Raw genomic sequence first — 57,671 nt, 5'->3', positions numbered from 1 at the left:
GCAGGCGCCAACTATCTTTTGTGTCAACTTGCATTTGGGACCCTGCCGCTGGAAGCTTCCCTTTACACCGCAGCCACCATTCAATCCGAATTTATGGCTCGTCTTGACTGATACGCCATAATTTGGAACCCGAACGCCGTCTTCCGGCGCCGTGCTGGCCGTCCAGTAGGATGCTCAATATCAAGCAACAATCCTCGCCTCGCATTCGATTCATATGCTCCTAATGATGGCAACGTCTCGGCAGTAGCTTCTCCATGGTCAACACATCGCCTCGCTATTGTCCTACGGCAAGTGTTGAAGGCCACATTGTCGCCGAGCCCTCGTCAACCGCAGCCGGCTATATCCCGCTGTTGGCTTTACCCCGGGAAAGAAGCCTTGTCCCCACACTATATGAGAGGAATTAAAATGATCGATCGTTACATCTCTGCCGTATCGTTGACCGCTGCAGTTATGGGCTTGATGTTTCTCAGCAATCCTGCGCCGGCGCAGCAAGCGGCGCAAGAAAAGCCACCCGCCCAGGGGCAACAAGATGGCAATGGTGCGGCTGCGGCCATCAGTGACCAAAAGATCGAAGCTTTTGCCGTCGCGTATCTCGAGGTAGACAAGATTAGGCAGGAGTACGCGACCAAGATCGAGGCGGCCTCGGATGCGACGGTGAAGCAAGACCTGCGGAGCGAGGCAAGGAAACAGATGATCCAGGCCGTTCAGACCTCTCCCAATATTTCGGTGGACGAATACAACGCAATTCTGGCGGCTGCACAGAAGAATCCTGTTCTCGTTAAGAAACTTGAGGATAAACTGCAGAAATCCGCGCCCGGATCATTGGATGAGAGATGATCGCGCGCGGCTGCCCGCTGAACTGATATCCCGACTGTTAACCTAATTCCATATCGTCAAAGCGGTCGCCGAGCCTGCGTGGGAACGGGACAAGCTACCGGCAGCATTAACGCAGCGCGCCGGAAACGGCGCTTTGTCAGCCATATAACGGTCATGGCCCATGAAGTTTTCGGATCACAGGTGCGCCGGACAACATTCGTCCTGGTTCAGGTTGCTAAGGGGCGCGGTCGTGGAAATCGACGAAACCAAGCGTGACGCCTCCTCAAACAGCATTTCGCGCATCCAGACGCTTCCCGGATCACAATTGTGAAGTTCATGCCATTGAACGGCTTCGGTGAACGGAAGGTGTCGCGGCAGCGGAAGCTCGACGATGCGCAGCGGCATTGTTTTTGCGAAATGCCGCGCCAGCCGTAAGGGCATTGTTCCTATGCGCTCGTTGCCCAAAACCATGGACGGAATCATGCTGAAGCCATGTAGGACGACGTCGATACGTCTCTCGCGACCGTGCTCGAGCAGGCACGATTCCTCGAGGCCCGGCCTCCGCGTATAGAACTTGGCCACAACGTGCCCCATCGACATGTATTTCTCGAACGTAAACGGCTCTTCCAGTTGCTTGTTCGAGGTGCAGCCTACGCACACATGGACATCATCGAACAGTCTCGCTTGGGGATGGGCGTTTGACATGAATAGTTCCGGTAGAATGAAAAGATCGACGTCGCCGCGCCGAAGAAGGTCCTCAGTGTCATCGCCGGGAGGAAGAAATTCGAAGCTGATGCCGGGAGCTTCTCGCGCGACACGCTCCGCAATCCTTTCGAAAAACACGAGTGTGACGTAATCGGAAAGCACAATTTTGAAGCGGCGATCCGACCGAGCCGGGTCAAACGGCTCCCTGGAAATAATGGAGAGCTGAATCTGCAGCAGAGCCTCGCGCACCGCGGGCGCGATACCTTCCGCCCGCCGGGTGGGGATAAATTCGCGGCCGGCCATCGTAAACAGCTCATCTTCGAAATAGGTGCGCAATCGGGCGACGGCAGCGCTCATGGCCGGTTGGCTCAGGTTGATGCTGCGCGCCGCCGCCGTCAGATTACGCTCGCTCATCAGGGCGTCGAGCGCGACCAGGAGATTTAGGTCAAGGCCATTGAACCGCATATCTTATCTATCCACAGCGTGTATGTACGCCATCCAAACCTATCAGTACTCCTCATTAGTAATACAAATTGACGTTTTCACAGCGCAAACACGCCCTATGGAAACTTTCTTCGCAAATTGCATATTGAGTGGGAAATTGAATATGGCGGAGCAATCGCGGACCCATATGGTGGGAAATGAGAGCGATCCACATTGCATCGCGCTGAATTTCTGCGCGTGAACGGCGGGGGCCTTGTCATTCCTATATCGGTAGCCGATCTGTCCGGAGGGCAATCCCTTCGGCGCCAGAAAGACCGGTCCATTCCTGCGCAACGGGTTCATGTCTTCTACGACATTTCTCTTGGCGCGATATTTGCCCGAAATTAATTCGTGTTCATCCCAGCAGTCGAGCGCCCTCTGATCCGGAGGCCGATCGACCGGGAGTTTGCGACGCGACAAATAGAGAGCTGGAGACTGCTTTGAAGGACGTTTCAAAACACGCGCGGACGGCACTTGCCGTGCTCAGGATCGCTGCCGCGCTGCTATTCATCGAACATGGCACTATGGGCTTCCCCTCAGGCGGCGCGGCGACAGCAGGGGATGCAGTTGGTTTATCGCCCCTAATGCTGACCGCGGGCGTTCTAGAGGTGACTGGCGGCCTGGCTGTTTTGGCTGGCTTCCTGACAAGGCCCAGTGGCCTTCCTTTTGTCGGGTCAAATGGCCGTCGACTAAGAGAAGATCAGCCAGGCTACGGCCCATCCTTCTGGTGATGATCCTGTACGGCAAGTTAAGCATGAAGGTCGGCTGAGATCCGTTTCATCTTGGCATCAAAGCTCCACGCTCCCGGCCCGGCCACGACCAGATACAGGAAGACGAAGCAAAACAGGATCGCGGCGTCATCGCCGTTGAGTACGGGAAAGATGCTCTTGCCGGGCATATGCATAATCCCTCAAGGCTTGCCGCCAACAGGTATTAGATCAGACCCAGCTCTTTGAACCTTAAGCTGCGGAACTGCTATCCGGACGAACAGGTCCATCTCTTTCCGCCGCGTTCAATGCGCCAGCCTCAACTCCCGGCCTACCAACCTTAGCTCTGATCCAACGTCGCTTATCAAACGGAAACATAAAATAGTCACGTACAGTGAGCGGTTCAGGCTGATCTCGGAGACCAACTTGCGGCCACTCCTCCTTTTTTGGCCAATATGCCGTGCGGAAAACCGTGTCCCATACGGTGGTAAAGAACCCATAATTTCGATGCCGGTGATGCGGTTCCATCGAGTGGTGAATGCGGTGGAATTTGTTGTCGCCGATAATGTATCGGAGCGGCCCAAGATTGACACGTGTGCTTGAGTGAGAAAGGTGGGCCTGAAAGGTAATCAGCGTCATGGCAACGACGGGCACGACACCTGATTCAAAGTTAATCAGCGTAAGCGGTAGGGTGACAAACAATGCGTATACAAATGGCTCGGTAAGATGATGGTTGCAGTTCCAGGCCGTCAGTTCACGAATTGAGTGATGGGTAGCATGCAGGCGCCACAGAAACGGAACGGCATGTTGAGCGCGATGCATCCAGTAATAAAAGAAGTCACCGGCTATTGCGACGAGCACACCTGAAAGGACGGCGAGGCCCGTGTTAACGATTGGATTGTTAGAGTGAAGCAAGGCACCAAAATCGACCGTCAGGAGCGGCTTAATCCCTAACAACTTCAAACCCACCGCGTACAAGTGCCAGATTACGGCGCCGCATCCAATGCGAATAACCCAATTCCGCACGCCGCGAACGTACGAGGCAAAACTATATCGATAGGCCGGAAAGATCACCTCGAGTACGACGCATGTGGTAGCGAATATCGCAACTAGCGTGAACGATTTCACGAAAAAATGGGCCATCTCCTCAAAATCGAGAACGTGCATTAGATTGCTCCGACGAATTGGCGTACGACGTAATTTGCCCTATGCGAAATAGGCGGCGATTGAAAATCGATTGTTTGGATAAGACCAATTCGTTTTGCAAATGGGTCTTGCCAATCCACGGTCCAACGCGAATTAAATCGGCAGAACTGGTACAAGACAGCAATCAGCAAGCCGCTGGAGTCATGCTTCTTGACTTTTGCCACTCTGGCCCGGTGCATCTGCGTAGATATCGGCGGCCCCCGGTACAAACAGTCGACTGGCAGAAACCCCGCGACAGTGGACCGCCTTGTCTTTTTGAAGCGGCGGCATTCCAGTCTTCGTAAGGCAAGAGCGAACGTCTTTTACGCACAGCTTTACCGATTCTGGTTCGCGGCTTCTCCCGCACGATCAATCAGCCGGGCCAGTCGGGCGCACGATCCCATTCAACGATAAGCCTGGCAGCGTCGACGGCCTCAGTTGGCGCAGAATTGCAGCACGATAACGGCGCTCGTGGCTGCTTTTTGACCGGTGCTCTTCAACTTGACAGGTTTCACTCACTTCAGATTTGTCGGTTTTGCGGACTGGCCATTTGATCGTCCGGTGCAGAACCCAGCCGAGCGTTCGTCGAAACAATGTCGGACACTGGACTCTAGCTTTGTGCCTATACGTTGCGTGCGCAAGATTTTTCACTTGGCATGAAGTCTGCACTTTGAGCCGCGTGGGAACGACTCGCAACCGAGTCACCACTATACCAACTAAGGAGAGTCTAAATGGCTGCGCCGATTCAGCAATTCATAAATCAGGTCGATGACAATCCCGGTCCAAGATATCAACCGCCGTGGGAGTTCCTATCGATCGACACCAATACGGGCGTGGGCGGAAAATACATCTACATTGGCTACACTTTAGGCGAAGAGAATCCGGTGACGTCGGTCGACTTTGTCGCCTACAGTCAAGCGCAAGCGAACCCTCCCTCTGGTGGAGTTGGACCGGACAAGACTTGAAACAAGGCGCAAGCGGGAAGTTCATCTACATGGTCTGGAAAAACGGCGAGCCGGGCAAAAAGCCCATCACAGCTCTGCAGTTGCTCGTGACCGGCCAGTCCTCACCCCCGCATATCGCCGGCTACCAAGCGATCAACCAGGACCTAAACGAGGGCGCCGGAGGACCGTATATTTGGCCATATTACAGCACGACCGTCCAGCTTCAGACCAAGGAAGAGACAGTGCTCATCAAAGCATAGCCATTCAAAAGCGCCGTGACGATCAAGGAAAACTTTGGTTTCCGACTTGTGCATTCAGCACAAAATTTGAACATGGGCGCGTCAGATTTGGGGTCTTCGCGGGTCTACGACCTGATTTTTGTCGTGCAATGACGAGAGTTCCAACGCTGTGGAACCGACGGCAAGAATGAAGAAGCTGGGGTGGAAATCCAGCACGATCGTTTCGCGTTTAGCAATCGGTCGTACCATTTGCGGTCAATCTTTTTTCGTCAGGAGGCTCTAAAAGAACGCACCCCACAAGCGCGCCTTCTTGTTTCAGACGGATTTTCTCCATAGTGTGCCCTATAAACTGCGGAAAACCTCCCGAACTGAAAGAACCCCCATTTAAGGCAGATATCTTTCAAAAGCATGCGGTTCTCTGGATCCAGCAGATCCTCCCGTGCTGCCCGCAACCGAAGCATTTGTAGATAGGCTGCGGGTGTCATGTCCTTAAAAGCGCGGAAACCAGCTTCGAGTGCTCGGGTGGAAACCCCCGCTGCTTCGGCCACCATCGGCATTGTAATCGGCTGGTCGATATTGGCACGCATGAACTCGATCCCGCGTCGAACATGCCTTGGAGCAATCATGCTGGGTTTCTTATCCAGCAGATGCAACAGCCGATGAGGCACCATCCTTATCACCACATCGGCGAGCGCCTGCGTAATATGTGCCAGGGCGATAGGAGACTGCAAAAGCGGACCATTATCGCGTATTCCGTCGATGATTGTTTCCGTGAGATTGCCGACCGTCCGGCCAACTGACGTGGACAGATCCAGCTCAGGCAAGAGGTCGAGGGAGCCATTGAACGGCACGTCGAAAGTCTCGCCAATTGTCCGTTGGAATAAGGACCAATCAAGCACCAACTCATCTATCAGATTGGATTGACCGTGCATCACGATGCCGTCAGGCTCGAAATTCCTATAAAGAAGAAGTTTCCCCTCTCCGGCCTCGGCGGTGCGCGAACCGTATGTAACCCCCATGCCGCCGCTGCGCGGCACTACGATCGATAGATGCTCCGTTGCACCAGAACACCATTCCGCGCGGAACTGAAATCCATCCTGATGGGAGCCGGTAATCAATACGGCGCCTTCACAGGCCGAAAGATCGATCCCCCAATGGAAGTCATGGGAGCGACTGACGAGCTCAGCGTCGAATGTGCCGAAAACTCCCGTAAGGGTTTCGATCATGCTGTCGAACGTTGAGCCGCGATATCGAAAAACGGCATCGGCGCTGTTTTCCATTATGTGTTCTCCAGGTGCCAGCGAGATCGTTCCTGCCGGTTCATACAAGATCATCTCTCGGATTTCATAGAGGTTGCGTTCAACCGTTCTTTTAATTGAAGATAACTTGCTCGGCTACCTGCCGGTTTGTTTCCCTTCCAATGCTTAATCGCAGCATAGGAAGGGCACGACATCCGCCTTCGCAATCTCTGTCAGTCGCGATCGCCTCTTGGGCGCGGACTGAACGGGCTGGCCGATTACGAACCAGCAGTAAACAGCGCCCGGAGAGCGGACGTGTTTTCCTGACATAGTTCCCTTATTTACCTAATGTCGTTATATGTTTATGTCGACACGCAATCGACTTTGTCAATCGCAGAATATCGATAGACGCGCCCTTTCGTCGATGAGTTTGATTGGTAGGTACTGTGAATAAGATGGATGGTTTCTTATATGTCAGTCGACACTTACTATCCAGCATGTTTGCTGACCAGGTGTTCTACGATGATTTCCCGACACCGACCCAAAGCTGGAAAGTCAACAATGGCTGTGACATATGACTCATCTCGCTGCAGTCACGAAGCCCCGCTCATATTCGTTTCATCTTAGCGTCAAAGCTCCACGCCCCGGGTCCTGTAAATGCCAGATAAAGGAAGATGAAGCAAAACAGGATCGTATCATCGCCGTCGACAAGCATGGGAAAAACGCTCTTGCCTGAGAAATGAGTAGTCCAGTAGCCGAGGGCCATTGCCCTGACAAAAGGAAGGCAACCGGTCTGGTCAGGAGGCCAGTCAGCACTGCCATGCCGCCGAACACCTCCCGAAGGCCAAAAATCAGCATCAGAGTGGATAAATTGCCTTCGCCCCCTGCTCCGCCCCCGCCAAACGCGGGGAAGCCGACTAGCTTCATGGCTCCATGTTCGATGAGCACCAGCGCGGTAACGATGCTGAGCACGGCAAGTGCCGTCTGCGCGTGTTTTGAAACATCCTCCAAGGCAATCTCCAGTTTTTCAGTTGTCTGGTCGTAAATTCCCGGTCGATCAGCATTCGCATCAGGGGCGCCGGGATCGTTAGAAATGAATCTGCGTTGATCGAATCGCGCAAATTCCGTGCGAAGAGGATTGTTCGGGAGACATAGGGCGTTGACTCATGCAGGACCGGAGAGGTCTTCCGAGCGCGGAAGAGGGATTTGCGCTTGATACAACCCAGTTTTGTCGTCGGCGTCCGCCACCAAAAAAACGCACGCCTCGACCGTGCGATCCTTTACTCGAAACAGATCCCAAATCCGTTCAATCGGGAGGGTCCATGCTCACTTATTGTCCATGAGTTTTTGAGACATGTAGGTGTATTCGAGTGCGTGGAGACGCGCGCGTTCCTGCAGATTGGCGGCGGCGGCGTGGCCGCCCTCGATGTTTTCATAATAGTAGAAAGGCAGACCCATATCCTCGAATAGGGCGGCCATTTTGCGCGCGTGCACCGGACCGACGCGGTCATCTTTGGTCGAGGTTTCGAAGAAAGGTTCCGGATAGGCCACACCTGCCCTGACGTTATGATAAGGCGAGATCGAGCGGAGGAAGGCGCCTTCGACCGGATCGTCCGGATTGCCATACTCTCCCTGCCAGGAGGCTCCTGCCGACATGTGGGTGAAGTTGATCATGTCGAGAAGCGGCACCTGGATCACGGCCGCGTTCCATAGATCGGGGCGCTCGGTCAGTTGCACGCCCATCAGCAGGCCGCCGTTCGAACCACCCATGATCCCGAGATGCGGTGTCGAGGTGACCTTCTTCGCGATCAGGTCCTGCGCCACGGCTTGGAAGTCGTCGTAGACGCGCTGACGATTGGTTTTTAAACCGGCCTCGTGCCATTTCGGTCCGAATTCGCCGCCCCCTCGTATATTGGCCAGCGCGAAAGCGCCGCCCCTTTCCAGCCACAGCTTCCCGAGCGATGCCAGATAGAAAGGGCGCATTGAAATTTCGAAACCACCATAGGCGTAAAGGATGGTCGGGTTCGTGCCATCGAGCTTAACGTCCTTGCGCGCCACAAGGAAGTACGGAACCTTCGTTCCATCCTTCGAGGTCGCCCAGAACTGCTGTACCTGCAGGTCTTCAGCATCGAAGCGTTCCGGGCTCGACTTGAGCTTCTCGATATTGCCGCTTGCAGCGTCGGCGTAAAAGAGAGTGGAGGGTTCGAGGAAACCTTCCGACAATATGAACAGGTGATCGCTCTCATTGTCGCTGGAGGTCACGGACAGGGTCGAATTTTCCGGCAGGGCCAACTTAAAGGATGACCAGCCATTCTTGCCGAAATCGAAGCTGCGTACCTCGCTGCTGACATCCGACTGGATCGACAGCACGAGGCGATTCTTGGTCCGGGTAATTCCTTGGACAGACTGGCGCTCATTCGGCATGAACAGCACAAATGGTTCGACGCGCGCCGGATCGGCGAGCGCCGCGCGGAGATCGAAAGTGATAATCGCGCCGTTGTGAAAGACGGCGCCATTGGCCGTGGCCCAGTCCGACTTCAACCGATAGATTGCCTGGCCCTTGTAATAGCCACCAAAAGCGGCTGTGGTCGGGAATGGCAGAACGACCTTGTGGTTATCGGTGTGACCGTTCGGGTAAAAGGCTAGTTCTGTGTTGAAGGAGTCGAGGCTGCGATATGAGAAGTCCATCACATACTTGCCATCGATGTCGCGTAACACATCGCGTCCAGACGAGACATCTTTTTTGTCGCCGCGAAAAACCTCGACCGCGCGATCGAGGCTTTGGCCCCGCTTCAGCACCTTAGTGACGTAGCCGTAGCCGGAAGTCGTCACTTCTCCCGGCGTCCATTCCCGGGTCACGTAGATGGTATTCTCGTCCATCCAAGTCGCCGACTGCTTGCCCTCGGGCAGGACGAAGCCTTCCTTAACGAACTCACCCTTGGCAGCGTCGAATTCGCGCATCACATCTGCATCCTTGCCGCCATCAGACAGGCTGAGCAGGCAGAGATTGTCGACGGGCGGCAAGCAGTTCTCACCTCTAAGCACCCAGGTCTTGTTCTCGAGTTTTGACAGCGCATCGACATCGAGAATGATGCGCCATTGCGGGCTTCCAGACCTGTAGGCTTCCCAACTCGTACGCCGCCACAGGCCCTGCACGTGCACGCCGTCCTGCCAAAAGTTATCGATCATGCCGCCATGCGCGAAGCCGGGTATAACAATGCGATCGGTGGCGTGCAGGATCGTCAGAATGTTAGCCTGATATTCGCCGTAGCGTGGATCTTTCGACAGTTTGTCGACGGTCGATTGGTTATGGGCCTTGACCCAGACCATCGCCTTATCACCTTCGATCTCATTCAGATAGGCTCGAGGGTCGGGGGCGTCCTTGGGAGCGTTGTTGGGGTTGGAATCGATCGGCTTGGCAACAGTGGTCATCGGGGTCTTGGCAGAAGCCGCCATGGTGAATGCCATCGCCAAAGCCGTAGCCATCATCAATCTATTCAGAAACGTACCGCGCATGATTTGCCTCGCCGAAATCCAACGTCTAAGCGGTTGAAACGAACCCCTTCGCCTCTCGTGTTGGCAAGAGCTGTGCCAACCAGACACACTTGATAGAACCTTGAAATCAACGGGTTGTTCTGGGGAGCAAGGTAGGCCGTGTAGGATAAGTGGCACTGCAATGTCGCAACCTCGCCAGGCTTGTTAGTTCCTGATGGCTCTGACACGGATCACTGGCGGACTGATTTCCCTACAAGGGCGAATGCGCGCATAGGCCAACAGGCCTGCTGTTGTCCCCGAACAGAGTGCAGGGGCGGGAAAGTGCGCCTCGACGAGGCTCTCGGGAATGGTCGGCCGCCGCCTGACGCATGGGATTGCGCTGCCTGGTGATGGTGGCGAGCGAACACATACTTGGTCGCGGAGCGGAGATCGACCAATTCCGTCTCCCTAGCCGCCCAAGAAACGTGCGGACGATCCACGTCCCGAAAGGAGGCGTGAAAGGTCAGGCGAATACGCAAATGCGGCGATGATGGCGGTGGCGTGCGGTTGAACGACAAGAAGGAGGGTGCGCTGTGGGCGATGCACGTGCGGCGGTCGCCCTCGACCCGCGGTATAGAGCGCGTCATCGAAACACAGATCACGTCTAATGCGCGCTTGGCGGGGAGCGAGGAGCACGACGATCAAGCGCCGCTTCCCTTGAGAAGCCCCTCACATTCCCCGCCAGATTTCGTGTCGGTCGCGACTGCGGACCCCACTCGAATTCGGCTGTCCTCGGTCGGTACAGCATCGTAGACCAGTCTATCATGTATATCCGTTACACCGGGGTGGTGGAGCGCGGCCTAAGGCCGACTGCTAAGAAGCGGTCGAGCATTGCATTGACCTGGTCAGCCACCTCGATGGTGTTGAAATGGCCAGCCAACAGCGTCTTGGCCAGAACGAGCTGGGAGCAGCGAACCTTTAGCCAGTCGAGATCACACGCAGCGCTCACCAGCGGCACATCGGCAGCGATGTAGGCCATCGGGACCTTGCAACGCGTTGCCGCAGGAGACGCATCATAGTTGAGCATGAAATTGCGCATTGCAGAATAGGCCACATGCTGCGGTGTCTTCTCGCACGAGGCGCGGATGTAGGTGTTGTGGATGCTCTCGCGCCTGGAAGGAGCGTCGTAGTTGAGGGCCATGGACGACGCATTCTTCCGCAAAACCTCCCGATAGTTTGAGCTGGAAATTTCATCCAGGAACTGGCCAATTTCAGTGCTGTCGCGTAGCGCCCACCGGGGCGTGACGATAGAATCGATCATCACAACGCCCGAGGCGAGCTCCGGATGGCGGCCGCACAGCTCGAGTGCGACCGACCCACCCATGCTGTGGCCGATGATCAGCGGTTTCTCCAGGTTCCGCTCGCCGCATTGCCACGCTACGTCGTCAGCAAAACCCTCGATCGTGTACTCCTGCTTCGGCGCATCGCTGTCTCCGTGACCGCGGAGGTTTACCGCCATGACGTGCCGACTTTTGGCGAAATATTCGATCTGCGGCGCGAATATCCTGTGATCGCCGGTCCAGCCGTGAATGAGGACGATCGGGGGACTTAGGGGCGAAGCCGATATTGCTTCGAAGTGCGCAAGGCACACCCCGGCGCGGTTCATCAGGATGGGGCTCGATTCGGCTACATTCATGAGGTTCGGCTCCTTTTTTCCGGGTTCGCCGGCCAAGGGTAGATGGTGTGTGTCATAAAGAGAGTGGAACAACCAACGGACGGCAGTCAGACCGCAAGGGCAATGGTTTGCCGATCGCAAACTGATGTGATCGATTAGAGAATGCCCGAGGCAAATGGGGCAACGCGGAAACACGATGAACTGTGAGCGGCACCAGGCGCGCGACGAAGATCGCCTTGCATGGTAGGGAGCATCGAAGGAATGACATCGATGCCTAAATCCCCGTAGGGAAGATATCTGAGGGCACCACGATGAATTCGAACAATCCGAATGTACGGTCATACCATCCGCATCAGGTCGCCGATCCGACAATGGGTCTGTTTGCCACCATAGCCTCCAATTCGTCAACGAGACCGGAGGCGGCGATTTCAGCTTTGATGCCATCGCCCAAGCGGTGCGCCGCATCGCGATAACGCGGCTCCTGTAGCAGCCGACTGACGGCATGGGCGATCTCAGCTTCGCCAGCACTCGGGGGTAATCGTAGACCAGCTCCCTTCGACACAACTCGTGCAGCATTATCCCCTTGGTCGCGCCCGTTGGGGAGCACCAATTGCGGTAGACCGTTTATCAGCCCCCGGCTGACGGTGCCGTGGCCGCCCTGCGTTATCAAAAGGCAGACTTCCTTCATCACTGTGTCATGCGGTGCGCCGCGCAATAGATGCACGTTCGCGGGGGCGACCAGCTTCCCCGCCTCAACATGAGGCCCGATGGTCGCAACCGCGTACACGTCAAGCGTACCTAATGCGCTAATGATCCGTTGGACCAAGTCGTCTTGACCCTGAGCGCCGGAGCTGCAGGCGACGAGCACTCGAGGTCGATCGGCGTCCGAAGGCCAAGGCGCCTTCCAGCTCTTTGACCAATTTGGTTGCTCCAGCAGCGGCCCAACATAGCGAACGTTGTCCGGTAGGAGGTCGGCCGCAAAATCGAAAGTCCGGCTGATCGCCAGCAAGTACCGATCGACACACTCAAATAAATCCACCGTCCTGGCCAAACCGGACAGACCGAGGCCGGCACGCGCCTCGTTTAGAAGCGAAAGGAATTGGTTTAGGAAGCAAGCCCAATTTTCATTCGCCGCCGCGATCGCGATCCGCTCTTCTGGCGTCTGCGGCTGCGCCAATCCGCTGGTGGCCGGCGGCATTCCTGGCAAAGGGCGAAGGCTCACATGGGGTGACAACATTGCGATGGGCACGCCAGCGGCTTCGGCGCCCAACACGGCACCGAACAACATATCGATGGCAATGACAGCATCCGTCGGTATGCGGCCGATCTCATCCTGGACGTCGGCAGCATAGGCTGGCGCAGGGCCGAACACCGCTTTTTGGAACCAGTCGCGCATGTCTGAAAAGCAAGTCGGATCCGCGTCGATCCCTATCGGGGCACGACGCCAGCACACGAAATCGAAACCCGCCGCAGCCACTTCATGCTGCATCTCTGGATCAGCCATGATGCGGACGCTATGGCCGTGCCGTTGCAGTTGTCGAGCTACAGTCAGCAACGGGCCCAGATTACCCGACGTCCCCCAGGACGCAAGCAGGAAGCTATACAACATGCCTCACCTCAATCGTGGTTGAAACCAAATTTGTCTCGGAGGCTGCCCAAAATAAGTGATCGATAACGGGGACGTCATGTCGAGGTCCGCCGCCGTCACAATCGGAGGGGGCGATACAAGGTACTCCCCGTAACTTCCCTCAGCGGGAAGTTTCCGGTTAGAAAGATGACGCTCCTTTGCGGCCATCGCACACGTTCTAGCGGGTGCCATAAACCCGAAAGAATTCCCCAATAGTACACGGCTCAACCTAGTCGGGAGCTGGCACAATCGGCCGCAAAGGTCTCGCTGCTTAGCCGACCTCGCAAAGGCGATATTGTGTTTCGAACTTACGTCCGTCGCACTCATCTGCGGATGACTTACCGAAGAACTCCCGATCGTCTTCAGCTCGCGGGCAGCGAACTCGATGACTTACCCGCTCAAGTTTCGTTCAACTCCATCTGTCCTGCGATTTTTAAGGCGTTCGAGGCGCTGCGTAAAATTGATTGTTTGAATGCGTACAATCCGCGGCCGGCATGTCTCGGCTGCGTTCCTTAAACTTGCTGCCCGGGCCCAATCGTCACCGGCGGGGATCCCGCCGATTGTACCAGCGCAGCTTCGGCCTTCTTCGTAAACTGCCGGCGCCAGGTGTAAGTCCGCTGTGCCATTAAGTCATGTCAACGAGTAATGTCGGCGACCGTCGCAACGCCCGCCGAAACATCCCTCAAATTTCCAGCTTCTGCTCGTCAGACCAAACGGCGTTCCGACGACGACATTCCCGCTATGCAGGAGACGCTCTGTAGGTCGACAGCGGTTTCATATTTCTCGTTTGATGCCTGCGCGCGCGTAGGACATTTCCGCTAGCGACGACCAATCCTTATTCTCATAGCCGTTTGCCATTGCCATAACGAGGCTGTCGCGGACGGCGCCGGCAAGCGGCAGCGGTACGCGCGAAGCTTCGCCAGCCTCAAGGGCAAGCCGAACATCCTTCAGGCCCAACGGCAGCTTGAAGCCGACCGGCTCATACTCGCGGCGCCGAATGAAATCGCCGTAGCCTCGGTAAACGCCGCAGGGGAATAGAGCATCGAGATAAAGGTCCAGCATAATGTTCCGATCAATGCCGTGCGAGGTACCGAGCGCGGTCGCCTCCGCCATCGCCTCGATTGCGCACGCGATCATCATGTTGCCGGCCAGCTTGACGAGATTTGCCTGAAACGGCTGTTCACCCACATGCCAGACTTTTTTGCTGATCGCCGTTAGAAGTGTGTCGAGCTTTCCAAGGAGTTCCGCGCGACCGCCCACAACTAGGTGCAAGGTCCCAGCCAAAGCAGCATCAGGTCGCCCGAATACCGGAGCGCCTACGTAATCAATGCCCGCCGCGTCGTGCAGTTCACCAAGCTTTTTGCCGTACTTGACCGATATCGTCGACAGATTGACATGGATCAGCGGCTTTTTCAGCTGAACGAGCCAGCCACTATCGATCAGAACCGCCTGAATCGCGTCATCATGCGCGAGCATCGAGAAGACGACGTCGAATTGCGCGGCTTCGATCGGCGAGGCGGCGGCGCTGGCACCAATTGCCACCGCCTCGGCGACGGGCTCCGGAAAGCGGTCCCATACCGCGACCTCATTTCCGGCGGCGAGAAGGTTGCGGACCACCCCTGCCCCCATGGCACCGATTCCAATAAACCCAACTTTCATGATTACTGTTCCCTTAGAAGAAAAATGCAGCAGGCCCCGAGTGCTCAGCTCAGCCGTATCGAGTGCCGCCCTTGAACCAGTCGTCGAACTTCGGGTTGGAAGAGACGATCAAATTGCGCTTGATCAAGTAGGATTTGATTGCGTCCCAGCCATTTTCGACGCCATAGCCGCTGTCGCCATAGCCGCCCCAAATGGACCGGGGATCGTTCTTGTGATGGTCGTTGATCCAGATCATCCCGGCCCGGATCTTCGCGCCGACCCGTGCGGCTCTTGCAATGTCACGCGTCCAGATGGATGCGCCGAGTGCGTAGGGAGAGTCGTTGGCAAGCGCCAATCCTTCTTCCTCCGTATCAAAAGGCGTAACGGCAACAACGGGGCCGAAGACCTCTTCCTGGAAGAGCTCCATATCCGGTTTCACGTCCGCAAAGATCGTCGGTTGCATGAAGTTGCCGGCAGAGAGGGGTCCGTCGAACTGTGGCGCTGCCCCCCCTGTGACAAGCCGGGCGCCGGCTGACTTCGCATGTTGGATCATGCGCTCGATGCGCTGGAGGGAGACGTAGGAAATGACAGGCCCAACATCCGTTGCGAGGTCGGCCGGATCACCCACCATGAGTGCGGCGGCTCGCTTGGCGAAGGCATCGAGAAAGCGCTCATAGATGGGGCGTTGGACCAGGAAACGGCCAGCGGACACGCAGGTTTGACCAGACGCGACGAACGCCGCGAAAACTGCCCCTGCAGCCGCCTCCTCGATATCGCTGTCTTCGAAGACAACAACTGGCGTTTTGCCACCCAGCTCAAGGGTACACGGAACCAAGCGTTCCGCAGCAGCAGCAGCAACGCGGCGACCGGTCGTGGTGCCACCCGTCAGATCGATCCTGCGAACGTCCGGGCTGGCGCAGAGGGATGCTCCGGTCGCACCTTCGCCGGTCACAACGTTCACCACGCCAGGCGGTATGCCGGCTTCCGTGCACCAGGCTGCGAAGACGAGAGGAGTGCATGGCGCAAGCTCCGAGGGCTTGATCACGACCGTGTTTCCAACAGAAAGTGCGGCCGCGAGCTTCTTTACCAGGATGAGTATCGGGTGGTTCCAGGGCGTCAACAACGCGCACACGCCATAGGGCTGCCAACTTGTTGTCGACGAGAAGCCGCCGCGCAAGCGGTTGGATTCCCCTTCGAGGCCGGGCGCAATTCCCGCGAAATACTCGATCCATTCAGGGATGCGCGCCATCTGCGCGCGCATTTCGCGCAACGGGCGGCCAGTAACGGCCGATTCCCATCCGGCAAGCTCGGTTATGCGCTCCCTGACCAGTTCAGCAAGCTTACGAAGATGGCGGGCACGATCGAGAGGATCCAGGGCCGACCAGCTTTCGAAGGCTTTGGCGGCCGCCTTGGTAGCTCGTGCGACATCGCTCGCATCGGCGACGGCCATGTATCCGATGCCCTCATTCGTCGCCGGACTACGGACGTCGATGCGGCCCGTGCCAACGATTTCTCGATATTCCCCGTTGTAGAATATGTGGCGCCCATCTCGAGCTTGAGAGGGCAAGGTATCTATCGTCATGGGCGTCGCTTCTCTTGTCATTGATCGGATGTTACGGCTTTGGGGAGACGAGCGATGAAATCGATCATATTGTCCCCCAAGAGACTGATGTGTTGGTATCCCGCTAACTCGGCCGCCTTGGGATCCTTCGCCTTGATTGCGGCAATGATGCACTGATGCTCCGGGACGGTTTCCGCCATTCGGCCCGGCAGATAGGTCACGTGCTTCCAGTACATGGCGACGCGCTTGCGCAACGACCGAGTTTGCTCAGCAAGGAAAGTCGTATGGGTCGCACAGTAGATGACCTCATGGAAATCCAGATTCGTCATGTAGAAGCCTTCCGGATCACCGGACTTGAAAGCTTGTTCCAAACGGTCCTGGATTTCTTCGAGCTGCGCGATCTGCTTGAACGTTGCTCTACGGGCCGCATACTTCGCGCACATGCCCTCCAGCATCGACATAGTGTCGAACATTTCGAGCAGCACCGGCGTCGATAAAGCCGCCACCGTGACCCCTTGACGCGGCCGGCTCTCAAGAAGGCCCGTTGCAATCAATGCTTTGATAGCTTCTCGCATGGGGGTGCGTGAAACCTTAAACTTCTGCGTAAGCTCCGCCTCGTCAATACGCGAGCCGGGCAGCATCTGCCCGCCAATGATCATTGCTTCGATGGCCTCTCTCACCCTGTCTGAGAGGCTCTGGGCAGGCATCACACCTGTATCGTGCCCAGGATCGGAGAGCGAAATCACCTCTGCGGAACTCATGGCGCCGGGGGCTCCCAGCTGGATATTTTTCGAAATTTGCATCGGCACCCCTGTGTTGATTCTGTTTAAGGCACTAATCGCGCTCAATCGGCTGCGAATGCGACTCTGCCCATGTCAGCACCCAGTCTTGGCATATTTTGGATCCCATAAATTCTATTCAGTATACATCTATCTCTACTTTGTATCAATAGCTCTTGCTTTTTCGCCACAGATTGGTCAAAACTTGGACTACGCATCGCTGTTTCAAATGCGCGCGCCTGCAAGGCCGCATCTGTTGGCGAGCTCGTAACGAAAGGAAATATCATGACGTTGCCGCAAGAGATTATCCGAAAGAAGCGGGATCGCCTCGCCCTTACCGGTGAGGAAATTGCTCTCTTCGTCGGCGGCATCGCGGACGGTAATGTCACTGAAGGTCAAATCGCAGCTTTCGCTATGGCGGTCTTCCTGAATGCCTTGAGCATTGAGGAGCGAGTGAGCCTCACTCTGGCCCAACGCGATTCCGGAGTGGTCCTAGAGTGGAACTCGCTGAATCTCGATGGTCCTGTCGTTGATAAGCACTCGACCGGAGGCGTGGGCGACGTCGTGTCATTGATGTTAGGACCGCTTATTGCCGCTTGCGGCGGATATGTTCCAATGATCTCGGGTCGTGGCTTGGGACACACAGGTGGCACCCTCGACAAGCTTGAATCGATACCCGGTTATAACCTCGTTCCTTCGACTGATACGTTCCGGCAGGTGGTGAAGGAGGTTGGCGTCGCAATCATTGGACAGACGGCAAAGCTTGCTCCCGCGGACGGACGAATCTATTCCATTCGGGATGTAACTGCGACGGTCGAATCCATCGATCTCATTACCGCCTCTATCCTTTCCAAGAAGCTTTCAGCTGGTCTTCAGGCCCTGGTCATGGACGTGAAGGTCGGTTCCGGCGCTGTAATGCCAACCATTGAAAAATCGATCGAGCTCGCACGAAGCATGGTCGATGTGGGAACTGGTGCGGGAATGAGCACGAGCGCCGTATTGACCGACATGAGCCAGCCACTGGCGCCGGCGGCCGGCAATGCTGTCGAAGTTCAAGCCGCCATTGATTATCTTACCGGAAAATCTCGCCCGAGAAGGCTACACGAGGTAACCTTCACTATATGCGAGCAGATGCTGATTGCAGGACAGCTCGCGCGGGCCGAGGCTGAGGCCCGCGACATGCTCAACCGAGTGCTTGCTTCCGGCGCGGCAGCCGAGCGCTTCGGCAAGATGGTAGCGATGCTGGGAGGCCCAATCGATCTGATCGAGGCTCCTGCAAAGTATCTCCCCACGGCGCCCATTGTCCTGCCAGTGGTGCCCTCCGTCGGCGGATTTGTCCAAGCGATCGACTGCAGGGCGGTAGGCATGGCTGTGGTGGAACTTGGCGGCGGGCGACGACGACCCGAAGATGCCGTAGATCCCGCGGTGGGCCTGACTGGCTTGGCAGAGATTGGCCAAGAGATCCTGATCGGTCAGCCGATTGCCCATGTCCACGCCCGAACCATCGAAGATGCAAACGCTGCCGCAGAGAAGGTCTGCCATGCTTACCTTATGGGCGGTACCTCGGTGAAACCTCCCCCGACCATCCACCAATTGGTTCGCTGATTGCGGCGCGCCAAAGCGGTCGAGGCGAAAACATTAGGCAATGCTACATTGCGGTGAAGCGCTCTCCTTAGCTTTTCATCTCCGTCGAAAGTACTGTGCGAAACAGCAGCGGGTACAAAAATGGGCAACCATCGAAACAGGATCAGCGCAGTTGACGTCGTGTCCAGCCAGGTGGAGATCACGCGCGAGGGCAAGGTCGAGTTGGAAACCGCGATTGCCGACCTGCTGGACGAGAATTCCTTCGAGCTGATCGGCCGCGACAACGGTCCTTATCGCTTGCTCCTGGATGGCGTCGGTCCCAGGCTGGCCTTTCACCTGTCCGACGCTGAAGGCAATCCAATCCTCGTGCTTATCTTGTCGTACACACCATTCAAGCGGGCCATATCCGATTACGTTTTCGCGTGCGAGGCGCTTTGCTCCGCCGTAGCTGCTTCTGACCCTTACAAAATCGAGACAATTGACATGAGCCGGCGCGCCTACCACAACGAAGGCTCCGAACTGCTTCGCGATCGTCTTTCCTCAAAGGTTCGGCTTGATCTTCGCACAGCACGACAGCTCTTCACGCTTATTATCCTATGTCGAACCCCTAGTTTTTGGCGCGTGCCGCTTGGAATAGCTTCGTAACATCAGATCACAGTTCATCCATTCGATCAGGGGGAAACCCCGTGAACAGCATCTTTAATTGCCCAGCGAAATAACCGCCTCATTCCAGCCGCTTAAATCCGGCAAAGTTGCTGTTTGTGACATGCTGATCCTCGCAACCGGCTCGTGGCTCACTTATTCAGATGCACCTATCTGGCGACAATGAACTTCGCTCATTCCTAATATCTACGCGCGCACGCTAACTCAGGACACCATTCGAACGACTGCGGGCTTGGTCGCATCTCAACTGTCAGAAAATCCGTAAGGAACATCCGCCCGGCGGAGATTATCCGGCAGGATCTGCCGGCCGAGGGGAGGTTCTGACCGTGCGGCGCATGCAGTTCGGTGACAGAGGCTACACGTAATGCCAATCGGAGTTGGGCTCTCAATCTGAGGGTGATCTTGGGCATATATCAACTTTTCGGCGTGGTGAGCTTCACAGACCAACGCGACCGACCTGTCGACGCTCGCCATCCCGTAGGCGCCGCCACCAGCGCTGACCGTCCTGGCTATTGAGAAGAAGCGTTGGCCTTCGGGCAATTCCAGCCATTGCGTCACGACCTTGCGGGGGGTCGTGAAGACTTGATGCACAGTCCAGAGCGGACAGCCGCCACCGTGACGGGCAAAGGGGAAATTGCCACTGTTCAGTCTCTTCGAGATATTTCCCGCCGCGTCCACGCGGATGAAGAAGAATGGTACCCGCTCCTGGCCGGGTTTCTGCAAGGTAGTAAGCCGATGTGCGGTTTGTTCGAAGCTTGTTCCAAACTGGCGAGCCAACAGTTCGATGTCGTACCGACGGCTGTCGACCGCTCGAGCGAATGCCGCGTACGGCATGATCGTCGCCGCGGCGCAGTATGCAGCAAGAGCTCGGTGAGCAAGTCTACGCGTGTTATCGTTTGGGAACCGCCCCTCGGCAACCGTCGACAGGATCGCCTCATCGAACTCCAGATAAGCGAGCTGCTGGGCCAGCTGGAACTGGTGACTTGGAAGGTCCAGAATCTCGTTGATGAGCAGTTCCTTGCGGTGCCGGTCGAGACGACGAACGGATCCGGTCATCACATTTGAAGGGAGGCGCCGGACCCGGATCTTGTGGTGCGTTTGGAGGTACTCGGTCAACCCTCCCGCTTCGGTGATGTTGGCGAAAAGCTTTTCGGAAGCCGCGTCCAACATCGGAAAGCAATTGCGGCGCGCAGACAGAAAACTTCGGACAGCAGCCACCGGATCTAGAGCGTCGCAACCTTCGCTTGTCAACTGCCGTCGCTTGTCAGCGAGGGCGAACTGACCTTCCTTGTACGCGGTGTGAAGGCGGAGCAGCGCTTCTGCGACGCCCGGAAAGCTGTGCGCGACGTCTGCCACTTCAAGCGATCCAAAATCAACGTCCATCAGTATGGAATCTTTGACCATGGCTTGGAGCCGCGACACGGTATCGGGCGCCGCGGCATTCGTGAATTCTGAGAAGTCTATCTTGTAGGCTTTCGCGAGCCGGAGCAGCGTTTCGGCTGTGAGCGGACGCTGGTTGCTTTCCATCAGGGCAATATAGGACGGCGAAATGTCGAGGTCTGCCGCCATTCCGGCCTGGGTCAATCCGAGATCCCGGCGCAAGCGGCGCAGACGTGGCCCAAGGTAGACTCCCTGCATATCCATACAGCCTTCACAACGTTACGGGCAATTCTTGTAAAGTTTGACAATCTGACACGATTACTCTCGCACAATTCAATATCCAAATATACATTTTTTGCATCCAAAATCGTCATTTTTGGAGAAAACAATGGTCATGCGGCGCATCGTTGCGGCGATGCGGCAATCTCTCGGATCTGCGTGGCGCATGTGAGACTTGCGGCCGCAGCCCATGTTCTTTTCAGAACCTCATACTCAAGAAAGCTGACGAAATGAACGCATCATCGATCTATTCCGGTCCCGTCTTTGCGATGGCGAGACGCCAATTCGAGACGGTAGCCGACCACCTTGACATTCCCACGGATGAGCGGTCACGCATTTTTATCCCCAAGCGTGCGCTTGCTGTCTCTTGCCCAATTACCCGTGATGATGGCTCGATCACGGTTTTTCAGGGCTATCGCGTACAGCATCATTTGACGTTGGGACCGACAAAAGGCGGAACCCGGTTTGCATCGAACGTCGATGTGGGCGAAGTGGCTGCGCTCGCTATCTGGATGAGCTGGAAATGCGCGCTGGCCGGATTGCCCTACGGTGGCGCAAAGGGTGGTATCGCCGTCGACCCACGCTCACTTTCCCGCCGGGAGCTTGAAGCTCTTTCGCGCCGCTACATGCAGGAGATGATACCATTTGTGGGTCCGCACACGGACGTGATGGCTCCCGATATGGGGACGAATGAACAGGTCATGGCCTGGTTCATGGACACATATTCAATGTATCAGGGCCAGACCGTTGCCGAAGTGGTCACCGGAAAGCCGGTCGAGAGCGGTGGCACGGTTGGGCGCCGCGAGGCCACCGGACGAGGGGTCGCTTACCTTGTCAAACGCGCGGCCGAGACCGTCAAGTTGGAGTTGAGTGGTGCGACGGCAATTGTGCAGGGATTCGGCAACGTTGGTTCCGTGGCGGCTCTTACGTTGCAATCGGCTGGCGTCAAAATCATTGGCGTCAGCGACCACAGCGCCGCTTATTTCGATCGCGGTGGACTGAACATTGAAGCGCTTGAGCAACACGTTCGGCGAACCGGTGCGCTGGAGGGCTATTCCACGGAAGGTCTTTTTGATCCGGAAGACCTACTTGTCCAGTCATGCGACATTCTTATTCCGGCCGCAGTCGAGCGAGTGATCACGGAGAAGAACGCTGGCAAGATCCAGTGCCGCATCCTCGCCGAGGGAGCCAATGGGCCGACCACACCCGAAGCGGATGCTATCTTAAAGGACCGCCCAGAGATTTTCGTTATCCCGGATATACTTTGCAACGCCGGCGGCGTCATCGTTAGCTATTTCGAGTGGGTCCAAGGACTACAGCAGCTTTTCTGGGACGAAGCAGAGGTGAATGATCGCCTCAATCGTACCTTGGAAAAATCCTTCCAGGCAGTTTCCCGCCGTGTGGAGATGCGCAAGCTGACGACACGCGACGCTGCTTTGTCGATCGGCGTTGACACAGTCCTCAGAGCCAAGCGGACCCGTGGCCTGTTTCCCTGAGGCCAAAGACAATAAGTGGCTTTCGCCGACCTCGCAAGGTCGGTGAAAGCGGCGGGCGACTGGCAACTTGATTGCTTCGAGAGGCGCCCCGTCGAAAACCAGATCGCTTTTAGATCTGCAGTAGCTCAATTGATATTCAGGAGGCGAAGTTGGTCCGAGTCCTACAGGAATGCCGCGGCCCCGGCGACACAGCAATCGACCACTCGTTGGGAAACAAGTTCCGTGAAATGCGGCGACGGTCGGGCTATTCCCTTGAGGAGATGTCCGTCGTCACGGGGCTTACAGAGGACGAGATCACCTCCGCTGAGAGAGGTATTTTCGCCAGCATATTGATACTCAGCCGCTTGACGGCGCTTGCCCAAAAGCTGGGCTACTAACTCTGGAGTCTCAAGGGGTTGCCCTGGGGCAGGTAGCGTCTGCTGACTGGAGTATCTGATCTTCGGCTACCATGTGGTCGATGCCAATTCTAGCGGCGGAACCATTCGGCCGTTGGGCCGCTCGCAGCTGAAATGTTCAGTATGCAACTGTGCCTAAGCCCATCCCTGAGCCGATCTGAAATGAAGCGCTGGCCTTGCCATTGGTTTAGCAGGGTTCATTGTGGGTCATGACACGCTACGGCAGTCTGCTATTGCGGAAAGTCAGCAGCGCCTTGAGAAGGGCAACCTCGCTGCCCTTCATTTCGTTCGTCACTTGCCTGACCTGCCTAGCCGATCATCGGCAAGAGCTCGCTGACCGACTTCTTCGCATCGCCGTAGAACATGCGGGTGTTCTCCTTGAAGAACAGCGGGTTCTCGATGCCGGAATAACCGGTGCCCTGACCACGCTTGGAGACGAAGACCTGCTTGGCCTTCCACACTTCGAGCACCGGCATGCCGGATATCGGCGAGTTCGGATCTTCCTGCGCCGCCGGGTTGACGATGTCGTTCGAGCCAATGACGATGACGACGTCGGTATTGGGGAAGTCGTCGTTGATCTCGTCCATTTCCAAGACGATGTCATAGGGAACCTTGGCTTCGGCAAGCAGCACGTTCATGTGCCCGGGCAGACGGCCGGCCACCGGATGGATGGCGAAGCGGACGGTCTTGCCGGCAGCCCGCAGCTTGCGGGTCAGTTCCGAGACCGACTGCTGCGCCTGGGCCACCGCCATGCCGTAGCCCGGCACGATCACGATGCTGTCGGCCTCGTCCAAGGCGGCCGCGACGCCCTCGGCACTAATGGCGATCTGCTCGCCGATGATCTCCATCTGCGCGCCGGTGCTCGCGCCGAAGCCGCCGAGGATGACCGAGACGAAGGAGCGGTTCATCGCCTTGCACATGATGTAGGAGAGGATCGCACCAGAGGAGCCGACCAGGGCGCCGGTGACGATCAGGAGGTCGTTGCCAAGCGTGAAGCCGATCGCGGCTGCCGCCCAGCCGGAATAGGAGTTCAGCATCGAGACGACGACCGGCATGTCGGCGCCGCCAATGCCCATGATCAGGTGATAGCCGATGAAGAAGGCAAGTGCCGTCATCAGGAGAAGCGTCCAGACACCGGCGCCGTTGAAGTACATCAGCAGCAGGATCAGCGAGGCGATCGCGGCGCTCGCGTTGAGAACGTGCCCGCCCGGCAGCTTCCTGGCCTTGCCGTCCAATTTGCCGGCAAGCTTGCCGAAGGCGACGACCGAGCCGGTGAAGGTGACCGCACCGATGAAGACGCCGAGGAAGACCTCGACCTTCATGATCGACAGTTCCACCATGTCCTTGTGGGCCAATATGCCGGCAAATCCGGTGAGGGCTGCGCGGGAAGCCTCGTCGAGAGAAGCGACATGGGCCGCTTCGAGATGGGCATTGAAGCCGATGAACACGGCGGCAAGGCCGACGAAGGAATGCAGCGCCGCAACGAGCTGCGGCATTTCCGTCATCTGCACCCGGCTCGCCACATAATGGCCGAGCACTGCGCCGCCGGCGATCATCAGCGCGATGATGAACCAATTGCCGACGGTCTTGTCGATCATGGGGCCGAAGATCGTGGCAACTACGGCAAGGGCCATGCCGACAATGCCGTACCAGACGGCGCGCTTGGCGCTTTCCTGGCCGGACAGGCCGCCGAGCGAGAGGATGAAGAGAACCGCTGCCGCAACATAAGCGGCCGATACAATACCGATGGTCATTGTGAAGATCCCTGCCGCTTAAGACTTCTGGAACATGGCGAGCATGCGCCGGGTGACGAGGAAGCCGCCGACGATGTTGATGGTGGCGATCAGCACTGACAGCGCCGCCAGCGTCACCACCAGCCCGTTGCCCGAGCCGATCTGCAACAATGCGCCGAGGATGACGATGCCGGAGACGGCGTTGGTCACCGCCATCAGCGGCGTGTGCAGCGAATGGCTGACATTCCAGATCACCTGGAAGCCGACGAAACAGGCGAGCACGAAGACGACAAAATGGCTCATGAAGCTCGACGGCGCATAGGCGCCGACCAGCAGCAGCAGTGCCGTGCCGATGACCAGCAGGATGCCCTGGTTCCTGGTCTGCGCCTTGAAGGCGGCCAGTTCCCGGGCCCGCTTTTCCTCCGGCGTCGGCTCCTTCACCTTTTCCTTCGGCTTGGCGGCGGCGATCGCCTGCACCTTCGGCGGTGGCGGTGGATAGGTGATTGCGCCATCCTTGGTGACGGTCGCACCGCGGATGACGTCATCGTCCATGTTGTGGACGATCACCCCATCCTTGCCCGGCGTCAGATCCGTCAGCATGTGGCGGATGTTCGTCGCATAAAGCGTCGAGGCCTGCGCCGCCATGCGGCTCGGGAAGTCGGTATAGCCGATGACGATCACGCCATTGTCGGAGACGATGCGCTCGTCGGGGACCGTCAGGTCGCAATTGCCGCCGCGTTCGGCGGCCAAATCGATCACGACCGAGCCCGGCTTCATCGCCGCCACCATATCGGCAAGCCACAGCTTCGGCGCATCGCGGCCGGGGATCAGGGCGGTGGTGATGACGATGTCGATCTGAGGCGCGAGTTCCCGGAACTTGGCAAGCTGCTTTTCCCGGAACTCCGGCGAGGACGGTGCGGCATAGCCGCCGGTCGCGGCGCCATCCTGCTGTTCTTCGCCGAAGTCGAGGAAGACGAATTCCGCCCCCATGGATTCGATCTGCTCGGCCACTTCCGGGCGCACGTCGAAGGCATAGGTGACGGCGCCGAGCGACGTTGCCGTGCCGATCGCCGCAAGCCCTGCAACACCGGCGCCGATCACCAAGACCTTGGCCGGCGGCACCTTGCCGGCCGCCGTCACCTGACCGGTGAAGAAGCGGCCAAAATTGTTGCCGGCCTCGATCACGGCCCGATAGCCGGCAATATTGGCCATCGACGACAGGGCATCCATCTTCTGGGCTCGGCTGATGCGCGGCACCATGTCCATGGCGATGACGGTCGCTCCGCTGGAGCTGGCCTGGTCGAGAAGCTCCTTGTTCTGTGCAGGATAGAAGAAGGAGATCAGCGTCTTGCCGGCGGCTAGCCGATCAACCTCTGCGGCTTCGGGCGGACGGACCTTGGCAATGACGTCGGATGTCTCGTAGAGCAAAGCCGCGCTGTCGACCACCGTGACACCCACGCCACGATAGGCCTCGTCCGAAAACCCGGCCTGCCTCCCAGCGCCGGCTTCGATCACGCACTCATAGCCCAGTTTCTGGAGCTGGAGTGCGGCCTCTGGCGTCATCGCGACACGCGACTCGCCCGGCCCGATCTCCTTGGGTGTTCCTATTTTCAAAGTCATTGGTTTCAACCCCTCCTGTTCTTTCCGGTTCAAGAACGTTGGCGCAATATTCGCGGTCGCCATTTGGCGGACCCACAGGTTGTTTTCACCTGGCTTCCGACGTCCCGGCTTCGCTGGCGAAATTGCTCATCGAGGTTGACCCGTTGCCCTGGTCGCAGGCAGGCGATAGTGCGCGATATTCCGCGATGCACTCAATCCGAAGCACCCCAGAACACCCGGGGCTAATGGGTCCCGCGCAACGAAGAATATTCGCTGCGCGAAACATCCCTCATCGCGCGGCAATAATCGCCACGCTTTTGCTTGCACCGATGCGGTTAGCACCTGCGGCAGCCATTGCTTCGGCGATTTCTCTGGTCGAAATCCCACCTGATGCCTTGACGCCCATATCGGGTCCGACTGTCTGACGCATCAGGGCAACGTGTTCAGCGACTGCACCTCGAGCGGCAAACCCAGTCGACGTCTTGACAAAGTCTGCGCCGGCAGCCTGCGAAGCAAGGCACGCAGCAATGATCTCGTCGTGCGTCAACAAGCAGGTTTCCAGGATCACTTTGAGGACGGCATTCCCACACGTGCGTTTCAGCGCGGCAATTTCCGTCTCCACCACTTTGACATTCCCGCTCTTTAGATCGCCGACCGAAATGACCATGTCGATCTCGGACGCGCCTTGAGAAAGGACCAGGTCCGTCTCTGCGTTCTTTATGACGGTTGGTATCGCCCCGAGCGGAAAGCCGACGACGGAGCAAGTCAAAACGTCTGAACCCGAAAGCCTTGCAGCGACGCGAGGTATGTGGAGCGGGTTGACGCAGACGGCCCTGAACTTATGTTCGATCGCCTCTTGGCAGTAGCGTTCGATGTCCGCTTCGGTCGCTTCCGGCCTAAGGTTCGTGTGATCGATCATTGAGGCAAGTTTCAAATTATCAAGCACTGGGAGCTCCCGTTAGATGTGCCGCTGCTAATGTCGCCGCCCTGCAGGCTGCGATCACGGATTCTTCGACATCACGGCGTTCGCCGGTGGCTCGATTTGACCCGACAGCGCAGATGCTGCCGGTGCGAAGATTGAATAGGGAGCCGAGAACGAACAGCGTCGCGGCTTCCATTTCGAGAGCTGCGACCTTGCGAGATCTCAAATACTCCGCCGGTCCTTCGAGGTTGGTAAGCTGATGACCGCCTGGAATTGCGTTCCCTTCGCCGCCGTAAAATGAGTCGACGCTTGCCGTCAGTCCTATGTGATATCGGTAACCCAGCTGCTCGCAAGCCGCGATCAGCGCGTTCGTAACGGCAATATCTGCGACCGAGGGGTATTCTCGATCAACATAGGCGTCTACCGTGCCGGTCATCCGTACGGCACCGTGGGCAATGACGAGGTCCCCAGGCGCGATATGTTCTTGCAGAGACCCGCAGGTTCCCACACGGATGAACGTGTCAGGCCCGGCCTCCGCGAGCTCGAGAACCGCGATCTCAGTCGACGGTCCACCGATACCCGACGAACAAGCGGCGATCGGAGAGCCATTCGCAACACCTCGAGCAAGGCGGAACTCTCGCACGAAGGAAATTTCTTCGTAACTATCCCAAGTCTTGCCCATGATGGGCACACGGCCGGGGTCGCCCGGAACGAGCACGCATCGAGGCAGTTCAACGCCGCGAATGTCCACGTGGCGCTTTCCTCGCGTGACCGGTTTTTCGCTTTCCATGGTACCTCCGTTATTCAGAAGCTAGTTGAACAAGAAGCTCTGCCAGAATCTGCGTTGCTGCCGACAAGTGTTCGGGCTCGGACCATTCTTCGGGGGAGTGGCTGATGCCTTTTCGGCATGGAATGAAGATCATTCCTGCTGGAGCAACGTAGCTAAGCTGGCGTGCGTCATGACCCGCAGCTGAGAATACGGGCATGTGCGGGATTCCAAGAGCATCAGCACATGCAGCAATCTTGCTTTGAACGATAGCGTCGAAATGGACAGAGGGAGCATGCGTAATCTCCTTTACGATAGCATCGCATCGCCCTTTTTCTCGTTCGACGATCCGGTAAATAGCCGCATCGATCTCGTCGACCGCGTTGTCATCGACGTGCCTGATGTCAAGCGAGAACAGCACTTCTTGGGGCACCACCGATGGTGCGTTGGGCTTTACATTGACCATCCCTGCGGTGAACTTGAACCCGGGAATACGTGCCGCTTCACCGTCGATGGCGGTAAGAATCCTTGCCGTCGCCAGCATAGCGTCACGACGAACTTCCCGTTCAGCCGTGCCTGCATGTGCGGGCTCTCCAAGAATTGTCACTCGGTAACGCCGCGTACCTTGGATTCCAGTCACGATGCCGATCGGAACGCCGGCCTCTTCCAACCGCGTCGCCTGCTCGATATGTGGCTCGACATAGCTCGCGATAGGCCAGCCCATGTCACGCAAAGCAACACGGTCGTCTGCCGCAAGGACGAGATCTCGCGCAGCCGCAAAGCTTATGCCTGCGGCATCCTTGATGCCTTCCGCCTGACTGATCGATAGTTTGTTCGTGAAGACGCATGAGCCTGTCATGCCCGGCGCGAAACGGCTCGCTTCTTCATTGGTCCATGCGACCACCTCGATGGAACGGCGCATTTTCTTCCCAGACGAAACGATGGCATTTACGGCCTCAAGCCCGCTTATGACGCCGAAGGCGCCGTCAAATTTGCCGCCCGTCGGCTGGCTATCAATATGGGAACCAACAACGACCGGTGGGAGATCCGGCAAGGTGCCCTCAAGGCGGAGAAATAGATTGGCAGCGACATCCGTGAAGGGTGTAAGGCCCAGTTCGCGGCCCCAGCGAACAATTTGGCCGCGCGCAGCGATTTCTTCGTTGGTCAGGGTCTGCCTGTCAACCCCTCCGTCTGGACGCTTGCCGTATTCGGCAAGGATCATCAACCGCGACCAAAGTCGATCGCCATCGACGTAAGTATAGGTTTTTGCGCTCATTCCGTCTTCATGATCTGGGCACCGTTGGCCCGAGGATCACGCCTCTCCCATTTGCCAGCCTCGACCTGGGCTAGATATTCGGACACGATGCGATTGAAGAGATCCGGCTCCTCGAGATTGAGCGTGTGACCTGCCTTCGGAAAGACTGCCAGTCCGGCTCGGCTGATCGCCTTTTTCAAAAAGATTCCTGTTTGAAGGCAATGATCATCCTCGTCGCCGGTCATCACCAGAACCGGGACATCGAGTTTTTTGAACTCTCCCTCCAGATCGTACAGCGACGGGCGACGCATCTGCACGCCGCGCATCGTGTTGGCGGCGCCGTGGTCCGAATGCAGGCCGAGCCGCTGAGCAAAAAGCGCCCAGCCGCGAGGGTCCTTATTCTGGAACTGCACGCGTGAAGGGCCCGATGCATATACGGGCGCGAATTCTTTCGCGCCGAGCTTCTCGAACTTTTCAGCTACGCCTTCCGAGACGTTGCGAAAATAGTCCGCCCACTCCTTTTCGGCTCCGTAGCCGGTACCCGCTGCAACCGCAGACAGCACGCGATCGGGGCTGCGAAGCGCGGCATGCAGGACTGCGAAGCCTCCCATCGAAAGCCCGATCAGATGTGCCTTCTCAATCTTCGCCGCATCCATGACGTCGAAGATGTCGTCGACGGCGCGAGCCTGGGAATAGCGGCTAACATTCTCCGGAATATCGGAGGGCGCGAAGCCACGCGCAGCGAACGTCACACATCGGTAACGCCTGGAGAAATAGCCGATCTGAGGCTCCCAACTCCAGTAGTTACCCCCGAATTCGTGGACGAAGACAATGGCCTCACCACTGCCGAATTCCTCGAAGTACAGCTCAATTCCATCTGACGTTCGTGCGCGTGCCATGTTCGACCTCAAATGATCGAGCGCCGAGACGCGATGCCACCGTCAACGGTGAGGATCGTGCCGCTGGTGTAACCGGAGCGCTTCGAAGCCAGAAACACAATGAGGTCGACGACTTCGCTCATGTGGGCCGGACGACCGAGCGGATAGCGAGCCTCAAGCTCCTTGTAGCGGTCTTCCGAACCGAACATGCTAGCCGAACGCTTCTTGAGCATGTTGTAAATGCGGTCCGTATCAACCGGGCCTGGATTGACGCCAACGACGCGAATATTATCGTCAAGGCTGTGCCCGCCCATGGCTCTCGTGAAAGCCATCAGACTCGCGTTGCCGGTCGTTCCTGCAACGTACTGCGGGTCGAAGACTTCGCCGCCGTTGCCAATATTGTTGATGATAACGCCGCCGCCGTGAGCCTTCATCTTCGCATAGACCGCACGTGTCATGTTGATGTAGCCAAATACCTTCAGCTCCCAACCTTCGCGCCAGCGCTTTTCGTCGACATCCCAAAGGCTACCGCTCGGGATGACCCCGGCATTGTTGACCAGGACGTCGATGTCCCCGGCCGCCTGAAGGACTTCTTCAATGGCGCCTTCCTTCGTGAGGTCAAGTGCCTGCACGGTGACGCTGACTTTGTGGTCCTTAAGAATTTCCGCTTTGATAGCCTCAAGCTTGTCTCCGGACCTGGCAACGAGGTGCAGGTCACAGCCCTCTTCTGCAAGAGTTTTTGCAAGAGCTTCACCGATACCCTGGGATGCGCCGGTGATGAGGACTTTCTTACCAGTGAGAAACAGATCCATAATCGTTCTTCTTCTGCTGTAGGTTGATCTTAGAAATTCGAGGCGTCGATCTTCAGAGTTCGAGCTTCCTCGATGACGCGCGGAAGCAGATGTGCGAACTCTTCAACCCAGCCTGCCGGGACGCTGATGCTGACCTTGATGAATCGATCGCCGAACTTAGGCGTATGATAGGCGCCCTGACGGATCATGATGTTGTGGTTCTGATACGCGGCGACCAGCGCTTCTGGCGCGATGCCGAGCTTTTGGGTTTCGACGACGAGGAAGTTGCCGTTCGACGGGAAGACCGGCACGACCAGCCCATCGATCTTGTCGCAAGCCTCCTTCACGATCTTCTGGTTTTCCCGGGTGATGCGCAAAACCTCCGGGAACCATTGCTTCTTGATCGACAGGGCGGCCATTGCAGCCTGCTGGGAAACGATGTTGGATCCGAGGTTGTTTGGTGGCGAAGCCGTCAGAGTCTCAAGAAGGTCCGGGTTCGCGATAACGGCGCCGACGCGCAGTCCGGCAAGGCCAGACCATTTCGAGAAGCTGTAAATCGTCAGCGTCTTTTCCGGATATAGGGTTGCTGCCAGCGTGTGATCGAAGGCAAAGTCGCGGTAGGTGCAATCATGAATGAGATAGGCGCCTGCCCTGCGCACGACTTCGACGATGGCGGAAATTTCCTCCTTCGTGCATGCCGTGCCGAGCGGATTGTTCGGATCGACGAGATAGACGATCTTGGTTTTCGGCGTCATCACAGCGGCCAGCCGCTCGGCCGACAGACGGTAACCATATTCTTGGCCATAGATCGGGATCTGCTTGACCTCAGCGCCTTTCGATCGAGCGAACGCCATCGGCCAATTCCAAGTCGGGTCTGTCGTCACGAACTCGTCACCGAGCTGCAGAAGCGTGTGGCAAACGTGATAGAGGGCTTCGACGGCCCCGTCCGTTACCATTGCCGCCATGCCCTCAAGGCCCAAGTCGTCGATGATGCCGTGACGGAGCTTTTCGTAACCCACCGGCGGGGCGTAGATGTGGAAGCCTTCGTCCCGGATGCACTTTTCCATCGCCTCGAAAACGGCCGGGTGTGCCGGAACGTGATTGGTGTTCTGCCCCATCCACCGCAGGTCCGGATTAGCGACCAGGCGGTCAAAATGTGCGTTCCGACTTTCAAATCTCTTCATTCTGGGATCCCCCGTTCAATTTCCGATGAGCTCAGTTTGCACTCATGTAGACAAATGTCAATATTTTGTATTCATTTTTTCGATTTTTGAATACGAATGCTTTGGTTGCGAGTTTGGCACCCCGTCGGATCTGACCTGGGAAAGGACGATTTGTTTTTGATCGACAGGCGGAATCGCGACGAGGCGCCTGACTAGGCCTTGACGTAGTTATGTCCATCTGCAGCCGGTGCCCGGGCACGGCCAACCAGGCCAGCTACCACGACGATCGTCGCAATATACGGTGCCATTGCGAGGAAATCGGACGGAACAGGCGTCTGAAGAATGATAAGCTTTTGTTGGAGCGTGTCGGCGAATCCGAAAACCATTGCAGCCGCCAGGACCCCCATCGGATGCCAGCGCCCAAAGATCATCGCCGCAAGGCCGATAAACCCCCGGCCCGCGGTCATATTCGCGTCGAATTGTCCCACTGCGCCGAGGGTGAACCAGGCGCCGCCAAATCCCGCGACCATCCCGCCGAGAACGACATGCACCGTTCGCGTTCGCAAGACGTCGATACCAAGCGTGTCGGCCGCGCGAGGATACTCGCCTACCGACCGGGCGCGAAGTCCGAAACGGGTATGGAAAAGGTAGTAGGTGGCGCTGGCCAGCATGACCAAGGCGGCGTAGACGAAGATATTTTGCGAAAAGATGATCGGTCCGATCAGTGGGATTTGGCTCAAGAAGGGAATATCGATCGCACGGAAAATCGATGCATGGTTGAGATCTGGATTGCGAACCAGAACCTGACTTGCGGCATAGCTGGTAAGCCCCAAGACAAGCATATTGATAATGACGCCGGCGATTATGTGGTCGAGCAAGAACTTTACAGTCAGTACTGCGAGCAGCAGCCCTATCAGACCACCAACGAATGTTGCCGCCAGAAGCCCGCCATAGCCTCCAACCAGAGATCCGACCACCGCACCCGTGAATGCCCCGGCGAGCATCATTCCCTCGATTCCGATGTTCACGATGCCAACCCGCTCGCAGAGCACACCGGCCAAGCCTCCGAAGGCAATAGGAACTGCACGAACCACGGTGGCCTGAAGGAGGCCGACAAGCGATAACGATTTGTCGGCAGTTGCCCATGTCAAGAACGCCGTCACTGCGAGAGCAAGAGCAATGCCAAGCAGGAGGTTCGCTCGGTGAGATCCTACTCTGACAAGCAGGTTGAAACCGAAAACTGCGATCACGGCGGAGACGACGAAGACATATGGAGCGGCCGGAACCTTCAGGCTTCCAATCTTCCATACGGCTCTGGGCGGATCGAGGTTGAACGTGGCTGTTCCGCTAAGGTGATACCCTAGTACTACAGTTGTAAATGGGAGCAAATCATGATTCTCTTCAAGGAGTTTTTTGAAGGGGCTGCGGCATGTCTGTTTCGGAATGGTCGGGTTCGGGGATTTCCTGGGAAGGGGAACTGTCGGTGCTGAAGGCGCGTCTTGGCGTGGTGTTCCGACGTTCTGAGGCGCGGGAGGGCTGCGGGGCATTTATCGACGGGCTTTTATCGGGGATTGAGCGCAAGACGGGCTGGCTTCTTTCCGAGCAGGCCGGCCTTGGGCGCCCGTGGCGAATCCAGGCCCTGCTGGGGCGCTCGCAATGGGATGCGGACCGGTTGCGTGACATCGTTTGCGATTACGCCATGGAGGCGCTCGGCGATCGATCGGGCGTGCTGGTGGTGGACGAAACCGGTTTTTGAAGAAAGGCACCCATTCGGTCGGGGTGGCGCGGCAATATTCGGGCACCGCCGGCCGGATCGAGAGCTGCCAGATCGGCGTGTTTGTCGCCTATGCCAGCCGCTTTGGCCAGACGCTGATCGACCGACGGCTCTATCTGCCGGAGGCGTGGGCGAAAGACCAGGCGCGGCGCAAGGCGGCCGGGATTCCACAGGAGACGGAATTCTTGACCAAGCCAGCAATGGCGCGCGCCATGCTGGCACAGGCGCTTGATCGCGGCGTGCCGTGCGCCTGGGTTCTGGCCGATGCGGCCTATGGCGGCGATTACCAGACGCGCCGCATGCTCGAGGAGCGCCGACAGCCTTATGTGCTTGCGGTGCGCTCCAACCATACCTTGCGAATGCTGACCGATCAGGGGCTGCTGCAGACGGACCCGAAAGAGATGGCCGAGGAACTGCCCGTTGCGGCCTGGACTGCTTGTCCTGCCGGCGAAGGCGCCAAAGGATTGCGTCTCTACGACTGGGCCCGGATTGCGCTGCCTTATGTCGTCGAGGAAGGCTATGCCCGCTATGTCCTCATCCGCAAAAGCCGAACGGATCCGCGCGCCCTCAGCTACTATCTGGTTTTTGCACCCGCCGAGGCTACGCTTGCGGAACTGGCCGGCGCGGCAGGATTGCGCTGGACGATCGAGGAATGCTTCCAGCGCGCCAAGGACGATCTCGGCCTTGACCATTGCGAGGCGCGCTCCTGGCATGGCTGGCATCGCCACATGACGCTCGTCATGGCGGCCGCGGCCTTCCTCGCCAAGCTCGGCGCCGATCTACGCCGTTCGGCCTGCGGCAAACCGAACGAAACGAGTCCAAATCCGAAAATCGCTGCCTGACGCGCAAGATCAGGCTCATCCCCACCGTCGCCGAAATCCGCACGCTCATCGCTCGGCTGATCATGCGAAAGCCCGCAAAGCGGGGATTCATTCTCGCCTGGTCTCTCTGGCGACGAAACCATCAGGCGCAGGCCATGCTCGCCCACTATAGAAAACGAGGTCATTTACAACTGTAGTACTAGAGTAAACGTGATGGCGACAGCCATGAATATCAGGAGCAATCCAATCAGTCGATTGCGCCGAACGAGTGCCGAATCCAGGGGGGCTTTCAGTTCGACCTTAGCATCTCGAGCTATTGACGACATTTCAGACCTCCTTGGCCGAAGAAAAAATGAATGGATAGAGGCGCTTGATGAGGACTGGAGCTGCAATGCAGAGCAGCACGACCGCTTGAATCACGGTCACCAAATCGATGCTAACTCCAGCGACAACACCCATGTAGCGGCCGCCGGCCGTTAGGGCGCCAAATAAAATTCCCGAAAATACGACGCCAACCGGGTGGAGACGAGCAAGCAGGGCAACTGCGATCGCCTCAAATCCCAAACCGGCGGTGAAGTCAGGCGTGGCGCGGCCGAGCACGCCAAGGGTGAGGCTGGCGCCAGCCAATCCAGCAATGCCACCGGAGAGCACCATGGAGAGGATAATCGTCCTTGCCGGGTTCATTCCCGCGACGCGGCCGGCCCGGGGACTCACTCCCATGACACGGATCTCGAAGCCAAGCTTGGTTCGCCATAGTAAAAATCCGACCGCAAGGGCAACCAACAGCGCGAGCAGAATGCCGAAATTGACGCGAAGCGACGGATCAAGCCATGCGAGGATCGGAGGTAGCGCGGCAGAGTCCAGGACGGACTTTGAAATGGGGTCGGCACGCTCCGGGTTTTGGACGGGAGGATGGCGAAGGAGAAACTCGACCAAGCGCAACGCAAGGAAGTTTAGCATGATCGTCGTAATGACTTCATGCGCACCACTCGCAACTTTCATCCATCCTGCAAATCCAGCCCATATCCCTCCTGCGACAAACGCGAAGGCAAGCGCCAGCGGAAGATGAATGACGAGTGGCAATCCTGGAAGGCTAAAGCCGGCGATGAGACCGGCCATGCCGCCGACAAGAAGTTGTCCCTCAAGCCCGATATTGAAAAGCCCTGCCTTTGCTCCGACGATAAATGCCGCTCCGGCGATTATAAGCGGCGTCGCTGCGACCAAGGTCTCCGACAGCGACTGCGGAGATCCAAAGGCACCCTCGAGGAGGGCAAGCAGAGCTCTGCCGGCATCGACGATTGACACGCCTGAAGCAAGCATAATTGCGGTAGCGACGATAAGCGCCGTAAAAAGTGCTGCGACGATTAAGAGAATGGATCCGAGCGCGCCACTTGTCCGTTGAGTTCGCGAAGACATCGTTGCTTCAGCACTCATGGGCGCATCTCCTTGTGCGCGGGCGCAATCCCCGCCATTGCCAGGCCAATCATCTCGCGATTGTCGGGACGACCTTCGAATTCGGCGACAATGCGCCCTTGGAAAAGCACGAGCACGCGGTCGGAGAGAGCCAGAACCTCGTCGAGCTCGGTGGAAACAAGCAGTACCCCGATACCCTGGTCACGGGCCTCGACAATCCGCTTGTGAATGTACTCGATTGAGCCCACATCGACGCCGCGCGTCGGCTGCGCCGCAATGAGTGCCTTGATAGGGCGGCTCATCTCCCGCGCGATTACGACTTTCTGTTGATTTCCGCCCGACAGCGACGACACAGGTAGTTCAACGTCCTTTGTGCGAACATCGAACTGCCGAACTAGGTCCTGGGCCGTATCTTTGATCGTTGGCCAATCAACTTGCCCCGCTTTGGAGAACCGCCGCTCGTAGTAGCTGTTCAGGGCAGAGTTTTCGACAATCGACATTGAAAGTGCGAGACCGCAATGCGTCCTGTCTTCCGGAATGTGCGCAAGACCTAGCTCATGACGCCCACGTGCGCTGAAGTTTTCTGCATAGCGGTCGTTTATCCACACACTGCCGCTTGCCGCCGGCAATAGACCCGCGGCGACGTCGATCAACTCGGTTTGACCATTCCCATGGACGCCCGCGATCCCGACAACTTCCCCCGCCCTCACCTTTAGATTGATGTCGGACAGGCAGGTCTTCGAGGTTTCATCGACAGTAAACACGTCGCGCAGCTCGAGAACAGGCTGCCCTGTCCTGGCAGCTTGACGTTCGACCTGCAGCGTGACCGGACGACCGACCATCATGTTGGCAAGCGATTGGGGAGAGCTTTGCGCGGGGTCAGCCTGCGCTATCACGCGTCCATGGCGGAGAACGGTGATCTTATCAGCGATTTCCATCACCTCGTTGAGCTTGTGAGTAATGAGAAGGATCGCTTTGCCGGCCGCGCGAAGACCGCGAACGATATTGAAAAAGCCTTCCACCTCCTGCGGAGTGAGCACAGCAGTCGGCTCGTCGAAAATCATCACGTCTGCCGCGCGGTAGAGGACCTTGGCGATTTCCACGCGCTGCTGCGCGCCAACTGGAAGATCCTCGATCTTGGCATCGGGATCCACACCGAGGCCGAACTGCGTGCTGATCTCCTGTACCCGTCGCCTGGCGGCTTTAAGATCCAGACGGTCGCCAGCCCTTGTCGGCTCCTGACCAAGAATTATGTTTTCAGCCACAGTAAAAGCGGGGATCAGCATGAAGTGCTGGTGAACCATACCAATCCCGGCATTGATCGCGTCCTTCGGACTTGCGAATGTTACCGGCTTTTCGTCAACGAAAATCTGTCCTCCGTCGGCGGGAGAGAGACCGTAGATGACGTTCATCAGAGTCGTTTTGCCGGCGCCGTTCTCCCCGAGGAGGCAATGTACCTCCCCGGGTTTGACGGAGAACGAGATATCTTCGTTGGCTACGAAGCTGCCGTAGCGCTTCGTGATTTTGTCGAGCGTGATAATCATGAGTTTCGCGATACGGTTGGAAAGGAAAATCCCTCCCACATGATCGTCCCTATTTGACGCTGAGCTTCCCGGACACGATTTGCGCTCTCACTTCTGCGAGTTCGGTCTTCAGATCGTCGGGAATTTGACTTTCCATGTCATGGAACGGGGCGATATCAACGCCGCCATTGGCGAGCGTACCGAGCTGCTCTCCGCCGGCAAACTTGCCGTCCTTTGCATCCTTGAGGACTTCGAAGGTGGTGTTGTCCATCCGCTTCATAATCGACGTCAGATAGACGCGGCCGAGCTTCTGGTTCGTAAGATACATGTCAGCATCCACTCCGAGAATTTTCAGCTTGTCGGGACCAAGTTCGTCGGCGAGTGCCGCACTGCCAAGGCCTACCGTTCCAGCAACCGGAAGGATGATATCCGCCCCTTCATCGTAGAGATTCTGCGCAAAGGTGCGACCGTCGTCGAGGGATCTGAAGTTATTGACGAACAACCCCTGCTTCTTGTCTGGATCCCATCCGAGAACGTTCACGGAGGCTTTTTTGACCGCGTTGTAGTAGCGAATGCCGCGAACGTAGCCGTCCATGAAAATTGTTACCGGCGGAATATTCATGCCGCCGAAAACGCCGATCGTACCGGTCTTGGTCATCCCTGCCGAGAGGTATCCGGCCAGGAACGCCGCCTCATCGGTCGCAAAGGTCTGACTGCGGACGTTCGACAGTTGCGGCGTGTAGGCGTAATCGACAATCGAGAATTTCTGGCCAGGGTTTGCTTTGGCGAATTTCTCCGTGGCCTTTCCCCACAAAAAGCCGACCGTCACAATGACATCGCACTTGCCACCAAGCACGGATGTCATGTTGGGTTCAAAGTCCACCTCGGACGGCGACTCGACGACCTTGGCGCCGATCCCAAGCTCCTTTTCGGCGCGCTGCATCCCGTGCCACGCCGTCTCATTGAAACTACGATCGTCGACGCCACCGGTATCGGTGAGTTCGCATGCGGATATTTTGTTCTCGGCGAAAGCCGGACCGGAAAGAAGGCCGGCAGCAAGAAGCGCGCCGACGAAAGGTTTATAGATGTACATTTTAACTCCCTGCTCGAGCCGTCCGACCGCTGTCAGCGGGCCTCCAATCAGCTCATTATCCAATATCTACTATAATGTATTCAAAAATGCAATTCATATATTCATTCTTTGGTAAAAACGCGAACGCATCAGCCGTCAAAAAGACCAGGCGCCCAATCCTTACTCGACAAAAGGGGCCGGGTATTTCAATCCCCCGGATAAGCCACAAAATGGATGCAAATTATTTATTTCAGTATACTGGACTCGCGCTTTCCGTTCCGATACTTGGATGTCCACCGATGTGAACATCAGAAGCCCGTGGCCTGGTGTTGATGTGCTTTGCGGCAAGAAGCACTCGGTCTAGCAGACCCGCATCATCTTAGACAAAGAGCGCCCGAGCACAGGCGGTCGAATGACGACGCGCGCATCGTAAAAGGACGCTCATGCCAAGATGAGAGCATGTCAGCATGTCCAGCCAGGGAGCCTCGGAGTGAATGTGTTCGCCGTCCGAGGGTCGAAGCAGACACGAACCAAAGTCGAGTGGTGAAGTCCTTCGGGAAAAACCAAATGAAAAAGTGCAATGGAGAGATTTCATGTCACGCGCGATACTTTGCATCCTGGACAGTGTCGGAATTGGTGGCGCCCCCGACGCCGCAGCTTACGGCAGCCTCGGTGCCGATACGGTGGGTCACATCGCGCGCAACGCAGCAAATGGCAAAGCCGATGCAGAGGGTGTGCGGTCCGGCCGCCTCAGACTGCCGCACCTTAATGCGCTTGGCCTCGGCGCGGCAGCCCTGCTTTCGACGGGAGAACTGCCAATCGGCTTTTCGCCTGAGCCTATTGTTGGATTCTATGCTGTCGGCCGTGAGCAATCGAAAGGAAAGGATACTCCTTCTGGACATTGGGAAATCGCTGGTGTTCCGGCAATGGAAGAATGGGGCTATTTTCCTCAAACAATCCCGGCCTTCTCACGCGAGTTTTTGGAAGACATATGTGCAAGGGCGAAGATCAAGGGCACTCTTGCCAACGTCCATGCATCAGGTACGGCGGTGATAGAACAGTATGGCGCGCAGAGCGTACAATCTGGGTTGCCGATATTTTATACCTCAGCCGATAGTGTGCTCCAGATTGCCGCGCATGAGGAAGCGTTTGGACTGCAACAGTTGTATGAGGTGTGCGCAGCTGCCTTCCAGGTCACAGCGCCGATGCGCATTGGCCGCGTGATTGCAAGGCCCTTCATCGGAAACGAAAGAGACGGGTTCAAGCGAACCGGCAATCGCCGTGACTTCGCAATCAAGCCCCCAGAGCCGACCATCCTCGACCGCGTAAAGAACAGTGGCTCGAAGGTTTTCGCGGTCGGTAAAATCTCCGACATATTCGCAGGGTGCGGCGTAACAAATGTTCTGAAGGCATCTGGCAACACACGCCTTATGGATCGAACTCTCGAGGCTCTGGCGGATGCGCAAAGCGGAGATCTTATTGTGACGAATTTTGTCGACTTCGACCAGGAGTTCGGCCACCGCCGCGACGTTATAGGCTATGCGAAAGCGCTGGAGGATTTCGACGCTGCTCTACCTACCTTGCTTGAGCGACTCAAGCCCGACGATCTCCTGATTATAACCGCCGATCATGGAAACGATCCGACCTGGGTCGGGAGCGATCACACGCGAGAGCAGGTTCCAATCTTGTGCTACTCGCAACGGATAAAGCCAGGCACCGGAGGCGTCCGAGACAGTTTCGCGGATATCGCCGAAAGCATTGCCAGTTGGCTGGAGCTTCCACCTGGCAATCACGGGAGAAGCTTCCTTCCGTGTTGATGGAACGCGGGCAAAGGGCAGCCCATCCTCAATCGGAAGCTTCATAATCGGATTAAATAGGTTCGCCAGCTCCGTTCCATGCCGGTCCGCTTCGCAGCGGAGCGCTAAGCAATCCTGTTTAGGAGGCTCATGGGCCAAACCGACCTCTTGGACATCCGACCCGAGTCCACGCGCATCATAAATATACCACTTTCGATATTTTCGGATACAGATTATTATAGCTAGGATACGCACTTAGAGTATCTGTACGATAAAAAGTACTTTCCGCCTACAAATCTGCCTTGACGTTTCGCGCTGATCTTGTCACGTTAAAATAAAAATACAAAATGCATAAAATCGTATCCAGAGGACGGAACAATGAAACAACTAAAGATGATATCCGCATTTGCCGTCGCCGCGATCACCCTCGCTGGCGCCGTTTCTCCCGCCGCTGCTGAAGAAGCGGTGTCGGTTCGCCTGCGCTGGGTCGCGCAGGCCCAGTTCGCCGGCATCTATGTCGCCTTGGACAAAGGTTTCTATAAGGACGCCGGGCTCGACGTGAAGATCAATCCCGGCGGTCCGAACGTCAACGCCGAAACCATGGTCGCCTCCGGTGCCGATACCTTTGCGATCACTGGCATGACTGATGCCATTCTCTTCGCCCGAGAGAAGGACCTTCCAATCGTCACGATCGGCATGACCCTGGCTACCTCACCCTATGCTTTCGTCGCCCAGGAAGACGCCGGCATCAACTCGGTCAAGGATTTTGCCGGCAAAACCATGTCGGCATGGTTCACGGGATCGCAGTATCAGCTATACACCGCGCTGACGAATGCAGGTATCGATCCATCGAAAGAGACAGTCGTATCGCAACCTTTCTCCATGCAGCCTTTTATTGATGGAAAGTACGACATCTCCACGGTTACAACCTACAACGAGCTTCTGTCTCTTCAGGAGCAAAATATTCCGGTGAAGGTATTTCGTGCCGACGAAAATGGAGTGCGTGGTCAAGACGGCGCCATCATCGCTTCCGAGGAGACGATCAAGGAAAAACCTGAAATCGTGCAGGCTTTCCTCAACGCCACACTCAAGGGCTGGAAAGACGCGATCGAGCATCAGGACGACGCCGTGAACATCATTTTGAAACATGGGACCGCGTTGAACAGAGAACACCAGGTCCGAATGATGGCGGAATACGCAAAGCTGGCAACAGCTGGAGATACGAAGACGAAAGGCATCGGTTACGTGGATCTTGATGCCGCAAAAGCAGTCAATGAGAGCCTGGTGCGATTTAAAGCTCTCAAAGCCCCGCAGGATGTGTCGGCAGCATTCACAAATCGGTTCTGGGACCAGGTTCCGGCGGAGGACAAGCGCCTATGAACGCTTTCGTAAAAGAGGTCCAGCCGACCCCACACCTTAAGCTTGTCAATCTTGGTAAGCGATTTGGCCCCGTCGTGGCGGTCAAAGGCGTTGAACTCTCCCTAGAGCGGGGAGAGTTCATAACATTGATCGGTCCGTCGGGAAGTGGCAAGTCCACCCTGTTCAACATGATTGCCGGCCTCCTCGCGCCGGATGCAGATGGATCGATCGTGATTGACGGCCGCACCCAGGGTCATGGCGAGTTGCTCGGGAAAGTCTCGTTCATGCCCCAGCGTGACCTGCTTCTCCCTTGGCGAACAGTGCTCGACAATGCGATTGTCGCGCTTGAAATCGAAGGCGTCAAAAGGAGAGAGGCGCGCGAACGGGCAAGGGCACTCTTTCCTGAATTCGGGCTTGCTGGCTTTGAGGACAAGTACCCCCACGAACTCTCTGGAGGTATGCGGCAGAGAGTGGCCCTGATGCGGACCTTTCTGTTCGAGCGCGACCTCATTCTGCTCGACGAGCCATTCGGCGCGCTCGACGCACTCACTCGATCCATGATGCAGCTGTGGCTGCTCGATATCTGGGCGCGGCACAAGCGAACCGTGCTGTTCATCACGCACGACATCGATGAGGCGGTCCTGCTGGGAGACAAAGTCGCCGTCATGTCGACTCGTCCCGGCTCGATCAAATACAGCGAGACGATCAATCTGCCCCGGCCGCGAGACGCCACATTGGCCACCACGAGCGAGTTTGGCGAAATCAAGAGACGCCTCTTGGAGGTCGTCGAGGAGGAAAGCCGGAAGACGTTTGATACGGAGCGGTCATGACAGCAGGATCTCTCACGAAATCGGCGATCTTTCCGATTGCCCTCATCCTTGTCTGGTGGTTCATCGTACCACTCGCCTCGGTACCGGATCGATACTTGCCGGGGCTCGGCGCCGTTGTGGGCAATGCCATGATGGCAATGCCCGAGCTCGTCGCAGCAATCGGGCGGACCGGTCTCGAAGCTCTTCTCGGTTTTGGGCTGGCGGCGGGTGCTGGTGTAATCTGGGGAACCTTATTTGCGAAAGTCGGATTGCTTGAGCGAGCCGTTCTACCGCTGTTTGTCGCACTTCAGACGATTCCGGTCGTCGCGTTTGGCGCAATCGTGGTCATCTGGTTCGGGAATACTCTGCTTGCGAAGGTGTTCATTTCTTTCTTCCTCGCTTTTTTTCCTATCTCGGTGAACACCCTTCAGGGATTGAAGGCCGTTAACGCGCAGCGCATTGACTTATTTCGCAGTTTCGGAGCGTCAAGCTGTAAGACCTACCGTTCAGTGGAACTGCCCGCGGCCCTTCCGAATATTGCCGTTGGCCTGAAAACAGGCGTCTCGCTTGCCCTCGTTGGCGCAATCGTCGGCGAGTGGTTTGGAGACACGACAGGGCTCGGCGTCATGCTTCTCCAAGCCCTCTATTTCGAAGACGTCCTTCGAACTTGGGTATTGATCATAACGACCGGTCTCGTCGGTGGTACCTTTTACGGTCTCATCGCCTTGTTTGAGAGAAACTTTATCTGGTGGAGGAGCGAGTGATGCGCAAAGCTGCTTCCCTTTTACCCGCAGCCGGGACACTGCTCGTCGCGCTCGCGGCTTGGCAGCTCACTGTCATTGCCTTCGACATTCAGCCATTCGTTCTTCCGTCTCCGCTAAGTATAGCTGGATTTGTGGGTTCGCAGGCTTCGGAATTGCTTGGCGACCTGACCATCACAATCGGAGAGACCCTGGCGGGCTTCGCTATCGGATCGGCGATCGGGATAGGATCCGCTATAGTGTTTGTCCTGGCCCCGCCGTTCCAGCGCGCCGTCATGCCACTTGCAGTCATGATCAATATGGTGCCAACGGTCGCCTTCGTACCGCTCGCCCTTATTTGGTTTGGAGTGGGGGTCAGCTCGAAAATAGCGATCGCGGCACTGAGCGTCAGCTTTCCGGTGCTCGTCAATACCTTGGCGGGTCTGAACAGTCCTTTGCCCGCACACATCGATCTCTACCGCAGTTTCGGGGCTAGGTCGCTTTCGGTTCTGGCACGCCTGCGGTTCCCCGCGTCACTCCCTTCAGTTGCGACGGGACTAAAAGTCGGCTTCGCGCGAAGCACGGTGGTCGTCATCGTAACGGAGATGTTGGGCGCCTATTCCGGAATCGGTCAGACGATCTACCGTGCAACCTCGCAGATTGATTCCATCACGGTCTGGTCGGCGGTTGTATTATCTTCGGTGGCAAGTCTTATTCTGTATGGCATTCTGGCGGGCTTGCTTAAGAGGTTCATTTGGTGGGATTAAGCTACTCGAGACTTTCATCGAGCAAGCGGAAATCAGACCGATGGTTTTAAAAGAAAGTATTCGATCGCCAAAAGGCGTTAGCGAAAGCGAGAACCGTCAAAAGGTGAGCCGATCAGACGAACTGCGCGAAGCTCTAGAGGAGATGATAATCACCGGTCGGCTTCCACCCGGTGCTCGCATCGATGAGGGCGCACTGGTCGAGCAGTTTCAGGTTTCGCGCACACCAATGCGCGAAGCCATCAAAGCACTTATTGCCACGGGGATGCTTGAGATGCGTCCTAGGCAGGGCGTATCAGTCGCGGCCATTTCAATTCCAAAATTGATGGAAATGTTCGAAACGATGGCTAACCTGGAGGGTATGTGTGCCAAATACGCTGCAAGGCGTGCAACTCCAGATGAAATCGCACGGCTGCTGGAGATTCAGAAGCGTCTTGAAGAGGAACTCGACTCCAACAATCCCGATCGCTTCTACGAGATCAATGCGGAGTTCCATGAACTTCTCTATGATGCCTCGCATACAGAGTTTATTGCCGACCAGACGAGAATGCTGCGCCGCCGCGTCTCGGTGTATCGCAGGCACGTGACCTACCTTCCGGGCCGCATGGCAGCCACGATCGGCGAGCACGGAAAAATCATCGATGCAATAACGGCTAAGGACCCTTTGGCTGCTTCGACAGCTGCGATTGACCATCTCAATCTTCTTGGGGACGATATGGTTGATTTCATAGCCCGGCTTACGAGAACAATGGACGTTTACTAGAAGGTGCTACGGACGCGCCATGCCGGCCGTATACTCGGCTGGACTTCGACGCGTGGGAAACCTGGTCAACGGGCTTCGCTACTGCCGAGCAGTGCTATTTTAGCCTGACAGCCGTGTCTCAGTGCACGAAGAGGCAATGACGGTTCAAATGATTTGGTCCGCTTCCTGGAATTCGTACCCGGATGATTTTGCCTGCCTTAGCAAGGGACAACAACTCCCACCGGTGCATGAATCCACGCGCGCAATGACCGCAGGCGCCTTCAATCGCCCTCTTCGGCCTGGCAGATAGCTCTAAAACCGAGAGCTGACTTGTCACGACATTATCCCCAGCAAGAAATCTCGCTAAGTCGCGCTATCTGAAGCGTTGGCACCGCAAAGCTCCGGTTCTCCGCGCGCAGCGGGTTAAACCAGCAGCTCTCGATACCAAATTGGTTTGCCCCAAGAATGTCCGCATCCAGTCGGTCACCGACCATTATTGCTTCTTTCTTATTGAAACTTCGGAAGTTGTTTGCCGCGTATTCAAAGAACCGAATGTCCGGTTTGGCAAAGCCGCACGTCTCCGATGTCGCGACGAAGCTGAGCCACTGGGAAAGACCGGAGCTTTCGATGCGCTTCACTTGGACCGCCTCAATCCCGTTGGTGATGATTCCGACCTCGCCTATTCCTGCTAACAACTCGCAGATTTCGGCCGCGCTCTCCACCAGCACAACAGTTTCCGGCAGGAACTGCAGATAGCGTGCGCTTGCGGTGTCCGGATCCGCGTCGATACCGTGCTGCACGAAAACCCGCCGAAAGCGCTCGACTTTCAAGGTTTCCTTTCGGACCATTCCCTTCTCGAACGCCAACCAGAGCAGCGTGTTTTCCCTCTGATAGTCGGCGAACAACGCTTCGTCTTCATCACCAATCCCCAAGCTTGACAAAGCGCGGCTAAAGGATAGCCGCTCGGAGGCTTTGAAATCGAGCAGCGTGTCATCGAGGTCGAAGAGAAAGCGGCGGTATTTCATTTTCAATCCAAAAAGGAGCGGTGCATTCGTCACTCTCGATGGAGGATAAGCATCCGACGATTGGGGGCGAATATAGCGGAATGTATCCAAATCTGCAAAATTAGAATGCATTGAGTTGGCAACCGCATAATCGCGAGCCGCTTAGCGGATCGATATTACCGAAAATCCATAATGAGAAGTCGAATGACGATCGCGCGGTAAAAAGGGCTCACTTGTTGCAGGATATTTGCATTAGGTGTCGCAAAGATCCCCAGTTGGCTAGCGAAGCTCGCCCGTGGCCTGTTTGAACGCCGCCCTTCACGGTCAGCAAGGCCTGAGAAATCGCCCGAAAGATCGAAGAGTTGCTGAGCGCTGAGGTGGGACCATCTCGCCTTCTCTCTGGATCCGTGCTTTATCGCATGATGCTTAACTCCAGCATGACGCACCGGCGCCGCTCGACCAGAATCGGCCAAACGAGCACATTGGCGGGCCCGGCCACGTCCTCGATCGTTAGGAACATGACGCGCCTCGCCAATCCGGCAATTCGCCGCCGCAAAACCAAGGCCGCCACCCGAGACGTCGTCAGACCGGTCAAAACATGTGGGAGATAGAAGTGAGTATCGGAACCAGCAGCAAAACCGCAGCCCAGTTGGGGAACAGACTGGCAAGACGCCTCCGGTTTTTCTGATTGAATCCTAAGATACGATCGGCGCATGGTCAGAGCCGACGACGGACGGAAAGCCGAGGAGCCTTTCCGATATTTCGCAAGCATTTGCCATCGCATTAGCCACAGCGCCATCTCAGATTTCGATCAGAACGCTTTTTTGCCGGCGGTTCGACTTATAGGCCTCTTTCCCGAGGTCTTTGCCGATACCGGACGCTTTAAAGCCCCCGGTCGGAAGGATGTGGTCGCGTGATCGCCCGTAGCGATTGACCCACACCGTGCCTGCTTCCACGCGTTTGACCGCCCGCATTGCCTGCGACAAATCCTTGGTGAAAACGCCAGCCGCAAGCCCGTAGGTCGGATGATCGCTGAGTTCGAATGCCTCCTCCTCGGCGCTGAAGGTCTGGGCGGTAATGACCGGACCGAAGATCTCTTCAACAAGCGCGGGAGAGTTTTTTTCCACTCTGCTCAGAATCGTCGGCTGATAAAAATAGCCTTGCCGGTCCATACGTTTCCCGCCAATGACCGCTTCTGCGCCTTGCGAAACCGCCGCGTCCACAATGGTTTCAACCCTTGCAATCTGACGCTCGGAGATCACTGGAGAATAGTCGCTAGTTGCGTCCCATGTCGGACCTGCCTGGTAGGAGGACATGGCTACCGAGAGAAGATCGAGAAATTCGTCCGAAACCTGCCGGTCGACAATCAGCCTTGTGCCGGCGACGCAAGTCTGGCCGGCGTTGAGCAAGATGCTTCGGGCAACGCAGCGGGCCGCGACCTTCAAGTCGGCGGAAGAAAAGACGATCTGGGGGCTCTTGCCTCCGAGCTCGAGCGTCATCGGTTTGATTTGCGTCGATGCGATTGTTTTCATGATCGCCCCGCCGGCGGCGGTCGATCCGGTAAAGCTCACTTTGGCGATGTCGGGATGCGCGATGAGGCTGGTCCCGGTAGTGTGTCCATCGCCCAGCACAACGTTAACCAAGCCTGCCGGAATTCCGGCTCTGACAGCGAGTTGGGCGATGTAGAGCGTGGAGAAGGGCGTCAGTTCCGAAGGTTTGAGGACGATGGCGTTTCCTGCAGCAAGCGCGGGGCCCATTTTCCACCCCGCCATCGACAATGGCACGTTCCAGGGCGTGATGGCTCCGATGACGCCGTAGGGTTCGCTCAGGCTCATTCCAAGATGGTTTCCATCGGTCGGGATGACGTCCCCGCCCTCCTTGTCGGCCATTTCAGCAAAGAAGCGTATCTGTTCGGCAGTCACCGCAACGTCGATCGAGATCGACTGGGAGATCGGGCGAGCAGATGAAACGGATTCCAGCTGACCAAGCTTCTCGCCTTCGGCAATGATGAGGTCGGCCCAGCAGTGGAGCGCTTCCGTTCGTTCCCGCGGCCGGCAGGTGCCCCAACCGCTGGATTTAAGAGCGGACTTGGCGGTCAGGATCGCCCGATCCACCATTTCGGCACTAGCGATTGGACACGATGCATATTTCACCGCATCCGAGGGACGTTGGAGTTCAATCTCGGGATCGTCCTGAACGAGCCTATCGCCGATCCAATGGCCAAGCGACAATTCGATGAGATCTGGATTGAAGGAGCTGACCATAGCGTATCCACCGTTGTGCAAGTTGTTCAACAGCACGATCACGAAGCGCGCCGTTGAGCTGGGGGACGCGGGGAGGAATGCCCTCCCCGCGAATGTGTCAAGCTTCTTTAACGCGCCGGCTGCCTGCGTTTTCCGGCTTGCGCGTTGCCGCCGTGACGACCACCAGGGTGATCACGTTGAGCGCCAAGGCAACGATACCGACGTTAAGGTCCAGCAGCGGCGTCGGCAGGAAGGGGAAGAGGGCGCCGACTGTGCTTTTGGTCAGCGATACCCAGGCAACCGTGGCCTCACCGACAACAATGCTGGCGAAGGCGGCAGGCCGCGTGACAGGGTTGTTGCGCCTCAGGCTCATCAGCAGGACCGGGAAGAGCTGCGTGACGAAGGCGTAGGCCATCAGAAGCAACGAGACGATCGTCTCACCTCCACCCAAGGTGAAGTACACCGCAACTAGCATGACGCAAGGTGCCATGACTTTTGCGACCAAGCCGACCTGCGCATCGCTGGCCCCACCCCTCAGTGGGCGATAGATGTTGTTCGCCACCAACGTAGACGTCGTCAGGAGGATCATCGAACCTGGCACGACGGCGGTCAGAACGCCCGCTGCGCCGATGACGCCAACGAACCACGGATCAAAGGTCTGAAGTGAGATCTTGAACAGCGCGAGATCGATTTCGCTCCCCGGCAGACCGGGGACCTGCACGACAGCGGCAAAGCCGATGAACAGGATGAATAGCAGCATGAGCTGATAGATTGGCAACACATATGCATTCTTGCGCAGGGCATCCTCACGCTTGGCGGCGAAGGTTGCCGTGAACATGTGCGGCCACATATAGAAGCCCAGCGTCGACAACAGCACCGTCGAGGCATACCACGTCGTGCTCTGGCCGATCGGCGCAAGCGCCAGAAAACCTGGCTTTGCCTGATTCAGAGCCTCGAACATCGCTCCGATCCCGCCATAATAGTGGTAGGGCAGGTACAGGCCGAGGAACACGGCTACGAACATCACCAGGATGTCCTTGACGACGGCGGTCCACGCAGATCCGTGGATGCCCGATACAAAGACGTAAAGCGCAACGATGACGGCGCCGATCCAGATCCCTTGAGTGGACGAGATCGATGAATAGGACGCCACGTTGATGATAATTCCCAGGCCCTTTAGCTGCAGGACGAGATACGGGATAAGCGCCACGACCCCAACCACAGCGACAAGCACGCCAAGGGCCGGGCTCTCGTATTTCTTGGCGAAGAAGTCCGGCTGTGAAAGGAGCCCCTTCTCTTTCGCATAGCGCCAGATCGGCGGGAGCAGCCAGTAGGAGAGAATGAAGCACAGGCTGCCGTAGCCGAGCAGATAGAACGCTGCAGCACCCTTGCCATAGGCAAATCCACTGCCGCCGAGGAAGACGAAAGTCGTGAAAATCTCGCCTGCCATAAGCAGGAAGATAATAAGAGCGCCGAAGCCGCGTCCGCCGACGGACCACTGTTCAAAGCTCATATCCTTGCCGTGACGGGCTCGCAGACCAAGGCCCAATGCGACGATGAGGATACCGAAGATGAAGAAGAGAGCGCTGTTCACTTTTGTGCCCCTTCCATGTCGTTCTGGCCATGAGCGCCCGTCCTCTTGTCGACGAAATAAATACACGCCATTACGATCGACGTGAGAACGAGCATCAGGGAAAGCCAAGCCAGAAGGAACGGCATACCCAGGATGAACGGATCTATTCGGTTCAGGAAGAACGGCGCAACAAGTACGCCGAGTACCGGTATCAAAGCTAACGTGTGTATTGGTCGCATTTGTTCCATCCTCTTGTTAGACGACACAGAGCATCACTCTCCGCTCTTGCGGCGGAGTTCTTGGCTCGCCTTTCCGAAACTTCGTGAACTCGGATGGCAATTATTTTTCGGGTTGAACCGCTAGCGCTTCCCGCCAGAAATCAATCTCGCCTCCGGGTCCTGGCGCAGTCGCCACATGGCGACGCATCCGATCAGTGGGCCGATTGCTAGCATCATAAACGCGCCTGGCCATCCCAGAGCGCTCTGCACGACCGGCAGGATCTGGATGCTGACCAGGGTCAACAGAAACCCTGCGCAGGTTTGCGCAGTCAGCAAGGTACCGACGGAACTCGGCTCTGCGAGTTCCGCGATGGTTGCCGAAAACTGGGCGGAGTCCGCGATTACGCTCACGCCCCACAATATGACCACGGGCACTAGGACAATGAGCGGTGCGCCATAGAGCCAACCGACCAGAGCGGCACAGGTTCCGCTAGCGGCCATAGCGGCGATCGTCACGAACGTCCGCCCGTAGCGGTCGGCAAGTACACCTCCCAGCCACGATCCGATTGCACCGGAAGCAACAGCCGCAAAGGTCAACCAAGCCGCTTTCGCATTGGAAGATACGAGCCCTCGGTCAGCGAAGGACTGATGAAGGAATACCGTTAACCACGCCCACATTGCGTAGAGTTCCCACATATGTCCGAGGTATCCGAGGTTCGCCTTGCGGAGCGACGCGCGGCGCCAGCTTTGAGCGATTTTCGAGAAGTCCACCACCGTGGCTCGGCGTATGTTCGGTCCCAACTGGACGAAGCAGATCAGAATGGCCGCAAGAAATGCTGAACCAGACGCGACGAGGTAGATGTTTTGCCACTGCACCTCGACAGTCGCAGCCAGGAGATGTGGACTTGCCGAACCGAGGGTAAGCGCCCCAACCAGCAGCCCGATCAGAAGGCCGAGATCCCGGTTTGCCCAGGTCGCCGCCATGCGCATGCCGACGGGATAGACGCCAGCCATACATAACCCCGTAACCAAGCGTAGCAGGATCACGCTCATCCCAGTCGGCGAAATGACCACGAGGATCAATGTGGCCAGCGCTGCCGTGACAGCACATCCGGCGAACAGTCGGCGCGGATCGTATCGATCGGCGAGAGAAAACAGAGCGGAAACGATCGTTCCTACGACGAAGCCTATTTGAACGGCACTCGTAAGCAACGCCTCCTCGGCCGAGGTGATCGGCTGTTGCTGCTTTATGCTAGCAATCGCGGCGCTGGAAGAAAACCAGACGCTCATCGCCGACACCTGGGCCGCGAGGATCAGCGCCAAGGATCGCCATTTGCCATCGCTCAAATGGGTTCCAGGTAGGGCGGCATGCGAATGCAAACGATCCGATTTAAGCTGCTTGCCCATTTCTTCAGGCCCGGAAATCGGCAGGACGCGCGGCACTGACGCCAACGCGGTGGAAGTCTCGCCCGAAATAGATGAGCCCATCGCAACCGGGCTGATTTCGAACGGCCATCACTCGGCAGTAGAAAACGGTGTGCGTACCTACTTCCGAAACGGCATCGACACCACAATCGATAGCACAAACAGCCCCTTCGAGCACCGGAGCGCCCGTTTCAAGAACGCTCCATTTGGCGCAGGCGAGGCGCTCGCCGACCGACAGGCCCTTCGTAGCGAACTGCATCGCCACGTCGCGTTGATCGGCCGATAGAACGTTGACACAAAGATTTCCATTCTTCCGAATGATTTCGTTGTTGGCGCTCGAGCGATTTATGCAGACGAGGAGCGTCGGCGGCTCGTCCGTCACCGAGCAGACTGCGGAAACTGTGCATCCCGCAAGGCCCGCGGCCCCGTTCGAGGTGATGATATTAACTGCCGCGGCAAGACCTGCCATAGCGTCTCGGTAGTTGGACTTATCAACCATGTGAAATCCTCCATCTCACGAGTGAAGTCACTTGGCAGCCGCACCGCCGCGATACTTCGCGGCCGAATGCGTTGCTGGCAAACGGGCATGACCGAACAACTTTTCCCTGTAAGTGCCCTCGGCATACGACGTCTTATAGACACCCTTTTCCTGCAGCAGCGGGACCAAATAGGTGATCACGTCGTCGATGCTTTCCGGCGTGACCGTGCGCGACAGGTTGAATCCGGCAATGCCAGTTTCTTCGCTCCAGCCGATCAGCAGATCCGAGATTTCCTCGGCGGATCCGACCCACGGCGCCTGCCGGCTGCCGAGCACCATCTGTTCCAAGAGCTTGCGGCGCGTCCATTTGGGGCCGGCAGCCTTGTTCATGATCTCAACGTTGGAAACGATTGCCTGGCTCTTTCCGGTCTCGATGGGCTCGTCGAGGTCGTATTTCGCGAAATCGATGCCGAGGGAGGCCGCTGCATGTACGAGCGCCGCCTCTGAGCTGACATATCGGCGGTATTCCTCGAATTTCTCCTGAGCCTCAGCGGCCGTTTTGCCAATGATGAGAGTTGCGCCAAGGAATACCTTTATGTCTTCTGCGGATCGCCCCTTTGCTTCGGCACGGGCCTTGATGTCGGCGGTGATGCCTTTGACATCTTCCTTCTTCTGGCCATTGACGAAGACACACTCCGCATGGGTGGCGGCGAACTCCCGACCGCGGGTCGACGAACCTGCTTGATACAAAACCGGTGTGCGCTGAGGCGAGGGCGAGCAAAGATGCATCGCATCAACCTTGTACTGCGGACCTTCGTGGTGAATGACACGCACTTTGCTCGGGTCGGCAAAGACGGCATTGTCTTTGTCGACAATGACGGCATCGTCATCCCAGGAGCCTTCCCAAAGCTTGTAGACAAGCGACATGTATTCGTCGGCAAGATCATACCGGTCGTCATGGGCGGTTTGCCCCTGAAGGCCAATCGCTCGCGCGGCACTGTCCAGATACCCGGTTACAATGTTCCAGCCGATACGCCCGCCGGTCATATGGTCGAGCGTGGACATGCGACGGGCAAATAGGAACGGCTGCTCATAGGTCAGGTTGCAGGTGACACCGAAACCAAGGTTCTTGGTGACAGCTGCCATCGCAGGAATGACAACCGTCGGATCGTTGGCCGGGATTTGAACTGCGCCACGGACAGCAGCGTCTGGGCTGCCGCCATAAACGTCATACACACCAACGACGTCAGCGAAGAAAATGCCATCGAACAGGCCTTGTTCTAGCCTACGGGCATAAGCTGTCCAATATTGTAGATCGTTAATGCGGTAAGACTGATCGCGGGGATGAGTCCACATCCCCTGCTGAATATGACCCGGGCAAGACATATCGAAAGCGTTTAGATGTATCTGACGAGGCATGGAAGTTCCCTTGTTTTCGGGCCATTGGTCTATCTTGGTATCATATTCATATTAATATGATGGACAGATAGGCTATGTCAATAGCGCCTCACGATCTGCGTCATCCAGAAGGAAAACAGCCGTGAGCGAGCCCGCCGCCCGCGGCCTTGTACCCACTGGTAGCCATCGAGAGCGTCACTATAGGATTACAATGTTATGAAGAACCGATGGGCCGGGGATTTCTCTTCCACCGGAAGAAACGGGATCGCACCGGTGATCCTTGCCTCTCATGTTCATTTCGATGCGCCCTTCAGAAGGGTCACTCGGCTAAATCTTTCTCATGCCTCCCGAAGAACAATCACCGCATATCGGCACTCTTCACCGGTTTCGTTCTTGAAAGTGCAGTCATTTGGAGGCCCGAGTTCCAGACAATCTCCCTCTTTCATCTCATGTCTGATCCTGCCTTCTACGAAGACGAGCTCACCCTGCAAAACCCATACGAGGTGTTTTCGATGCGCGTAGGAGGAAGCAGGAAAAGCCGATTGCTTTCCTGCAGGAAAGGTGACGTGGATGACATCGATCGGCGTGGAAGACCGAGGAGAAACATGGGTGCGAACGTAGCCCGTGACCGGATCTATCCAGGTGGGCTGATTGCATTTACGCAGCAACATTCCTTCCTGCATCTCCGCTCGAACCATCAGCGTGGACATGCTGATCTCAAAGGCGCCGGAAAGGCGAGCGAGTAACATGGCCGTTGGGCTTGCGTCGCCACGCTCCACTTTATGGATCATCGCACGTGATACGCCGGAACGCTTTGCCAGCTCTGTCAGCGACCAGCCCCGGAGTTCGCGCTCAATTTTTATACGGGCGCCAAGGCGCTCATCAACGTTATCTAACATAATAGACAATCTTTGCCCTGATTTTATAAAGGGTTCCGAAGTGATTACAGCGTCAACACGCCGAAATTTTGACTTGTAAGGTTAGTTTCAATCGATTATCGATCATCACAGCCATTCTGCCCTAATCTGCGGATCGGCACCAATCATCAAATATATTGGACAACCTCGCGCCATGGAAAATGTTATCGGAATCCGTCCGGCGGTTGAATCGGACCTACCAGCCATTCTCGACATCTACAATGACGCGGTACGAAACACCACTGCGATCTGGAACGAGACGCTTGTGGATCTGTCTAATCGAAGAGAATGGTTTGCCGACCGTATGTCCAAGAACCACCCGGTTCTGGTCGCCGAGAGGCAGGGCGAGATTGTTGGCTATGCCACCTACGGCGTCTGGCGCGTGATTGAAGGCTTCCGGCAGACAATGGAGCATTCCGTCTATGTCAGGAGCGATCGCAAGGGTGGAGGCATCGGGTCCGCGCTCATGCAGGCACTCATTTCCGAAGCGGGGCTCGCCATATTCACGTTCTCGTCGCATGCATCGAAGCCGAGAACCTGGGTTCGATTAAACTGCACGAAAAATTGGGCTTCAAAACCGTAGGGCGATTTGGTCAAGTCGGCCAGAAGTTTGGGCGATGGCTCGACCTCCTGTGCATGGAGCTCCAACTTCAAGAGGCCTCGAAACCTCCTGTCACAGCACAAGTTCTAGATTGAAAACGGAAACTTGTTCCTCTCACATGCTTCCTTCGCTACCGCACAGAAGGTGCTCGGGTCGATCTCGCCCTTGATGAGGCTTAGTGATGTCAGCGCGTTGGAACCTTGCTGAAGAGACCTTCGCTGCTGCGGGCAGGAGAACGTAGGCCCGACAGCATCACCGTGCATAGAGCCGGAGGCTGGGAGGATTTCGCCCGTTTCCCCCGAATCTCTGCCCGGATGCTTTTGCCTTCTTCCAACGCAACAGACAACAAGTCCCGCCGGCGCATGCAATCGAAGCGATGTTCGACGCGAGCATTGTTCGCGGGCGCAGCCACCTCAATCGTTGGCACGGCTGAGCTCCAATTCTCCGCGCGCAGCGGGTTGAACCGGCAGCTCTCGATGCCGAACTGGTTTGCCCAAAGAGTGTCCGCATCCAGTCGGTCACCGACTATCAATGCTTCTTCCTTGTTGAAAGTCCGGAACCTGCTTGCGGCGTACTCGAAGAACGCTGCATGGGACTTTGCTATTTGATGTCACTCTGACGCTCGGCAATCAAGCATTCCACCACCGAGGGATCAGCAAGCGTCGACGTATCGCCCAAGGCACCGAAATCGTTCTCGGCAATCTTGCGAAGTATGCGGCGCATGATTTTTCCCGACCGCGTCTTTGGGAGACCGGGTGCGAACTGGATCCTGTCAGGGGTCGCTATCGGCCCGATCTCCTTTCGGACATGCGCTTTCAGGGCGTTCACCAAAGCCTCCGACGGCTGCTCGTCGATCATCAGTGTCACGTAGCAATAGATGCCCTGCCCCTTGATGTCGTGCGGGAAGCCGACAACAGCCGCTTCCGATACGCTGGGATGGCTCGCCAGAGCGGACTCGATCTCCGCAGTCCCCATGCGGTGGCCAGATACATTAAGGACATCGTCGACACGTCCAGTAATCCAGTAGTAGCCGTCGTCGTCCCGCCTGCAACCGTCCCCGGTGAAGTACTTCCCCTTGTAGGTCGAGAAGTATGCCTGGATGAAGCGCTCATGATCTCCGAAAAGCGACCTCATCTGGCCAGGCCAACTATCGGCAATGCAGAGGCTTCCTTCGGCTGCGCCCGTCAGAACCTTGCCGTCGCCGTCAACGATTTCGGGCAGGACACCGAAAAATGGGAGCGTCGCCGAGCCCGGCTTTAGTCGGGTCGCCCCAGGTATTGGTGTGATCATGTGCCCGCCTGTCTCGGTCTGCCACCAAGTGTCGACAATCGCACAACGCGATCCGCCGACGACAGCGTAGTACCACTCCCAGGCTTCCGGATTGATCGGTTCGCCGACGGTTCCCAGAAGTCTGAGGCTCGCGCGGCTCGCACGCTTCACATATGCATCTCCTGCCCCCATGAGGGCACGGATAGCGGTGGGCGCGGTGTAGAAGATATTGACCTGGTGCTTGTCGACAACGTCCCACATCCGTCCCGCGTCCGGGTAATTCGGGACGCCCTCAAACATCAATGTGGTGGCAGCATTCGCCAAGGGCCCATAGACGATGTATGAATGTCCTGTCACCCATCCCACGTCCGCCGTACACCAGTAGACCTCGCCGGGTCGGTATTCGAAAACATGCTGATGGGTCATGGAAGCGTAGACAAGATATCCTCCAGTCGTGTGAAGGACGCCTTTTGGCTTACCCGTGGAACCAGACGTATAGAGGATGAAAAGCGGATCCTCCGCGCTCATTGGCTCGGGGGCGCAGCTTGGATCCGCGGCGTTCACCGCCTCGTGATACCAGAGATCGCGGTCAGGATTGAGGCTGATTTCCGATCCGGTTCGCTGTACCACCAAGACAGAGGTCACAAGGAGACCATCAGCCGCCGCGAGTGCGACGGCCTGGTCGGCATTTCTCTTGAGGGGAACCGTGCGTCCGCCACGGACGCCCTCATCAGCTGTGATGAGAACGGTTGAACCGCAATCTAGGATTCTTCCAGCAAGAGCGTCCGGAGAGAAGCCTGCGAATACGACCGAGTGGATGGCGCCGATCCGCGTGCATGCGAGCATGGCAACGGCAGCCTCCGGGATCATCGGCATGTAAATCGAGACAGTGTCGCCCTTTTTCACGCCCCTCGTCTTGAGCACATTGGCGAGCCGGGACACCTGGTCATGCAAAGCCTTGTAAGTGATGTGCTTCGATTGCGTGGGATCATCGCCCTCCCAGATGATTGCCGTGCGATCGCCGTGCTCTGCGAGATGGCGATCGAGGCAATTGTAGGAGACATTGGTAACCCCATCCTCAAACCAACGTATCCTGACATCGCCTTCAAAGCTTGTGTTCTTTACGATGCTATACGGTTTGAACCAATCGATGCGCTTCCCATGCTCACCCCAGAATGCCTCCGGGTCACGGATGCTTTGTTCGTAAGACCGCAGGTAGGTATCAAAATCCATTCCAATGACCTGCCAGTCATTCGCTTTCACAGTCTGCTGCAATTTTAATTCCTTCAAAATATCCATCCATCAAATTTCGTCGGCGCCGATTGCTGAAAGCGCCGCTCGAGCAACTTCGAAATCTTGCTCGCCAGAACCCGATCCTACGCCAATGGCGCCTGCCAGATTTCCGTCAAATCGTATCGGGAGCCCGCCGGGCAGATGTGTCACGCCTCCCTGGGAGGCGATGCCTGCGGCAACGCCGAATTCCACTGACATCGCCCCCGTCGCACCATTGATTGACGCAGCGGTGCGAGCCTTGGCGCGCGCTGTGTGCATGCTGAGGTACTTCGCACCGTCCATTCGGATGCTGGCGATCGTCTCTCCACTGGTGTCCACAATAAAGACGCACTGGGGCACCTTGATCGCCTTCGCGTGCGAGACCGCCGCAGACAGCGCTTCCAAGGCTGCTTCTGCGGTCACAGTGATGCTGCTTCGAAATTTCGACATATTATTCCTCCTGGAAAATCCGGCGATGGCCACTA

At 57.0% G+C, this 57,671-nt stretch carries 50 protein-coding genes and 4 pseudogenes (1 of these 54 only partly in view); 18 read left to right on the top strand and 36 right to left on the bottom strand.

Translation table 11 applies throughout. The annotated features are described in order from the left end of the window. Window positions 1-111: the end of an LLM class flavin-dependent oxidoreductase gene (locus tag QA648_RS32595; RefSeq protein WP_283054610.1), read on the top strand. 918 nt of this gene lie to the left of the window's left edge; 111 of the gene's 1,029 nt are visible here — the last part of the coding sequence; its start codon lies off the left edge, out of view; the stop codon is at window positions 109-111. Between the two features lie 294 nt (window positions 112-405). Beyond that, window positions 406-837 (top strand): DUF4168 domain-containing protein, encoded by a 432-nt coding sequence (locus QA648_RS32590; RefSeq protein ID WP_283054609.1) that lies wholly within the window; start codon window positions 406-408, stop codon window positions 835-837. 174 nt (window positions 838-1,011) lie between these two features. On the opposite strand, the gene QA648_RS32585 is transcribed toward QA648_RS32590, so the two are convergent. Beyond that, window positions 1,012-1,986 (bottom strand): LysR family transcriptional regulator, encoded by a 975-nt coding sequence (locus tag QA648_RS32585; RefSeq protein ID WP_283054608.1) that lies wholly within the window; start codon window positions 1,984-1,986, stop codon window positions 1,012-1,014. Between the two features lie 458 nt (window positions 1,987-2,444). Here QA648_RS32585 and QA648_RS32580 point away from each other — a divergent pair. After that, window positions 2,445-2,691, top strand: a pseudogene (locus QA648_RS32580) (DoxX family protein); the annotation flags it as partial. Window positions 2,692-2,752: 61 nt separating this feature from the next. Here the strand turns inward: QA648_RS32580 and QA648_RS32575 are convergent. After that, window positions 2,753-2,902 carry a hypothetical protein gene (locus QA648_RS32575; RefSeq protein WP_283054607.1) on the bottom strand — a complete coding sequence of 50 codons (150 nt, stop codon included), beginning with the start codon at window positions 2,900-2,902 and terminating at the stop codon, window positions 2,753-2,755. 61 nt (window positions 2,903-2,963) lie between these two features. Continuing rightward, entirely contained in the window at window positions 2,964-3,878 is a 915-nt protein-coding gene (locus QA648_RS32570; RefSeq protein WP_283054606.1) for a sterol desaturase family protein, read from the bottom strand. A gap of 749 nt (window positions 3,879-4,627) precedes the next feature. Between QA648_RS32570 and QA648_RS32565 the strand changes: the two genes are divergently transcribed. Together QA648_RS32565 and QA648_RS32560 are read left to right on the top strand one after the other, a co-directional pair. Beyond that, window positions 4,628-4,861, top strand: a complete 234-nt coding sequence (locus tag QA648_RS32565; RefSeq protein WP_283054605.1) for a hypothetical protein — start codon at window positions 4,628-4,630, stop codon at window positions 4,859-4,861. After that, complete coding sequence (locus tag QA648_RS32560; protein WP_283054604.1) at window positions 4,858-5,100, top strand: hypothetical protein; 243 nt, start codon at window positions 4,858-4,860, stop codon at window positions 5,098-5,100. Before QA648_RS32565 ends, QA648_RS32560 begins: the two co-directional genes overlap by 4 nt. Window positions 5,101-5,348: 248 nt before the next feature. Here the strand turns inward: QA648_RS32560 and QA648_RS32555 are convergent, their stop codons facing one another. The 8 genes and pseudogenes from QA648_RS32555 to QA648_RS32520 form a co-directional block, all read right to left on the bottom strand. Continuing rightward, the gene (locus QA648_RS32555; protein ID WP_283054744.1) at window positions 5,349-6,362 is read right to left on the bottom strand and encodes an AraC family transcriptional regulator; all 1,014 of its coding nucleotides are present in this window, start codon (window positions 6,360-6,362) and stop codon (window positions 5,349-5,351) included. A gap of 562 nt (window positions 6,363-6,924) precedes the next feature. Then, window positions 6,925-7,328, bottom strand: a pseudogene (locus tag QA648_RS32550) (DoxX family protein). 315 nt (window positions 7,329-7,643) lie between these two features. Continuing rightward, window positions 7,644-9,833: a prolyl oligopeptidase family serine peptidase gene (locus QA648_RS32545; RefSeq protein ID WP_283054603.1), complete on the bottom strand. Its 2,190-nt coding sequence runs from the start codon at window positions 9,831-9,833 to the stop codon at window positions 7,644-7,646. A 793-nt stretch (window positions 9,834-10,626) separates the two neighbouring features. Next, complete coding sequence (locus QA648_RS32540) at window positions 10,627-11,523, bottom strand: alpha/beta hydrolase (protein WP_283054602.1); 897 nt, start codon at window positions 11,521-11,523, stop codon at window positions 10,627-10,629. Between the two features lie 295 nt (window positions 11,524-11,818). Further along, a complete protein-coding gene (locus QA648_RS32535; RefSeq protein ID WP_283054601.1) occupies window positions 11,819-13,075 on the bottom strand; it encodes a glycosyltransferase in 1,257 nt (418 codons plus the stop codon). A gap of 792 nt (window positions 13,076-13,867) precedes the next feature. Next, window positions 13,868-14,752 (bottom strand): NAD(P)-dependent oxidoreductase, encoded by an 885-nt coding sequence (locus tag QA648_RS32530; RefSeq protein WP_283054600.1) that lies wholly within the window; start codon window positions 14,750-14,752, stop codon window positions 13,868-13,870. A gap of 49 nt (window positions 14,753-14,801) precedes the next feature. Further along, window positions 14,802-16,313, bottom strand: a complete 1,512-nt coding sequence (locus tag QA648_RS32525) for an aldehyde dehydrogenase family protein (protein ID WP_283054599.1) — start codon at window positions 16,311-16,313, stop codon at window positions 14,802-14,804. A 17-nt stretch (window positions 16,314-16,330) separates the two neighbouring features. Continuing rightward, complete coding sequence (locus tag QA648_RS32520) at window positions 16,331-17,095, bottom strand: GntR family transcriptional regulator (protein WP_283054598.1); 765 nt, start codon at window positions 17,093-17,095, stop codon at window positions 16,331-16,333. Window positions 17,096-17,356: 261 nt separating this feature from the next. Here QA648_RS32520 and deoA point away from each other — a divergent pair, with 261 nt between their 5' ends. Next, window positions 17,357-18,676, top strand: coding sequence for a thymidine phosphorylase (gene deoA / locus QA648_RS32515; RefSeq protein WP_283054597.1), 1,320 nt, complete (start codon window positions 17,357-17,359; stop codon window positions 18,674-18,676). Between the two features lie 120 nt (window positions 18,677-18,796). Continuing rightward, window positions 18,797-19,300, top strand: coding sequence for a UPF0262 family protein (locus QA648_RS32510; protein ID WP_283054596.1), 504 nt, complete (start codon window positions 18,797-18,799; stop codon window positions 19,298-19,300). Window positions 19,301-19,561: 261 nt separating this feature from the next. Here the strand turns inward: QA648_RS32510 and QA648_RS32505 are convergent, their stop codons facing one another. Further along, window positions 19,562-20,962 (bottom strand): helix-turn-helix transcriptional regulator, encoded by a 1,401-nt coding sequence (locus tag QA648_RS32505; RefSeq protein ID WP_283054595.1) that lies wholly within the window; start codon window positions 20,960-20,962, stop codon window positions 19,562-19,564. A 245-nt stretch (window positions 20,963-21,207) separates the two neighbouring features. Here QA648_RS32505 and QA648_RS32500 point away from each other — a divergent pair, with 245 nt between their 5' ends. Together QA648_RS32500 and QA648_RS32495 are read left to right on the top strand one after the other, a co-directional pair. Further along, window positions 21,208-22,473, top strand: a complete 1,266-nt coding sequence (locus tag QA648_RS32500; protein ID WP_283054743.1) for a Glu/Leu/Phe/Val dehydrogenase — start codon at window positions 21,208-21,210, stop codon at window positions 22,471-22,473. 149 nt (window positions 22,474-22,622) lie between these two features. Continuing rightward, a complete protein-coding gene (locus QA648_RS32495; RefSeq protein ID WP_283054594.1) occupies window positions 22,623-22,850 on the top strand; it encodes a hypothetical protein in 228 nt (75 codons plus the stop codon). Window positions 22,851-23,176: 326 nt separating this feature from the next. Here the strand turns inward: QA648_RS32495 and QA648_RS32490 are convergent, their stop codons facing one another. From QA648_RS32490 to QA648_RS32450, 9 genes are all read right to left on the bottom strand, one after another. Beyond that, window positions 23,177-24,622 carry an NAD(P)(+) transhydrogenase (Re/Si-specific) subunit beta gene (locus tag QA648_RS32490; RefSeq protein ID WP_283052289.1) on the bottom strand — a complete coding sequence of 482 codons (1,446 nt, stop codon included), beginning with the start codon at window positions 24,620-24,622 and terminating at the stop codon, window positions 23,177-23,179. Window positions 24,623-24,640: 18 nt separating this feature from the next. Beyond that, window positions 24,641-26,215: a Re/Si-specific NAD(P)(+) transhydrogenase subunit alpha gene (locus QA648_RS32485; protein WP_283054742.1), complete on the bottom strand. Its 1,575-nt coding sequence runs from the start codon at window positions 26,213-26,215 to the stop codon at window positions 24,641-24,643. Between the two features lie 274 nt (window positions 26,216-26,489). Continuing rightward, window positions 26,490-27,119 carry a deoxyribose-phosphate aldolase gene (gene deoC / locus QA648_RS32480; protein ID WP_283054741.1) on the bottom strand — a complete coding sequence of 210 codons (630 nt, stop codon included), beginning with the start codon at window positions 27,117-27,119 and terminating at the stop codon, window positions 26,490-26,492. A 19-nt stretch (window positions 27,120-27,138) separates the two neighbouring features. Continuing rightward, window positions 27,139-27,912, bottom strand: coding sequence for a nucleoside phosphorylase (locus QA648_RS32475; protein WP_283054593.1), 774 nt, complete (start codon window positions 27,910-27,912; stop codon window positions 27,139-27,141). Between the two features lie 10 nt (window positions 27,913-27,922). Beyond that, a complete protein-coding gene (locus tag QA648_RS32470; RefSeq protein ID WP_283054592.1) occupies window positions 27,923-29,164 on the bottom strand; it encodes a hydantoinase/carbamoylase family amidase in 1,242 nt (413 codons plus the stop codon). Next, window positions 29,161-30,042 carry an alpha/beta hydrolase gene (locus QA648_RS32465; RefSeq protein WP_283054591.1) on the bottom strand — a complete coding sequence of 294 codons (882 nt, stop codon included), beginning with the start codon at window positions 30,040-30,042 and terminating at the stop codon, window positions 29,161-29,163. The genes QA648_RS32470 and QA648_RS32465 overlap by 4 nt, the downstream gene beginning before the upstream one ends. A gap of 8 nt (window positions 30,043-30,050) precedes the next feature. After that, window positions 30,051-30,833, bottom strand: coding sequence for an SDR family oxidoreductase (locus tag QA648_RS32460; protein ID WP_283054590.1), 783 nt, complete (start codon window positions 30,831-30,833; stop codon window positions 30,051-30,053). A gap of 29 nt (window positions 30,834-30,862) precedes the next feature. Next, window positions 30,863-31,996, bottom strand: a complete 1,134-nt coding sequence (locus tag QA648_RS32455) for a pyridoxal phosphate-dependent aminotransferase (RefSeq protein ID WP_283054589.1) — start codon at window positions 31,994-31,996, stop codon at window positions 30,863-30,865. A gap of 191 nt (window positions 31,997-32,187) precedes the next feature. After that, complete coding sequence (locus QA648_RS32450) at window positions 32,188-33,522, bottom strand: ABC transporter permease (RefSeq protein WP_283054588.1); 1,335 nt, start codon at window positions 33,520-33,522, stop codon at window positions 32,188-32,190. Between QA648_RS32450 and QA648_RS32445 the strand changes: the two genes are divergently transcribed. Both QA648_RS32445 and QA648_RS32440 read left to right on the top strand, forming a co-directional pair. Next, complete coding sequence (locus QA648_RS32445) at window positions 33,405-33,731, top strand: transposase (RefSeq protein WP_283052197.1); 327 nt, start codon at window positions 33,405-33,407, stop codon at window positions 33,729-33,731. The two genes, QA648_RS32450 and QA648_RS32445, sit on opposite strands and share 118 nt — an antisense overlap. Next, window positions 33,728-34,591, top strand: coding sequence for an IS701 family transposase (locus QA648_RS32440; RefSeq protein WP_283052195.1), 864 nt, complete (start codon window positions 33,728-33,730; stop codon window positions 34,589-34,591). Before QA648_RS32445 ends, QA648_RS32440 begins: the two co-directional genes overlap by 4 nt. 306 nt (window positions 34,592-34,897) lie before the next feature. Here the strand turns inward: QA648_RS32440 and QA648_RS32435 are convergent, their stop codons facing one another. The 3 genes from QA648_RS32435 to QA648_RS32425 all read right to left on the bottom strand — a co-directional run bounded on the left by QA648_RS32435 (window position 34,898) and on the right by QA648_RS32425 (window position 38,599). Then, window positions 34,898-35,794: an ABC transporter permease gene (locus QA648_RS32435; RefSeq protein ID WP_283054587.1), complete on the bottom strand. Its 897-nt coding sequence runs from the start codon at window positions 35,792-35,794 to the stop codon at window positions 34,898-34,900. Window positions 35,795-36,000: 206 nt separating this feature from the next. Further along, the gene (locus QA648_RS32430; RefSeq protein ID WP_349254335.1) at window positions 36,001-37,566 is read right to left on the bottom strand and encodes an ABC transporter ATP-binding protein; all 1,566 of its coding nucleotides are present in this window, start codon (window positions 37,564-37,566) and stop codon (window positions 36,001-36,003) included. A 10-nt stretch (window positions 37,567-37,576) separates the two neighbouring features. Next, complete coding sequence (locus tag QA648_RS32425; protein WP_283054586.1) at window positions 37,577-38,599, bottom strand: BMP family ABC transporter substrate-binding protein; 1,023 nt, start codon at window positions 38,597-38,599, stop codon at window positions 37,577-37,579. A gap of 572 nt (window positions 38,600-39,171) precedes the next feature. On the opposite strand from QA648_RS32425, the gene QA648_RS32420 reads away from it, so the two are divergent. From QA648_RS32420 to QA648_RS32395, 6 genes are all read left to right on the top strand, one after another. Continuing rightward, window positions 39,172-40,395, top strand: a complete 1,224-nt coding sequence (locus QA648_RS32420; RefSeq protein WP_283054585.1) for a phosphopentomutase — start codon at window positions 39,172-39,174, stop codon at window positions 40,393-40,395. Window positions 40,396-40,839: 444 nt separating this feature from the next. After that, window positions 40,840-41,754 carry an ABC transporter substrate-binding protein gene (locus QA648_RS32415; RefSeq protein WP_283054584.1) on the top strand — a complete coding sequence of 305 codons (915 nt, stop codon included), beginning with the start codon at window positions 40,840-40,842 and terminating at the stop codon, window positions 41,752-41,754. Beyond that, the gene (locus QA648_RS32410; RefSeq protein WP_283054583.1) at window positions 41,751-42,563 is read left to right on the top strand and encodes an ABC transporter ATP-binding protein; all 813 of its coding nucleotides are present in this window, start codon (window positions 41,751-41,753) and stop codon (window positions 42,561-42,563) included. The genes QA648_RS32415 and QA648_RS32410 overlap by 4 nt, the downstream gene beginning before the upstream one ends. A gap of 95 nt (window positions 42,564-42,658) precedes the next feature. Continuing rightward, window positions 42,659-43,306: an ABC transporter permease gene (locus QA648_RS32405; RefSeq protein ID WP_283054582.1), complete on the top strand. Its 648-nt coding sequence runs from the start codon at window positions 42,659-42,661 to the stop codon at window positions 43,304-43,306. Beyond that, window positions 43,306-44,049, top strand: a complete 744-nt coding sequence (locus QA648_RS32400; protein WP_260305417.1) for an ABC transporter permease — start codon at window positions 43,306-43,308, stop codon at window positions 44,047-44,049. Before QA648_RS32405 ends, QA648_RS32400 begins: the two co-directional genes overlap by 1 nt. Before the next feature lie 40 nt (window positions 44,050-44,089). Beyond that, entirely contained in the window at window positions 44,090-44,809 is a 720-nt protein-coding gene (locus tag QA648_RS32395) for a GntR family transcriptional regulator (protein WP_283054581.1), read from the top strand. Window positions 44,810-45,129: 320 nt separating this feature from the next. Here QA648_RS32395 and QA648_RS32390 read toward each other — a convergent pair whose 3' ends face one another. The 9 genes and pseudogenes from QA648_RS32390 to QA648_RS32350 form a co-directional block, all read right to left on the bottom strand. Then, window positions 45,130-45,813, bottom strand: a complete 684-nt coding sequence (locus tag QA648_RS32390; protein ID WP_283054580.1) for a YjjG family noncanonical pyrimidine nucleotidase — start codon at window positions 45,811-45,813, stop codon at window positions 45,130-45,132. 296 nt (window positions 45,814-46,109) lie between these two features. After that, window positions 46,110-46,360, bottom strand: a pseudogene (locus QA648_RS32385) (hypothetical protein); the annotation flags it as partial. Between the two features lie 232 nt (window positions 46,361-46,592). Further along, window positions 46,593-48,056 carry an aldehyde dehydrogenase family protein gene (locus tag QA648_RS32380; RefSeq protein WP_283054579.1) on the bottom strand — a complete coding sequence of 488 codons (1,464 nt, stop codon included), beginning with the start codon at window positions 48,054-48,056 and terminating at the stop codon, window positions 46,593-46,595. A gap of 97 nt (window positions 48,057-48,153) precedes the next feature. Then, window positions 48,154-49,629, bottom strand: coding sequence for a sodium:solute symporter (locus QA648_RS32375; protein WP_283054578.1), 1,476 nt, complete (start codon window positions 49,627-49,629; stop codon window positions 48,154-48,156). Continuing rightward, the gene (locus tag QA648_RS32370; RefSeq protein ID WP_283054577.1) at window positions 49,626-49,847 is read right to left on the bottom strand and encodes a DUF3311 domain-containing protein; all 222 of its coding nucleotides are present in this window, start codon (window positions 49,845-49,847) and stop codon (window positions 49,626-49,628) included. Before QA648_RS32370 ends, QA648_RS32375 begins: the two co-directional genes overlap by 4 nt. A 120-nt stretch (window positions 49,848-49,967) precedes the next feature. Next, window positions 49,968-51,173 carry an MFS transporter gene (locus QA648_RS32365; protein WP_283054576.1) on the bottom strand — a complete coding sequence of 402 codons (1,206 nt, stop codon included), beginning with the start codon at window positions 51,171-51,173 and terminating at the stop codon, window positions 49,968-49,970. A 64-nt stretch (window positions 51,174-51,237) separates the two neighbouring features. Continuing rightward, a complete protein-coding gene (locus tag QA648_RS32360; protein WP_283054575.1) occupies window positions 51,238-51,750 on the bottom strand; it encodes a flavin reductase in 513 nt (170 codons plus the stop codon). Between the two features lie 27 nt (window positions 51,751-51,777). Then, a complete protein-coding gene (locus QA648_RS32355) occupies window positions 51,778-53,148 on the bottom strand; it encodes an LLM class flavin-dependent oxidoreductase (protein ID WP_283054574.1) in 1,371 nt (456 codons plus the stop codon). A gap of 317 nt (window positions 53,149-53,465) precedes the next feature. Further along, a complete protein-coding gene (locus QA648_RS32350) occupies window positions 53,466-54,035 on the bottom strand; it encodes an XRE family transcriptional regulator (protein ID WP_283054573.1) in 570 nt (189 codons plus the stop codon). Between the two features lie 163 nt (window positions 54,036-54,198). On the opposite strand from QA648_RS32350, the pseudogene QA648_RS32345 reads away from it, so the two are divergent. Further along, a pseudogene (locus tag QA648_RS32345) lies at window positions 54,199-54,740 on the top strand (N-acetyltransferase family protein). An 89-nt stretch (window positions 54,741-54,829) separates the two neighbouring features. On the opposite strand, the gene QA648_RS32340 reads toward QA648_RS32345, so the two are convergent. The 3 genes from QA648_RS32340 to QA648_RS32330 form a co-directional block, all read right to left on the bottom strand. Further along, the gene (locus tag QA648_RS32340) at window positions 54,830-55,249 is read right to left on the bottom strand and encodes an HAD hydrolase-like protein (protein ID WP_283054739.1); all 420 of its coding nucleotides are present in this window, start codon (window positions 55,247-55,249) and stop codon (window positions 54,830-54,832) included. Next, a complete protein-coding gene (gene acs, locus QA648_RS32335; protein ID WP_283054738.1) occupies window positions 55,246-57,147 on the bottom strand; it encodes an acetate--CoA ligase in 1,902 nt (633 codons plus the stop codon). Before acs ends, QA648_RS32340 begins: the two co-directional genes overlap by 4 nt. 69 nt (window positions 57,148-57,216) lie before the next feature. Next, entirely contained in the window at window positions 57,217-57,636 is a 420-nt protein-coding gene (locus QA648_RS32330; protein WP_283054572.1) for a heme-binding protein, read from the bottom strand. Between the last annotated feature and the right edge of the window lie 35 nt (window positions 57,637-57,671).

Source organism: Rhizobium sp. CB3171, from assembly GCF_029714265.1.
Lineage (GTDB): Bacteria > Pseudomonadota > Alphaproteobacteria > Rhizobiales > Rhizobiaceae > Rhizobium.
Note: the sequence above shows the minus strand (reverse complement) of the source record. Positions and strands in the feature narration are given on the sequence as shown.

Coding starts and splice junctions, on each gene's coding strand:
- QA648_RS32590 (WP_283054609.1), top strand. CDS start 406: ATGATCGATCGTTACATCTCTGCCGTATCGTTGACCGCTGCAGTTATG.
- QA648_RS32585 (WP_283054608.1), bottom strand. CDS start 1,986: ATGCGGTTCAATGGCCTTGACCTAAATCTCCTGGTCGCGCTCGACGCC.
- QA648_RS32575 (WP_283054607.1), bottom strand. CDS start 2,902: ATGCCCGGCAAGAGCATCTTTCCCGTACTCAACGGCGATGACGCCGCG.
- QA648_RS32570 (WP_283054606.1), bottom strand. CDS start 3,878: ATGCACGTTCTCGATTTTGAGGAGATGGCCCATTTTTTCGTGAAATCG.
- QA648_RS32565 (WP_283054605.1), top strand. CDS start 4,628: ATGGCTGCGCCGATTCAGCAATTCATAAATCAGGTCGATGACAATCCC.
- QA648_RS32545 (WP_283054603.1), bottom strand. CDS start 9,833: ATGCGCGGTACGTTTCTGAATAGATTGATGATGGCTACGGCTTTGGCG.
- QA648_RS32535 (WP_283054601.1), bottom strand. CDS start 13,075: ATGTTGTATAGCTTCCTGCTTGCGTCCTGGGGGACGTCGGGTAATCTG.
- QA648_RS32530 (WP_283054600.1), bottom strand. CDS start 14,752: ATGAAAGTTGGGTTTATTGGAATCGGTGCCATGGGGGCAGGGGTGGTC.
- QA648_RS32525 (WP_283054599.1), bottom strand. CDS start 16,313: ATGACGATAGATACCTTGCCCTCTCAAGCTCGAGATGGGCGCCACATA.
- QA648_RS32520 (WP_283054598.1), bottom strand. CDS start 17,095: ATGCAAATTTCGAAAAATATCCAGCTGGGAGCCCCCGGCGCCATGAGT.
- deoA (WP_283054597.1), top strand. CDS start 17,357: ATGACGTTGCCGCAAGAGATTATCCGAAAGAAGCGGGATCGCCTCGCC.
- QA648_RS32510 (WP_283054596.1), top strand. CDS start 18,797: ATGGGCAACCATCGAAACAGGATCAGCGCAGTTGACGTCGTGTCCAGC.
- QA648_RS32505 (WP_283054595.1), bottom strand. CDS start 20,962: ATGGATATGCAGGGAGTCTACCTTGGGCCACGTCTGCGCCGCTTGCGC.
- QA648_RS32500 (WP_283054743.1), top strand. CDS start 21,208: ATGAACGCATCATCGATCTATTCCGGTCCCGTCTTTGCGATGGCGAGA.
- QA648_RS32490 (WP_283052289.1), bottom strand. CDS start 24,622: ATGACCATCGGTATTGTATCGGCCGCTTATGTTGCGGCAGCGGTTCTC.
- deoC (WP_283054741.1), bottom strand. CDS start 27,119: ATGATCGATCACACGAACCTTAGGCCGGAAGCGACCGAAGCGGACATC.
- QA648_RS32475 (WP_283054593.1), bottom strand. CDS start 27,912: ATGGAAAGCGAAAAACCGGTCACGCGAGGAAAGCGCCACGTGGACATT.
- QA648_RS32470 (WP_283054592.1), bottom strand. CDS start 29,164: ATGAGCGCAAAAACCTATACTTACGTCGATGGCGATCGACTTTGGTCG.
- QA648_RS32465 (WP_283054591.1), bottom strand. CDS start 30,042: ATGGCACGCGCACGAACGTCAGATGGAATTGAGCTGTACTTCGAGGAA.
- QA648_RS32460 (WP_283054590.1), bottom strand. CDS start 30,833: ATGGATCTGTTTCTCACTGGTAAGAAAGTCCTCATCACCGGCGCATCC.
- QA648_RS32455 (WP_283054589.1), bottom strand. CDS start 31,996: ATGAAGAGATTTGAAAGTCGGAACGCACATTTTGACCGCCTGGTCGCT.
- QA648_RS32445 (WP_283052197.1), top strand. CDS start 33,405: ATGTCTGTTTCGGAATGGTCGGGTTCGGGGATTTCCTGGGAAGGGGAA.
- QA648_RS32450 (WP_283054588.1), bottom strand. CDS start 33,522: ATGCCCCGCAGCCCTCCCGCGCCTCAGAACGTCGGAACACCACGCCAA.
- QA648_RS32425 (WP_283054586.1), bottom strand. CDS start 38,599: ATGTACATCTATAAACCTTTCGTCGGCGCGCTTCTTGCTGCCGGCCTT.
- QA648_RS32420 (WP_283054585.1), top strand. CDS start 39,172: ATGTCACGCGCGATACTTTGCATCCTGGACAGTGTCGGAATTGGTGGC.
- QA648_RS32410 (WP_283054583.1), top strand. CDS start 41,751: ATGAACGCTTTCGTAAAAGAGGTCCAGCCGACCCCACACCTTAAGCTT.
- QA648_RS32400 (WP_260305417.1), top strand. CDS start 43,306: ATGCGCAAAGCTGCTTCCCTTTTACCCGCAGCCGGGACACTGCTCGTC.
- QA648_RS32395 (WP_283054581.1), top strand. CDS start 44,090: ATGGTTTTAAAAGAAAGTATTCGATCGCCAAAAGGCGTTAGCGAAAGC.
- QA648_RS32390 (WP_283054580.1), bottom strand. CDS start 45,813: ATGAAATACCGCCGCTTTCTCTTCGACCTCGATGACACGCTGCTCGAT.
- QA648_RS32380 (WP_283054579.1), bottom strand. CDS start 48,056: ATGGTCAGCTCCTTCAATCCAGATCTCATCGAATTGTCGCTTGGCCAT.
- QA648_RS32370 (WP_283054577.1), bottom strand. CDS start 49,847: ATGCGACCAATACACACGTTAGCTTTGATACCGGTACTCGGCGTACTT.
- QA648_RS32360 (WP_283054575.1), bottom strand. CDS start 51,750: ATGGTTGATAAGTCCAACTACCGAGACGCTATGGCAGGTCTTGCCGCG.
- QA648_RS32355 (WP_283054574.1), bottom strand. CDS start 53,148: ATGCCTCGTCAGATACATCTAAACGCTTTCGATATGTCTTGCCCGGGT.
- acs (WP_283054738.1), bottom strand. CDS start 57,147: ATGGATTTTGATACCTACCTGCGGTCTTACGAACAAAGCATCCGTGAC.
- QA648_RS32330 (WP_283054572.1), bottom strand. CDS start 57,636: ATGTCGAAATTTCGAAGCAGCATCACTGTGACCGCAGAAGCAGCCTTG.